The sequence below is a fragment of the Anaerolineae bacterium genome (assembly GCA_013178015.1).
Lineage (GTDB): Bacteria > Chloroflexota > Anaerolineae > DRVO01 > DRVO01 > Ch71.
The window spans coordinates 1-57,671 of the sequence record JABLXR010000019.1; the positions used below are offsets into that span (position 1 = coordinate 1).

Genomic DNA, 57,671 nt, shown 5'->3' on the forward strand with positions numbered 1-57,671 from the left:
TATCCTCTGGGGGCGATCGTGGGGATGCTGATACTGGGGGCGTTGCACGGAGAGCAGTCGCTGCGGGGGATGCGACTGTGGGGGGTGGGGCACTGGCAGGAGATATGGCAGGCTTTGGGTTTTCGCAGTGGGCGGCGGCCTCCAGCCCACTCGACGGTATGGTATGCCCTGCGGGGTTTGGAGGAGGGGGCTCTGGAGGGGGTGTTGGGGCAGTGGGCCCAGAAGCAGTATGGGGAAGCGGAGCACATAAGCGTGGACGGCAAGACCCTGCGGGGCAGCCGGCGGGGCCGGGAGCGGGCCCTGGCGCTGGTGGTGGCGCTGGCCCAGGAGCTGCGGGTAGTGGTGGCCCAGCGGGGGGTGAAGGAGGGGGACGAACTGCAGGCGGCCCTGGGGGTGCTAAGGAGCCTGGACCTGGAGGGCAAGGTGGTGACGGTGGATGCCGGGCTTATGCAGCGAGGGGTAGTGGAGGCGGTAGTGGAGGGGGGAGGGCAGTATCTGGGCCCTCTCAAAGGCAACCACCCCGAGCTCAAGGCTCTGGTGGATGACTACATCCGACCCGAGGTTTTCCCCCCTGGGCCAGGAGCGAAGGGCTGATGTGTTGCGCTGGGATAAGCAGCGGGGGCGGCTGGAGCGTCGAGAGCTGTGGGTGGTGGAGGCGGGGGAGTTGGGGGCCTACCTGGAGCGGGAGTGGAACTGGCGGGGGCTGAGGCAGGCAGGTCTCATCAGGCGCACCAGGGTGGATATGGCCACGGGGCAGACGAAGGTAGAGACCACCACCTGGGTCACCAGCCTGAGCCCCCAGCAGGCCGACCCCGAGACCATCGCCAAGCTGCTGCGGGACCACTGGCAAATCGAGAATGCCCTGCATCGGGTGCGTGACGTGACCCAAGGCGAGGACCTCCACCATGCCCGAGTGACCGGCCTGGCCCTGGCAGCTATACGGAGCCTGGCCCTCAACCTCCTGCGCTCCCTAGGCTTCCCCCTTGTCCCCGACGCCATCCGTCACCTGCGTCTCCACCCTGAAGCCAGCCTCGCCCTCCTCACCCAACCATAGGAGGGTTGAAAAGCCCTGATCCCCTACGCCCTGCCGTTTGCCCGTACTTCCCGCCCAAGTATACTCTGCCTGAGCGCTGGGGGGAGTCCGCATGTCAGCAGAGCAACAGACCGGATCGGGGCCGCACCTGTCGGTGGTCATCCCCGTCTACAACGAACAGGCCTGCATCCAGGCCAACCTGCGCCAGGTCCTCGACTACCTGAGCCAGCAGCCGTTCCCCAGCGAGGTCATAGTGGTGGACGACGGCAGCCGCGACGACACCGCCGCCCTGGTCGGCGAGGTGGCTCATTCCGCCCCGTCGCTGCGCCTCATTCGCAACGACCACCGGGGCAAGGCCTATGCCGTTCGTACCGGAGTGCTGGCGGCCGAGGGCGATTACGTCCTCTTCGCCGATGCGGACCTAGCTACCCCCATCCACCAGGCAGAGAAGCTCTTGGCGGCCCTGGAGAGCGGTTACGACGTGGCCATCGGCTCCCGCGAGGGCTACGGTGCCCGGCGCTACAACGAGCCCTGGACCCGTCACCTCATGGGTCGGGTCTTCAACCTGGTCGTGCGAGCGCTGGTCATGGGCCAGCACCGCGACACCCAGTGCGGGTTCAAGGCCTTCACCCGGGCGGCGGCCCAGGACATATTCCGCTCCGTTCACCTCTACGGTCCCTCGGCGCCGGTGCTCAACGCACCGCTAGTGACCGGTTTCGATGTGGAACTCCTCTACCTGGCGCATCTCAAGGGCTACCGAGTGGCGGACTTGCCGGTGGAGTGGCACTACGGCCCCGGCAGCAAGGTGAACCCGCTGCGGGATTCCTGGCGCAACTTCAAGGACGTTCTGCGCGTGCGCTACTACGCCCTGTGCGGGCGGTATGGTGAGTAGAGGATAGTGAATGGCCCGACACCGCCACACGCGCGGGCCCGCCGGCCGATACCGGGCCACCAGACCCTGTCGTGACGAGCCCACCCGAGGGCTCCTCTGCTCCTAAGCCCAACGTGAGACTGCAGAGAGCGTGGCCGATGCCAGTCACGAGTCGCTCGTCACGCATCACTATCCACTACCCTACACCTTCTTGCGCTTCCAGCCTCCCCGGCGGAACCAGTAGGCCATGGCCACCGCGTTCGCCGCGCTTGCCAGGGCCCAGCCCACCCAGACCCCGTCGAGTGCGAGGGGAGTGAAGCGCGACAGGACCAGCCCCACCGGCACCTGCACCCCCCACAGAGTGGTCAGGTTCACCATCATGGCCGGCACCGTGTTCCCGGCACCATCCAGCGCTCGCCCCATCACCACGCCCACGGCGCCAAAGGCGTAGGCGATCGCCACCACCCGGATGGCGCGCACCGCCACCCCGGCCACATCCTCGGTGCAGTTGAACCACTGCACCGCCTCGGGTGCCTTCAGGGCCATGAGCGCCATCGCCACCAGCATGAAGGCCAGGTTGATCCAGGCGATGGTCCAGGCGCTGCGCTCCGCCCGCTGTGGCTTCTGGGCCCCCAGGTTCTGGCCCACCAGGGTGCCGGCAGCATTGCCCATGCCGAAGCCAGGGGTCAGCAGCATGACCGTGAGCCGAGTGGCCACCCCGTATCCGGCGATCGCCGCAGTGCCGAAAGGCGCCACGATGGCGATCATGGCCACTCGCGAGGAACTGCGCAGCACCGCCTGCACCGCGCTGGGAATGCCGATGGTCACCATGGTGCGGATGACGGCCCAATCGGGTCTTACCCGGCGCCACAGCAGCGCCACCCGGGCTCGGCCGCTGAGCAGCATTCCCGTGCCGGCAGTCACCGCGATCGCCTGCGCAAAGACGGTGGAGAGCGCCGCCCCGGCCACTCCCAGCGGCGGCAGGCCGATCATGCCCTGCACCAGGAGCGGCAGCAGGGCTACGTTAGCCAGATTCCCGATGATCGCTAGCCACAGGGCCTCCCTGGCGTTGCCCGCGCCCCGCAGCACCGCACTCAGGACCAGCGCCACCGTGATGATGGGCAGCCCCGCAAAAGTCAGACGCAGGTACAGCACCGCCGAAGGTAGCACGTCCTCGCCTGCCCCCAGGACCGTCACCAGCGGCGTCGCACCTAGTATTCCAATCAGCCCCAGGCACACTCCCAGGGCGGTCCCGAAGAGCAGGGCTTGAGTGGCTGCGTGGCTGGCAGCACTGAGGTCGCGTCAGGTGCGGCATGCGGTCCTGAGGCCCACCGAAGCAGACATCGGTGCCGAACGCCAGCCGGTCCTGGAACTCGTTGATGAAGCGCACGCCGTACTCGGGATCGCGGGTGATGGCGTTGTGACCGCTGCCGGCCGAGATGTCGCCGTACAGGTTGGGGTACTGCCGCAGCAATCGAGGGAGGGCTCCCTCTTCCTCGATCGCTCCCTTGGGATAGCCCATCTTCTCCTGCATGGTGAGCCCCGCCCCGATCTCGGCCCAGAAGCCTTGGCCATGGCCGACGACGTTGGTCTGAGGGGCCGCCTCCAGCAGCTTGGCCAGGCCTGGCGCCCCGGGGTGGTCCTGGAGGCCGTAGGTGCCGGGCAGGTAACCCACGTTGTGGATCAGAACCGGGAGGCCACGGGCGCCAGCCTGGCGGAACATGTTCACCGTGCGGGGGTCGTCTATGGGCACGTTGGCCGTGATCTCCCCGATCCCTCGACAGCCTTGCTCCTGGAACCAGTCCAGCAGGGGACCGAAGTCCGCCTCGGGGCTGTTACCCAGCCACCGGGGATCGAGGTTGCCGAAGGGAATGATGCGGTCTTGGTAACGGGCAGCCTCGAGGACCTGAGTGCGGACGTCCAGACCGCCAGAGGTGAGGAAGGCCGGCCCGATGTAGTTCTCGGGCGAGGGGTAGACGGGCAGGAGCACCGCCTTGTCTATGCCCTCATCGTCCAGCCGCTCCATGAGGTTGTCCCAGGTGACGGGGATGCGTTCCGTGTCCCCCGCCCGGCGAAAGTCACCCACGTGAATGTGGAAGTCTAGGATCATGCTGCCCTCTCCCTGCCGAAGTCACCGCCATAGCCGCCTGCGCCAGGCGTACCATCGCCCCTCGCCCACCAGTCCCGACTATCCCATGCAAGGGCAAACCACCGTGTGCCCGGTACCAGGACATGGTTGACACATCCGACACCACCGCGCTTGCCCCCGGTCCCCATCGTCATACATCCACCCCGAGGAACACGCGCACGAGGTATCCCAGCCCGAAGCTCACCACCGCCACCCCCAGGCTGATAGCGGCCATCTCCAGGAAGCGATCCTTGAAGGAGATGTCCCGGGCCACCGACACATAGTAGTTGAAGACAGCGATCAGGCCCACCGCGTTGATCCCGGTCCACGCCAGGGCAGCATAAGGGTTACCTAGGAGCAGGAAAGGCAACACCAGGAATGCCACTGCCAGCACGTACGCGGCACCAGTGTACAGCGAGGACTTGAGCGGGTCTTGCTCCCCCTCTTCCTCCCGAGCGGACAGGTATCCGGACGCGGCCATGGACAGGGAGGCGGCGATGCCGGTGATTAGCCCCGAGACGGCGATCAAGTCGGTGTTTCGCAGGGCGAAGGTGAGCCCGGCCAGCGTCCCGGTGAGCTCCACCAGAGCGTCGTTCAGGCCCAGGACCACCGAACCCACGTAGCGCAGCCTTTCCTCGTCTATGAGTTCGATCAGCTGCTGCTCATGCTTCTCCTCGTCCTGGGCCACCGCCTCGATCCCGGGTACGACACCTATAAGCCGTCGGTAGGCCACTTCGTGGGCGTACTCCTCGGCCCGCTCGAGCAGCCTCATGCCGAAAGTGAGCCCGAAGAGGCGAGAGATGAAGAGGTACCACCAAATGCGCCACCGGTCCGGCTTGGGCTCCTCGCCCGTCAGCCGGGCCCAGAAGCGGTAGTGGCGCAGCTCATCCTCTCCAATAGCGCGTAGCACCCGCGCATTGTCCTCGTCTTGGGTCGAATCCGCCAGGCGAGTGTAGACGTGGTACTCAGTGAGCTCGTTCGCCTGGGCTGCCAATGCCGCCCGCTTCGCTGCCACATCAAGCTGTATCGGGACCGCCATCGCTCCCTCCCCGCTCGCTGCGGCCATGTTAGCCCCGCTAGAGCCGGACGCCAAGTCCAGCCCGAGCCTCTAGCCAGCATCGAGGCGCCGGGCGAGCCCCTCTAGCACGCGGAGGGCATCCTCCCAACCCACCGGGCTCAGGCCCAGCCGCTGGCGCACCTCGTCCGCAGGTAGCTCGAAGTACCAGCGCAGGGCACAGCTCCAGCGCATCACGTTCGGGGTCACCAGCACTCCCGTGTGCGCCTCCCGGCCCAGCCGCTCCAGCACCCGGTGCAGAGTACGGGTGGAAGCGGCGAATACCCGCTCGTCGCCCGAAGGGTACTGGCTCAGGTAGGCCCGATACACCTCTCGGAAGCCGGCCGGAGCGGGCAGGGTGCGGTTCTTGTAGCGGTGGCGCCGACCGCGATGGTGGATGCGGATGGCCACCACCGGCTCCGCCGTGAGCACCTGGCCGCGGGACAGCTCCTCTAGCTCCCCTCGGCGAAGGCCCAGCTCGAGGGTGAGCATGAGCAGCAAGAGCGGGCGGGAATCAGGTCGGTCCGGTCGCCCGTGCGAGGCCCAGGCAACCTGACGCATGCGGTCTTGCTCCTCGGCTGTGACCACGTCCGGTAGGGGCACTTCCCCTCCCGGGGCGTAGAGGTCGGCCGCCGGGTTGTCGGGGAGGACGCCTTCCTCCTGGAGAAGCTCGAAGAAGCGGCGGATGCCCGTCACGCGCAGGGCGAGAGTCTTGACCGGTGTGTCCCGCCCCCGCTCCGACAGCCACTGTAGGTAACGCCGCAGGTGAGAGGCCCGGATCTGGCGCAGGCTCACGTCATCTCCCAGGAAACGAGCCAGCAGCTCTACCGCAGTGGTGTAGCTCTCCACGGTGTTGGCGCTGTAGTCAAGCGACGCCATGCGGCCGGCGAACCAGGCGTTGGCCCGGCGGAGACTGGCCTGCGGGGCCGGAGGTCGCACCTGGCTGCCGGCCTGGATGGCCTGCTCGTCGCCGAACAGCGATAGCTGCACCGCCCCCGTGTCCTGTCGCCCCTGCCTGCGCCGCGCCATGACCACCTCGCAAGTCGTTCGCTGCGTACTACTTATGTCATGCTAGTGGACGGCAGGTGAGCCCGTCAAGGTGGAGCTATGCGAGGTCAGTCTCCTAGCCCGGGAAGCGGGCCCTGCTAGCCATCGCCCTGGGCGAAGGCGTTCTCCTCTTCGCCGGGACCAACCAACCCCAACTGCCCCTGTCCCGTCACCGGCAGGGCCTTGCCGTCCAGCCGGGGGTCCACGTACCGGTGGAACCACTGGCTCAGCTGCTGCCGCAGCTCGCGCACCGTCCCGGCGTGCTCGGCCCGTTCGGCCAGGTTGGCCCGCTCGTCCGGGTCGTCGGCCAGTCGGTAGAGCTCGTGAGGGCCGTAGGGGTAGCGGTGAACGTACTTCCACTCCCGGGTGCGTACCATGCGAGTGGAGCCATACTCGGAGAAGACCACCACGCTATCGTGCCCGGGGTCCTCCTGCCCCATCAGCGCGGGCACGAAGCTCCTTCCCGGCAATCGCTCGTCGCCCATGCCCGGCAGGCCAAGGTAGTCCAGCAGGGTGGGAGCGAAGTCATAGCCGCTGGTCAGGGCCTCCGTCACCGCACCCTGGGGCAGCCGGCCGGGCTGGGAGAAGATGAGAGGCACCTTGACCGAGTTCTCGTACATGTTGAGGGGGAAGGTGCCGTTACCCTTGCCCCAGAAGCCGTGGTGTCCGCAGCTGAACCCGTTGTCGCTGTTGAAGATGATGAGGGTGTTCTCCCGCAGGCTGAGTTCCTCCACCCGGTCCAGGATGCGGCCCACGTCGGCGTCCATGGCGGTGACGGCGGCGAAGTAGCCCTTGAGCGACTCCCGGTTGCCCAGGTTCTGGTCCGTGAGCCAGATGGCCCAGGGGTGGCGGGGCTCCTGGGGGCAGCTCTCGAAGGGACAGTCGTCGTACGAGTCTACGATGTCCTGAGGATGGCCCGTCCAGGGGCTGTGAGGAGCGGTGTAGTGCACGCTCAGGTAGAAGGGAGCTTCCTCGCCCGCCCGCGCCTCCAGGAAGGCTAGGGCGTCGTCAGTGATAGCGTTGGTGACGTACCCTGGCTCGTTGATCAGCTTGCCGTCCCGAACCATGGGGGCGTTGTGGTAGGGGCCGCCCCCCGACTGGTGGACGTACCAATGGCTGAAGTGGTGCTGTTGCAGCTGGCTGGCACCCAGGTGCCACTTGCCGCTGATGCCGCAGTGGTAGCCGTGAGCGGCCAGGACGTCGGTGTAGGTGGTCTGGCCCTGGAGGTACTCCACCGCATTGGGAGGCACATTCCCCTCCCGGATCCAGTCGTGGACGCCGTGACGGGAAGGCACCCGCCCGGTCATGAGCGTGGCTCGGCTAGGGGAGCACACCGGCGAGGTGCAGAAGAAGTTGGAGAAGCGCACTCCGGTGGCAGCCAGTCGGTCGATGTTGGGCGTGCGAATCTCGGGGTTGCCGTAGCAGCCCGAAGCCCAGATGCCCTGGTCGTCGGTGAGGATGAAGATGACGTTGGTGCGTGTCCGGCTCGGCTCGGGAGTGAGCTTCTTCGCCGCCTGGGGCGGCCAGGCTACCACATGTGCCTCCTCTGCGGCAGAGGATCCTCCGCCGCACAAAGACGCTCAAGAAGCAGTCGCTCCATTTCCTGTCTCTTGCCAGCATAGCGCGGCTTGGCCCAGAGGTTCTCGAACTCATCGGGGTCATTGATCAGGTCGTAGAGCTCACCGTACGGGCGTCCGGGGTAGTGGATCAGCTTCCATTCCCGCGTGCGCAGCGCCTTGACCTCGTGGCCGGTCGGGTCGACGCCACGCGCCATCAGTTCCGGTGACTCCCGGTCTTGGCCGAGTACAGAGTCCCTCCCCTGAGCACCGGTTTCCTGGGCCAGCAGAAGACGGATGGACCGCCCCTGCACTCCTGCCGGCACCTCTACCCCGGCTAGATCGAGAATCGTCGGCATGATGTCCACGGACTCCACTAGGCTGTCGTCCACCTGGCCAGGACGTGTCATTCCCGGCACGCGCCATATCATGGGCACGTTCATCACCTGATCATAGAGGAAGGGGCCGTGGCGCCACTGCCAGTGATCGTTCAGGCATAGCCCGTGGTCAGAGGTGAAGAGCACGATGGTGTCGTCCCAGAGGGAATGCTCCTGTAGGCTGGCAGCCAGTCGTCCGAACTGGTGATCCAGGAACGTGGCCATGTCGTAGTAGCTGGCCAAGTAGCGCCTAAGGGTCTCATCGTCCGGATACGGCAAGATAGCATGCGCCTCATTGCGCATACGCAGCGACCCCTCGTAGCAGTCCTTGAGGTAGGGCGGCTTGGCGTCGAGTTCCCCCTCTCTGCGCTTCGGCTCTGGCATGTCCTCAGGACGATAACGCCCAGTGTACTCCTCGGGCGAGTGCGACGGCGGTATTAGCTCATGGTAGGAGCAGAAGCAGAAGAACGGCTGCGTACCGCCAGCGTTTCGGCCTATGAAGTCCATTGCCTGATCGGTGATCCACGTGATCTGATGCGCCTCCTCGGGGACAGGTTGCCGGCTTCTGACCGCCTCGCTTAGGTCGGGGTAGTGTTCATCTACGAAGGCCAAGTAGTCGGGGCCCATCTTGTTCTCACTGAGCCGGACCTCTTGGAAGCCATAGTAGCTCTCCTCCCGGTCCAACGCTGGGGGATAGTCGGCAGCCTGTTGGGGCTCGAAGTGGATCTTGCCAAAGGCGCCCGTGCGGTATCCGTTCTCGGCTAGAACCTGCGCCAACGTCACCTCGCTTCGCGAGAGCGGGATGCCATTGGCCCACACTCCATGCACGTGCGGATAGCGCCCGGTGAAGATGGAAGCTCGTGAGGGCATGCAGACAGTGTGTGCGCTAAAGCTGCCGGTGAAGCGCACCCCCTCCCGAGCCAGCGCATCGAGGTATGGCGTACGAAGGACCGGATTCCCGTAGCAGCCCAGAGCATCCGCCCGATGACCGTCGGTGAGGAACAGAAGAACGTTGGGCTTCGTCATTGTACGGTGCTCCAAAGATGGTGGCCAGGCGCGGCTTCGCCTTCAGGCACCAAGGAAGCCTTCGTCCCAGAACACCGGAGCGTAGCCGTGCTCACTCAGCCATGAGATGGCGGCGATGACCTTCTGCTGCACATCTGCCTGGTACAGGCTCAGCTCCGGTCGGAAGTACTGCTCATGGATAGTCAGCTCGATCACCTCACCAGTGTGAGGGTTGGCACTTACCTGCTCCAGTCTTGGCACTACTTCGGACACGGCCAGGTTGTTGACCACCGCCTCACAGGCGACGAACCGCATGTCGATGGAGGGGTCCCACCAGTAGTCGCGTCCACCTATGTGGTCAGCTAGAGCCTCGTCAAGGTAATACCTGGTCTCCGGCACCCGGCCCCGGTTGCGGGCGAACCGGCCCTTGAGGCCTGTGACGCCCCTGTCCCTCAAGGCACGCACGGATTCACGGCTGGCATCGGCCCAGTGCACAGTGGTGAAGCTGCTGATGAGGTCAGGCCCAGCAAAGCGCTCGATCTCCTGTGTGACCCACTCATAGTCATGAGTCATCTGCTCATAGGTCGAACTCTGATAGGGGTGGTCCGGCTTGTTCTGCCAGGCATGGAAGGTCAGCCGTAGCCAGTCGGCGTTGGCCGTCCACTCTGCCCTGAACCGGTCCGGCATCTCTGGGAGTCTGAAGGGGCGTCCGCCAAAGACACTCGCGTCGGTCTGATAGTAGATGTTGAAGTGGAACTTCGCTCCATACCGCTCGTGAAGGCTCTTCCAGAAAGCCAGGTACCAGTGGTCGAAAACAGAAGTGTAGTCTCCTCGAGCCAGGTCCTTGAGAAACAAGATGTTGTCGTCGATGGAGAAGCGACAGCGCGGGTAGGAGTCCCTGTCCCAAAGCACCTCAATGGACGCCTGCTGGCCGGCACCTCTGGCGGTGATGCGGTTGTGGCGGTCCTGTAGGGGCACCTGGGCTTCGAAGCAGTCGCCTCGGACTGTGGCATCGACTTGGACACGGCTCCGTGCCTGCTGGTTGACACCGGGGGCGCCTTCCACAGACACGCTGACACCCGCCTCAGCCGGGCAGCTCCCCTCGATGGCGACGACCAGGCCCTCGGCTCTGGCGGTGCCGTCGTGCCTGTTGAGGATGTCTCCGTGTACCGGATTCGTGATACGCAAGGTGGTGGTCATGCTCTCCTCAGGCAAGCAGCTACGCTCCGAGGAAACCCTCGTCATAGTGCACCGGCTTGTACCCCCGCTCGGCCACCCACGCCACGGCTGTAACCACCTTCTCCTGGGCATCGGGTTGATAGATCGACAACTCCGGGCGAAAGTACTGTTCGTGGATCATTAAGTCGATGACCTCAGAGGTGTGTGGACTGGCAGACACCTCTTCCAGTCTGGGCACAATGGCATCTAGGGGGAAGTTGTTCAGCACGGCGTCGCCTGCGACCATGATCAAGTCCATCTCCGGGTCCCACCAATAGTCCCGGCTGCCAACGTAGGCGCCCATGGCCTCGTCGAGGTAAAGGCGCGTCGTCCGCGGGTAGTTCCGCTGCCCTCCGAAGGTGCCCTTCAGGCCCACCACTCCCCGATCCCTGAGGGCGCGGATGGCGTCCCGAGGTGCTTGGGACCAGTGCACCGTGGTGAATGTGCTCAGTAACTCCGGTCCAGCGAAGCGCACGATCTGCTCGGTGATCTTGTCGTAGTCATGAGCCATCTGCTCATACGTAGCATGCTGGTACGGGCGGTCAGGCTTGTTCTGCCAGGCGTGGAAGGTCAGCCGCATCCAGTCGCTGTTTGCCTGCCACTCCTCCTTGAAGCGCTCCGGCATGTCGGTCAGCCGGAAGAACCCGTTAGCGTAGACGCTCTCGTCGGTCTGGTAGTAGATGTTGAAGTGTATCTTGGCCCCATACCGCTCGTGCAGCCCCCTCCAGAAAGCGAGGTACCAGTGGTCGAACAGCGACGAGTAGCTGCTCTGGGCCAGGTCCTTGAGGAATAGGATGTTGTCATCGATTGAGAAGCGGAAACGGGGGAACGAATTCCGATCCCATAGAACCTCAACCGAGGCCTCCTGCCCCCCAGCCCTGGCGCTGATGCGGTTGTGATGGCCCTGCAGGAGCACCCGTGCCTCGAAGGTCTCCCCTCGAGTTGTGGCGTGAGCCTCGAAGCGGCGCTCTGGTGACCGTCCCACGGCAGAGGCACCCTCAACGGAAACCACGACATCAGCCCCGGCAACACAAGTGCCCCTGACAGTGGCCATGAGTCCCTCGGGCGTTGCGGTACCGTCGTGGCGGTTCAGTATGTCCCCGTGCACGGGGGACGTGATTCGCAGTGCTTGGCTCACTGTGGCCCTCCTGAGTAGCAGCTCGGGGGCTCAAGAGACGCACGGGACCCGCCGCCTCATGGCAAACATCGCTCCCGGTTACCCCTTGAGCCCGGACAGCGTTATCCCCTGGATGAAGTAGCGCTGGGAGAAGAAGAACACGAGCAGGCAGGGGAGCATGACCATCAGCGAGTAGGCCATGATCTGCTCCCACTTAGTCAGATACTGCTGCCTGAACCCGAGCAACCCTAGTGACAGCGGCCACATGACCGAGCGCTGCAGGTAAATGAGTGGCCCCATGAAGTCATTCCAGTGGCCGATGAAGGAAAAGATCGCCACTGCTGCCAGCGCCGGCCCGGCTAGGGGTAAGGTGATCTTCCACCAGATGACAGGCGGGATGGCGCCATCCATCGTCGCCGCCTCATCCATCTCCCGGGGAATGCTGAGGAAGAACTGACGCAAGAGGAAGATGTAAAAGGCGCTACCGAACAGCGACGGGACGAGCAACGGGCGAAAGGTATTCACCCACCCAAGACGGTGAAAGCCAACAAAGACGGGTATCATCGTCACCTGTCCGGGCAGCATCATGGTGGACAGCAGCAGAGAGAACCAGAGGTTGCGGCCCCGCCACTCAAGCCTAGAGAAGGCAAACGCCACGCAAGACGATGCTAGCAGGGTGGCGGCGGTGGGAAACAGGGTGATGATCAACGTGTTGCGCAGGTACCGAATCGTGGGAACCGACCTGATGGCGTCGGTGTAGTTCTGTAGCACGGGAGGGTCCGGGATCCACACGGGCGGGATGGCCCACACTTGCTCCGGTACCTTGAGAGAAGTGGACAGCATCCAAATGAAGGGAAACAGGAAAGTCAGGGCGAAAATGGCCATCAGGGCGTACAACACCACCACCCGGGCGATGATCATGACCCTGGCAACTCGATCCCGCTTTCGGCGACGCATCGTCCGCTGCACAAGCGTCTCAGCTATCATCAGTCCTCAGTTTGTGTCCATTATGCCTACTGCAAAACCGCCACACTAGGCAGCCCTGGCTCGCGAGGCTGGCATCTCGTAGTACACCCACTTCCCGGACGTGTAGAACTGCACCAGGGTAAAGGCCATGATGATGAAGAAGAGAACCCAAGCCAGGGCGCACGCGTACCCCATCTCGAAGTAACGGAAGGCACTCTCGTACAGGTAGAGGACGTAGAACAGCGTTGAGTTGACTGGGCCCCCGTTGGTCATGACGTAGGCCGAGGTGAAGACTTGGAATGAGCCTATGACCCCCATGATGAGGTTGAAGAAGATCGTAGGTGTGATCAGCGGCACGGTCACGAAGCGGATCTTGTGCCACCAACTGGCCCCGTCCACCATGGCAGCCTCGTACATCTCCTGTGGCACCCCCTGCAGGCCCGCCAGGAAGATGACCATCTGGCCACCGATGCCCCACATACTCATGAGAACCAGTGCCGGCTTCGACCAGTTGGGATCCATTAGCCAGACTGGTCCTTGGATGCCGACCCAGCCCAGCACCACGTTCACTAGCCCAAGGTTGGGGTCGAACAGCCAGAGCCAGAGCATGGACACGGCCACCCCTGACACCACCGAGGGCATGTAGTAGATGGTACGTAAGACGTTCTCCCCTGGCAGCCCCTGATTCAGCAAGATGGCAACGGTGAGAGCAAGGATCATAGACAACGGGACATGCAGGACGGTGTAGTACATGGTGTTATACAGGACGGTGAAGTACCTGGGATCCTCGAAGAACATCACCCGGAAGTTGTCCAGTCCCACGAAGCGGGGTGGCTGCAACACGCTGTAGTCCGTCAGGCTGAAGTAGACCGAGGCCAGCATTGGGCCCAGGGTGAGGGTGAAGAAGCCGACTATCCACGGGGCAGCCATGACGTTGCCCCAGAACTGCCGGGCGAGTCGCGGAGTGGCGAGGCGGGAGGAAAAGCCGGCTTGCCTTCCAAGACTTCGACCGGTTGCGCTCACGGTAGCCTCGTCCACATGGAGACACTCCCCAGGATGGGCCTGCAGAAGGCCAGATTGGGCTTTCTGCAGGCGCCGCTACTCAGAGAATCCCGCCAAGCCGACTACGAGCGTCCTTACACGTCAGGCCAGTTGGGGTACTCCGCCATGATGGTGTTGGTCTCCGTCTCGGCCTCGGCCAGGGCCTGTTCGATGGTCTTGGTGCCTAGGATAGCTGCCTCTACCATAGGCTGCAGGACCCGGTTGAGCTTCGCCCACGACGGATACAGGGGCTGGGGCTCGCCGTAGTTCCGCATGTTGCTAATCACCTTCTGCATAAGGGGCTCCTGCAGGTACTCGGCCTGCTCAAAGGCGGACTGGCGCGGAGGCAGGTAGCCAATATCCTGGTTGTAGGCGATCAGCGCTTCTGGGCTCATGTGGAGCTTCAGCAACTCCCAGGCTGCGTCCGGATGCTTCGAGGTAACGCCGATGGCGATCCAATCGGTGTTGGTCTTCGCAACTCTACGGGCCTTCATAGGCGGCTGCGGCACCGTGACGAACTGTAGCTTGTCGGGAGCGTGCCGCCTGACGTTCACCGCGTGGTTGCCCGGGTGTCCGTAGGCAATCACCCACTGGCCTGTAGCCAGATAGGGGATGGGCGAGTCCGGCAGTGGGGCGTAGCCTTGTGGCGTGATAGTGTTGTTGCGCTCCTTGAGCCAGCTAAGCGACCAGACGCCAGCCTCATTGTTGAATCCGGCCTTGCCATCCTTCACCACCATACCACCGCCGGAGTAGAGGACACCGAGCCACTCCTGCCGATCCATGTGGCACGAAGATCCCATGCGGACCACCTTGGTGCCATCGTGCACGGTACAAGCGATGGCGGCCTCCAGGTAGGCGTCCCAGTCCCAGTCATCCGCGATGGTAACACCTGCCTCGTCTGCAAGGTCCTTTCGGTAGCAGTAGTGCCGAGGGCTGGTCAACTGTGGCAGACCCCAGGTCTTGCCCTCCCACTGGCAAGTGGTCAGTGAAGCTTTGAGGAAGTCGTCTCTGACACCCCATTCGTCCAGCCGGTCATCCAAGACAATGGCGAGACCGTTCAGCGCGGCCAAGGGCACGAAAGCGGCACCCATCCTGTACAGGTCCGGCATGGAGCCGCCCGCCTTGGTGGTGAGGAGTTGCTCCTCGAGGCGGTTCCAGTCCAGTGGCAGGTTCTCCACCGTGGCGTTCGGGTACATCTCCTTTAGGAGCGGCGTGATGTTCTCATCCACGAATGCCAGATACTCGGGCGAGAAATCCACTAGAACCTCAATGGTGAAGGCCTCCTCAGTTCTCTCACCTCCAGATGGGGCCGCCGCTGCGGTAGCCTCGCCCTCAGGCCCTACAGTCGGCGCCGGAGTGGCCCCACCACAGGCTCCGAGAACAGACGCCCCCACGGCAGCAGCGAAACTAGTGGCGATGGCGCTAAGGACGGTACGTCGCGCGAGCCTACGACTTTCCATCGTTCCCTCCTTGGGGAAAGCAGTGGCGAAGATAGCCGCAGCTATCGGCCCGGAAAGGCCTCGCGAGCATCCTGGTAAAGCATTGTAGTTCGTGCGTAATCGGGCTGTCAACACCAACCCACTGTTTGGGCCACGGAAACAGTAAATAGCATATAACTAGGCCACTACGTCATATCTGACCATACCTATACAAAGTCCAGCTGGTGATACGCCCAGCGCGCCCATGGCAGCGCATCCACTACCGCCGCTAGGTCGGCTCCGCACGCGCCGGGCGCCGTCACCAGGCCCATCTCCAGGGCCGCCGTCAGGTCCAGCCGGCCCAACAGCAGCCGCGCCAGGCTCGACTCCTTCATCTCCAGCATCAGGCGCCGGCCCTCCCCTCCCGATGCACCATGGAGGATCACCTCCCGCTCGGGGGTCCAGACCGTGACCTCCAGCCCTCGCGTGGCTTCGGAGGGTCGCCATGCCGCCTCCGCCAGGCCCTCCGGGTCGAGCACGCGCCCCAGGATCATCATGCCCCCTCGTGAGCGCGCCCGGGGATGGAAGCCGAGCGCCTGAAGCACGGGCGCGTACGGGCTACCGCCCCCCAGGCGCGCGTGCGCGGGCACTCCTCGCTCGGTGGCCAGGTCGGCGTAGGCCGCCAGTAGCGGCAGGGCCACACTGAGGTCGCTGCCCTCCGTCGCTATCTCCAACAGGTGCAGCGCCGGCACCAGCTTCTCCTCGCCTACGATGGCATAGCCCCGCATGCTCCCCTCCGCCGGGACCTGCAACACCGACAGGTCCAGTGGCACCTCCTCGTATTGAGGCGTCTGCACCGCTACCTCGTAGTAGCCGCAGAAGCGAGGCGGGTAGCCCGCCTGGTTGCCGTAGGCGCTGCGGAAGAGGTCTACGGCCCTTTCCTGCTGCTCCAGGAACTCGGCATAGGCGACCCGTCTCACCCCTGCCGAAGGCCACACCGGCGCTGGCTCTCGCACCCACGAGGTCAGGTACGCCAGGTCCTCGTGGCCCGTCCGTCGGTAGAAGCGGTACGCCCGACTGCGTTCGTCCTCTCGGTAGACCATCATGGCCAGGCACCGTCCTCGCAGGAACTCAGCAGCCACTTCCATCAGGCGGGAGCCCACCCCCGTGCCCCTCACATCCTCGCGCGTGCAGACGGAGTACTCCCACGCCACTGGGACCGATACGCCCGGACGGATGAGGAAATCGCGAAACTGGAAGGGCACTGCCCCCACCACCTCGCCATCCCTGAGGGCCACGGCGGCGGTCACCTGGCCCCTGGACCAGTCCGCCCAGTACTCGGGCGACATGCGGGGGAAGACGCTGTCGTGCAGGCGCAGGAAGCTCTCGGCGTCCTCCGGTCGGTACTCCCGGTACTCCACCTTCGCCATCTGCTGCTCCCACTCCTCAATCAGCAATGCGGATGAGCGCTACAGCGTCGGCAGTGCTCTCCTGGATTCCTTTCTTATACACGAGGTCGAGGGCCGGTGGTAGGCTCCGACGGGCGCGAGGGCGGAGCACGGGCACAGCCGGCTGCGGCGGCCGAGTTGCCCCGCGGCCCTGTTGGCCGACAGACTTGAGGGGACGGCGTTACCTTGGCGCTTGTGCCCCGATATAACCCATAGAGAAGCCCTGCAAGCTGCGGCGCGGCGCCGAGAGGGGAACCGATGCCGAGTCTCTCACTGGCCCAACAAGGGGCCACGACCTCCGAGCCGGAGGACGCACGGCTGGTACAGGCAGCCCAGCGCGATCGGGCCGCCTTCGCCGACCTGTACGATCGTTACGTGGCCCGCGTCTACCGCTACCTCTACAGCCGCATCGGCGACGTGCACGAGACTGAGGACGCCACCGCCCAGGTTTTCACCGAGGCGCTGGCCGGGCTGGATGGCTACCGGGAGCAGGGGCGGTTCGCCCCCTGGCTATTCAGCATCGCCCGCCGGCGCGCCGCCGATCATCACCGTCGGCGGCAGCACGCTCCCCTGTGCGATGCCCTGACGTGTCCCAGCGATGACGACCCTCTGGCGACGCTGGTGCACGAGGAGGACCTGCGACGCCTGGCCGGCCTGCTGCGCGAGCTAGATGAGGAGGCGCAGGAGCTGCTGCGCCTGCGCTACGCCGCCGGACTGACCTATGGCGAGATCGGCCGGCTGGTGGGCCGCAGTGAGGATGCTGTCAAGATGGCTATTCACCGGCTGCTGCGCCGGCTGCACCGATCCTGGGAGTTGAGCGATGGTCCCAAGTGAGATGAACGACAGGGGCATACAGGCTACCGAGGAGGCTCTGGCTCGGCTGTTCGCTGCCGCCGAACCGGACCGCGAGTTTCTGCGAGCCCTGAGGGAGCGGCTGTTGACTAAGGGGGAGGGTGCGGCTGAGCCTGTCAGGCCGCCATCGCCGCCAAGGCAGCTGAGGGGGCTTGGCGCCCGTCTGGGAGCCTTCCTCGAGCGCCACGCCTGGGTTCCGGCGGCGCTGGCGCTCGCCCTCGTGCTGGCCCTGGCGGTGGCGCTGGGAGGGCCGGCCCAGGTGCTGGCCGAACTGGGCCGGCTGCCGGGCTACTTCTTCGGCATCGGCTTCGTGGACCTGACCGATACCCGGGCCCTTCCGGCCCCCGTGTCCGTTACCCGCGAGGGCGTCACGCTCACCGTGGAACAGGTGCTAGCCCAGCCGAACCGCACCGTCGTCCGTATCCGGGCTGAGGGGCTTCCTCCCCTGGCGGACGAGTCTCTGGCCGACGGCGATCCCGGCTTTCTCCTCCGGCTGCCGGACGGCAGCACCTTGGCCCCCACGGGGTGGAGAGCCCGCCGGGGCGAGGCCACCGTGGACTTCCCGCCCCTGCCGGCCGACGTGTACCGGGTGGACCTGCTGGTGGAGCGCCTTCCCATCGTGCTGCCCGGGACGGCGCCCGAGAACTGGAAGGTGGCTCTGGGACTGCACCCCACGAGCGGAGAGATGATGGGGGCCGGCTATACTGCCCCGTACACACCTGAGGACGCGACCGACAGCCACCACGGTGTCACCCTGCGCCTGCTGGAGGTGGCCCAGGGCCCCGAGAGCACCGCCCTCAACCTGCAGGTGAGCTGGCCGGACCCGGAGTGGCGCTTCCCCCGCCTGGGCTACGAGAGGACTGCCACCCTGCGGGACGACCTCGGCCACGTCTACTACGAGGGCGCCGGCCCCTCTGCCGCCAGCCTTGCGGCAGAGAGACAGGTGGCGGTGGCCATCGAAAGCCACGTCATCGAGCTCGGCGCTGCTCCCACACCGACGCCGCAACCCGGCAGCGAGATGTGCACCCTTACCTTCGGCCCGGTGTCGCCCGCGGCCAGCCGGCTGACGCTGATCGTAGACTCCATCGCCTTCAACGTCCCCCTCGAAGCCGAGTCACCCTCGACCTGGGCGACGACCCCCAGCTGGGTCAGGAGTGGCCCCTGGATGTGTGGCTGGACGTGGCCGGGCTGCCCCTGCACGTCACGGGAGCGCGCCTGCAGCAGAACAACTACACGGGGGAGAACGAGCCCCCCTTCGCTCTAGCCCTCTTCACCGACCCCTTCCCCCGAACCGACGACCGCAGCCTGGTCGCCGTATCTTTCAGTGCCGCTGCTGAAGGCTACCGTGGCAGCCGGGGGAACTTCGATCCCCAGAGTCGAATCGGGCAGACCAGCCTGCTGTTCGACACCCCGCCCCGCGGCATCGTCACCATCGAGGTCGGTGGCCCCGGGTTCGGGGCTCAGGTGAGCCTCCACGGCCCCTGGGAGATCACCTGGGCCGTGCCCGGAGGGCCGCCCGTGCCCATGGAGCCGGTATCGCTTAGGCCGGGTGCCTCGCAGGAGCGCAACGGATTGACCCTCCGGGTGGAACGGGTGGACCTGACCGATCGGCTCACCGCCGTCACCCTAGGTATGGATCCGGGACCGGACGATGAGACCCTGGTGGGGGCCTCGGCCCGCCTGCCCGGCAGCGACGGCGTTGACCTCTATCACCTGACCGACGAGCGCGGCAACCGCTACGACCCCGGCGTGGCCCTGGCCTGGGAGCCGGCCGATGGCCCCGACTTCGACCCCCATCGGCTCCTCTTCCCGCCGCTGGCGCCTCTGGCGGGGCGGGTCACCTTCCACGTTCCGGCCATCGTGGTCCTGAGGCCCGCTGCCGCCTCCTTCGAGGTGACCGTCCCGCAGGGCGCTGAAGAGGAGGGGCCGTGGCCGGTGGACGTGGCCCTGTCGGTGGGAGGCTACCCGCTCCGCTTCACCGAGGCTCGGCTGCAGTACCAGCTTCTGGTCCTCAGCGCCGCGCTGGGGGACAACGGAGAACGGGACGGACGCCTGCTGGCCGGGTTGTCCTTCACTTCGGTGACCGGGCCGGACGGAGTGGCGCGTCCCCTGGCCACGGACGCCGCCCTGGTCGAGCAGTTCGGACAGGTGGTCACTCCCGAGGGGGCGGGCGAGCCGCTGTTTCTGGTCGGCTTCAGCGCCGGGGCCGGTGGCGGGCCCATTCGGCCGGGCACCTACCGGGTGCAGGTGACCGGGGTCAACGAGGCCGTGCCGGGGCCGTGGGAGCTGACCTGGGAGATGCCGCAGTGAGCGCCATCGCGGAAGCCACTGGGCCGGCCCGGCGGAGGGCAGCGCCCACCTCAGGGGGACGCCTGTGGGTGAGTATCCTGGCGCTGGCCGTCACCGGCCTGCTCTTCGGCCAGTCCTACGTCCTCCTGCCGTTACTGAGCCTGGCCCAGCGGCTCGACCTCCACGGGCTCCTGATGGGGGGTGCCCTGCCTTGGCTGGTGGGGCTGCTGCGCCTGCCCCAGATCGTCTTCTTCGGCAGCCTGGCCGGGTACCTGCTGGCGAGCCTGGTGACGGTGGCTCTGCTGCTGGCGGCCCTGGTCTGGGGCCGGCCGGGCCCAGCAGGCAGGGTCGTGCTGGCGCTGGGATTGCTGGCGGTGGCCGCCTTCCCCTGGCTGAGCCGCTACCGTCCGGCGCTGGGCCCCGCCTCCGGCTACCGGATGCAGCTGGCCACCGCGCCGGGGCTGCTGGAGGGCGTGATCAAACAGACGCAGGTAGCGCGCGAGATCAGGCCTTGCCGGTACTCTCTGCTGGGGTGGAGCCAGGAGGGCGTCCTATACTACCAGGGCACCTGCGCGGGGAAGGAGCCCCAGGTGTGGGCGTACGACCCAGTCGTGGCCCAGGGAAGGGCTATCGCCATCGCTCCCGCGGCCCTGGTGCAGCAGCCACCGGTAGTCTCGCCCCTGGAACAGGTGCGGGCGTCGGTGTACCCCCGGGCCCTGGAGCCTTCGGTTAGGCGCCTGGCCCTGCATGGCTCCGCCCTGACGTCTCCGGACGGGCGCTGGCTGGCGTTGGTTGCCGGGCACCTCTACGGCCCCGAGGACGTGCTGGTACTAGAACACAGATGACGCCAATGGTGCGTTGATCTCCGCTGATGGCGCCCGCCTGCCCCGTCGCCTGATCGGCGTGAATTAGCGTGACATCAGCGCCATCAGCGTGCCACCGTCATCCTCTACAGGTCCAGCGGCGGCAGCCCGAACATGTCCCGGTACGTCTCGATCACCGCCAGGTAGTTGCGCAAGGGCACGCTGGCGGTGATGGCGTTGCTGGCGCAGAGGATGTGACCACCGCTCCCCCTCCCCTTCTCCAGGCACTCCCGAGTATGCCGCTTCACCTCATCTGGGGTGGCGAAGCTCAGGATGTTGCCCGGGTCCAGGTTGCCGTAGAAGGTGATCCGATCGCCGTAGGCCGCCTTGAGCCGGCCCAGGTCCATCCCCGCGTGCAGGTCTATCTCCAGGTACCCATCCACCTCGCAGCCCACCAGGAAATCCTCGATCACCGGCCACAGGTCGCCGTCGCTGGCGTTCACCGCCCAGCCGCCCAGTTCGTGCACCCGGCGGGACACCGTGCGCACCTCGGGCATGATGAACTCGCGGTAGGCCCGGGGAGAGATGAGGGGCCGCGTGCCGGCGAAATCGCCGCCCACGCCGTACTGGTCCACCCCCACCTGAGCATAGCCTTCCACCAGCGCCAGCGCCCGCCGGGTGGCCAGAGCGAAGTGGCGATGAGCCACCTCCGGAGCCAGCAGCATGGTCTGCATCAAGTCCACGTCGGTCCAGACGCCGTGGGCATACGCCGGGGCCAGGACGGGCAGGTCAATCCCCCGCCGGTCCATCTCTTCCTTGACGCAGACGTAGATGAAGAACCGGTCGTCGTTGGCGGGCGCGGCGAGGTCCCGCTCGGTTGCCTCGTTCCGCAGCCTGACTCGCTCCACCGGATCGTCGGGCAACTCGGGAGAGGGAACGTCGGAGGCCGGCTCCAGGGCATGGCGGGAGCCGGTGGAGTAGACGTAGAGCATGTCGTGGTCCAGAAGCTGGGCCAGGTCCAGCCGATCTGCTGCCACCCGGCGCACCGCCCCCTCCCAGCCCAGCTCCCGCAGCAGGCCACGCCAGTGAACGGGGTCGCCGCCGTAGGGTCGGCCCAGGAGCTGATCGGCCAGCGGGGCGAGGAGGACGTACTCGAAGATGGGAGTGCGGTCGGGCTCGCGGTGCTGCAGAGCAGCCTCGACTCGCTCGCGAGAGGTCATGCGCCACCCCCAGGTCGCCCGGCGACGGGCGAGTCGCGACGGTTCAATGGCAGCGCTCTCCCGCCGGTGCTCAGCGATCTCACCTCAGAGCCTCCCAGCAGCCCGCCGGGCCTAAAGTGACCACACCCTCATCGTTCTTCCTCTCCTGCAACCGGCGCACCGGACGCGCACAGACATCCCAGCGGCCACCGGGCTACCTGCTGCCAGACGCCCAGCGGGTCAGCGAACAGGTAGCGCTCGGTGAGCCGGAGGACACCTCTGCCCTGTCCCGTCAGCGGCTGTGTTGTCTGGCCGGCACCGCCCCTACCGCGGCAGGCCCTTTCTGGCGCCGCACTCTGGCCGGGCGCAGGTAGATGGACCAGTAGGCCAAGCCAACCATCACCGAGCCGCCGATGATGTTGCCGATGGTCACTGGAAGCAGGTTAACGAACAGAAAGTTGGTCAGGGTGAGGTGAGGGAACTCCGAGGCCGCCACGCCTGCCGCTGCCAGGAAGGCGGCGTCGCTCTTGATCAGCAGCCCCACAGGGATGAAGTACATGTTGGCCACGCTGTGCTCGAAGCCGCTGGCGACAAAGGCGCTGATGGGGAAGATGGTGGCCAGAATCTTGTCGGTAGTCGAATGGCCCCCCATGATCAGCCAGACGGCGATGCACACCAGGGCGTTGCAGAGCATGCCCAGGGCGATCGCCTGCACCAGCCCCAGCGAGCACTTGGCCTCGGCGATGCGCAGGGCCTGCAGCCCAACCGCGGTGCCGCCGCCAAAGTGGTAGCGAGCCAAGACCACCAGGACAGCGGTGATCACCGAGCCGAAGAAGTTCCCGGCGTAGACCAGACCCCAGTTGCGCAGTAGCCTGCGCGTGGTGACCCGGCCGCTAGCCCAGGCCATGATGATCAGGTTGTTGCCGGTGAACAGCTCGGCTCCGGCGACCACGACCAAGATCAGGCCCAGACAGAAGGCGAGACCAACTAGCAGACGTGCTACACCGAAAGGCAGAGCGCTGCTGCCGGTGGCCACGGTGGTGCTGAAGACCGCACCCATGGAGATGAAGCCACCGGCCAGAGTGGCCAGGCCCAGAGTGGTGATCGCATCGAGCGCAGTACGGGCCTCCCCCGTTACCTCCGCCCGCTCGGCGATCTCCCTCGGCAATAGGGCATCAAAAGGATTCTCGGCCATCCGACCTCCTACGACGAGGCACTGAGTGGCACCACCTCCGCGTGGTGCCGCTGGCCGCGCCGGGCGTCAGCAGGACAGCCCAGAGAGATAGCTCAGTCACGCGGGCGCGGCCCAGCATCGCCAGGCGCAGCAATAGCCTCTCTTCAGGCACTGGTGATGCAGGAAGCCCGACCAGTCGCCGGCCAGGCTGCAGTTATCGCGAAGCGTTGGCCGCGCCCCAACTCCGGGCGCCGAGCGCACCCGGCACGGCAGCGATCTCATGCTAGCAGGTCCCCGGCGGGACTGCAAAAGATTGTGCCTGGAGGAGCGATCGGAGGGACGTACAGGCTCTGCTGTTTGACAAAAAGCAGGCCGCCGTCGAAAATGCTACTGATCCTATCCGGATTAGCCGGTTCTGCCGACGTCTGTGAGGCCGCGGAGACGCCCGTGAGACAGCAATCGGTGGTGGACTTGGCCGCCCTACGACAAGAGCCCGACCTGGTGGACCGAATCTCGTCTCGCGGACGCGAGATCCACCGCTGCCTGCAATGTGGCACCTGCAGCGCCTCCTGTCCCGCGGCGGCAGCCATGGACGTCACTCCCCGGATCATGTGGCGCATGGTGCACTTGGGCATGACGGACGAGGTGCTACAGAGCAAGACCATGTGGCTCTGTAGCCTGTGCTACCAGTGCCAGGTTCGTTGCCCCCGAGGCATTCCTCTCACGGAGCTGATCACCAGCCTCAAGGAACTGGCGCTCGAGAGAGGCCTCGTCTCCTCGCGGGAGAGCGGCGCCTTCTACCGCTCCTTCGCCCACGTCATGCGTCGCTACGGCCGCATGCGCGAGTTCGAGTTCATGGCCCGCTACCTGCTGGCAGCCAACCCCCTTAAGGCAGCCAACTTCGCTCCCCTGGGGCTCACCCTCTTCCGGCGAGGGAAGGTCCGGCCGGAGGTGCCCGCGTTTGGGGGCGAGGGGCGTCTGGACCGCCTTTTCCAACGGGTGGCGGAACTGGAGGCAGCTCCGTGAGGTACCTTCTCTACCCCGGCTGCTCGGCCGAGGGATCGGCCCTCGAGTATCTCAAGTCCACCCTGGCCGTCATGCGGGTGTTGGATGTGGAGCTCCAGGAACTGGACGACTGGACCTGCTGCGGTGCCAGCGTGGCCCCGGTGATGAGCGAGCTCCTGGGCCTAGTGCTGCCCGCCCGCAACCTGGCTCTGGCCGAACGGGACGGCGCGGGCCTCGACGTGTTGACCATCTGTAGCGCCTGCTACACCAACTTCCGCCGCACCGATGCGGCTGCCGCCAAACCGGCGACGTTGAAGAAGATTAACCAGGCTCTGGAGGTGGAGGGACTCACCTACCGGGGCAAGGCGCGGGCCCGCCATCTGTTGGATGTGCTGGCCAACGATATCGGCGCCGATGCCATCGCCGCCCGGGTGCGCCGGCCCCTCACGGGGCTCACCGTGGCCCCCTACTACGGCTGCCAGACCGTGCGTCCCTACAGCCCCTTCGACGACGACGAACGCCCTACCTCCATGAACGCCATCCTGGAAGCACTGGGAGTGGCCGTCCACCACCATGCCCGCCAGGCGTACTGCTGCGGCACTTCCCTTATGGTGACCAAGCCGGAGGTGGCGCAGCCCATGGTGGGAGCGATTCTGGAGGCGTGCAGCCCGGCCGACTGCATCGTCACCGTTTGCCCTATGTGCCACATGAACCTAGACAGCTACCAGGAGGCAGCTTCGCGCGCGGTGGGAGGACCCTTCAGAGTGCCGGTGCTGTTTCTGCCCCAACTGTTGGGCCTGGCCTTCGGCCTGCCCCAGGCGGAGATGATGTTCCACCGACACGTGGTGCCGGTGGCCCCGGCCCTGGCCCGGCTGGTGCAGCCGGAGGTACAGACCGCGTGATGGGCAAGGCCGCACCGGAGGGCGACGTGCACCATGTCGGGCGGCCCCACGACGACGGACGGGGGTTACCCCATGAGCAGCGTAGCGAAGGCTCTCGACCAGCGGCCTGGAGATGCTTCACTTCGTTCAGCATGACACAAGGGGCGCTCGGCATGACGCAAGAGCCGCTCAACGTCATGCAAGGGGCGCTCGGCATGACGCAAGAGCCGCTCAACGTCATGCAAGGGGCGCTCGGCAGGGCACAGGAGCCGCTCAGCGTGATGCAAGGGGCGCTCGGCAGGGCACAGGAGCCGTTCAACGTGATGCAAGGGGCGTTCGGCTGAGCCGTCTTGAGAGGAGTCTGACCTTATGGAACAGCCGCGCATAGGAGTCTACGTGTGCGAGTGCGGCGTGAATATCGCTGCCACCGTGGACGTACCGGCGGTGGTGGCGATGGCTGCCGATCTGCCGGGGGTAGTGGTGGCCCGTCAGCACAAGTACACCTGCTCCGACCCGGGCCAGCAGATGATACAGCAGGACATCAAGGAGTTGGGGCTGAATCGGGTGGTGGTAGCTTCCTGCAGCCCCCGTATGCACGAGCCCACCTTCCAGCGGGCGGTGGCCGCTGCCGGCCTCAACCCCTACTACTTCGAGATGGCCAACATCCGGGAACACGTCTCCTGGGTCATCCAGGACAAGGAGGCCGCCACAGAGAAAGCCAAGCGGCTGGTGCGCGCCGCCGTGGCCCGGGTGAGGTTGCACGCCCCGCTCGAGGCGCGCGAGGCGCCCGTCAACCAGACCGCTCTGGTGATAGGGGGAGGCATCGCCGGCATTCAGACAGCCCTCTCCATCGCCGATTCCGGCTATCGCGTCTACCTGGTGGAGAAGGAACCGTCCATCGGCGGGCGCATGGCCCAGCTAGACAAGACCATCCCCACCCTGGACTGCAGTACCTGAATACTCGGTCCAAAGATGATGGATGCCGGTCGGCATCGAGACATCACTCTACTGACCTACAGCCAGGTGGAAGCCGTCTCCGGTTACGTAGGCAACTTCACCGTCAAGGTGCGCAAGCGGGCCCGCTCGGTGAATGAAGAGCTGTGCACCGGCTGCGGGCTGTGCCAGGAGAGGTGCCCGCGCCAGGTGGTGGACGAGGTCTTCGAGGCCGGGATGGGCAAGAGGAAGGCCATCTACCGACCCTCGGCTCAGGCCGTCCCCAACATCCCGGTGATAGACCGAGAGAACTGCCTCTACTTCACCCGAGGCCGTTGCCGAATCTGTGAGAGGACTTGCCCCATCGGGGCCATTGACTACGAGCAGGAGGACCAGATCCTCGAGCTGCAGGTGGGGGCCATCGTGGTGGCCACGGGGCTGGGCATGTGGGACCCCAGGAAGCTGCCCCAGTACTCCTATGGCCTCTCGCCCAACATCCTCACCGGCATCCAGTTCGAGCGGCTTACCAGCGCCGGAGGCCCCACCAGCGGCAAGCTGGTCACCGCCGAGGGCAGAGTGCCGGAGGCGGTCGCCATATTCCATTGCGTGGGCAGCCGTGACGAGAACGCCCACAATTACTGCTCCCGTATATGCTGCATGTACGCCCTGAAGCACGCCCATCAGATCCGCGACAAGACCGGTGCCCAGGTGTACAGCTTCTACATGGACATCCGCGCCTTCGGCAAGGCCTACGACGAGTATTACACCCGGGTGCAGGAAGAGGGGGTGGTCTTCGTCCGCGGCCGGGGCGCGGAGGTACAGGTCCTGCCCGACGGCAAGCTCCGGGTGAGAGCGGAGGACACCGACCTGGGACGGCTGGTGCAGGTGGACGTAGACATGGTGGTCCTGGCCACCGCCGTCGAAGCTCAGCCCGATGCTGGCGACCTGGCCAAGCTCCTGGGGCTGAGCTTCACCCCGGACGGCTTCTTCGCCGAAGCCCACCCCAAGCTACGTCCGGTGGAGACGAACACGGGCGGCGTGTTCCTGGCGGGGAGCTGCCAGGCACCGCGCGACGTCCTGGACACGGTGGCCCACGCCGGAGCCGCTGCCATGGAGGTGGTGCGCCTGTTCAACCGGGGACGGGTGACCATCGCCCCTACCGTGGCCCAGGTGGAGGTGTCCAGGTGCGTGGGCTGCGGCGACTGCGTGCTGGTTTGTCCGTACAGCGCCATCCTCCTGAATGCCGAGGGCAAGGCCGAGGTCAACCCGGCTCTGTGTCAGGGGTGCGGCACCTGCGACGCTGCCTGCCCCGCCGGGGCTATCACCTCGCTGCACTTCACGGACGAGGAGATCGTGGCCCAGATCGAGGGGCTACTGGCAGAGCCGGCGTGATGTCAGTTGGTAGCGCCGGCTCGGCACAGGTTCAGGGCAGGCACGGTGGCCGGCCCCTGCAGCAGTCGAATGGATGGGGCCTCGTAGGGGCGGACCACCGCGTCCGCCCTCTCGACCGAGGATGACGGGATGAGTGAGATGTCAACCGCAACCAAAGGCGCGACTGGGCCCGAGACGGCAGAGTCTACCCCGTTCGAGCCCCGCATCGTCGCCTTCATGTGCAACTGGTGTTCCTACGCCGGGGCGGACAACGCCGGCGTCGCTCGCATACCCTCCCCCGCCAACATCCTGCCCATCCGGATGATGTGCTCCGGGAGGGTCTCCCCTGAGATGATACTGCGGGCTTTCCGGCAGGGAGCGGACGGGGTCCTGGTGCTGGCCTGTCATATCGGCGACTGCCATTACTCCACCGGCAACCACCGCACCGCCAAGCGGATGCCCGTCCTGCGCCGCATCCTGGGATACGTTGGGATCAACCCCGATCGCCTGGAGCTGGATTATGTCTCCTCGGCGGAGGCGACCCGCTACGCCCAGGTCACCACGGCGTTCGTGGAGCGCATCCGCGCCCTAGGACCGGCGGCACTGGAGACACAGGACGGGTAGCGTGGAGGGCGTCCGGGAGGAAGCAATTGTCGCAGGAGACTGACACCCGCGCTCGGGCGGCGGAGAAGCTGCCCGAGCTAGACGGCATTCTGGCCGTGCGGCGGACGGTGGAAGGAGCGGCCCCTTACCTCTTCCGACCGGGGGACGACCTCACCGGTCTGGTGCTGGAGCCGCGCTACCCTCTGGCATCCATTGTCGCCCTGCTCCAGCGGCGCCACCCGGAGGCACGGCTGGGGGTGGTGGCTCGGGGGTGTGACGTCCGGGCTCTGGTGGAGATGGCCAAGCGCCATCAGGTAGATCCGGACCGCCTGTACCTTCTCGGCGTGGCCTGCACCTCCGAGGAGGCCGAGGAGTGCTACTGCCCCGATCCGGCGCCGCGCCTGGAAGGCTGGCCCGAGGGGGAACTGCTGGGCGAGAGAGTACCTGGAGCCGGCCCGCACCCGCTGGTGGCCCGGTACGACGAGATGGCGCTCGAGGAGCGCCGGGAGTTCTGGCAGGAGCAGTTCCGCAAGTGCATTAAGTGCTACGGCTGCCGCAACATCTGCCCGGAGTGCTTCTGCGAAGCCTGTGCCCTGGAGAACCCACTGTGGGTGGAACCGGGGATGCTGGCCCCGCCCTTCCCCACCTTCCACCTCATCCGGGCCATGCACATGGCCAACCGCTGCGTGGGCTGTCGCCAGTGTGAGCTCACCTGCCCCGCTCATATCCCTCTGACCGTGCTCTACGACTTGATCCGCCAGGACGTGGCCCAGCTGCTGGACTACGAGCCGGGCGCCGACCTCGAGGCGCCGCCACCGCTCTCGCTCACCCTCACCGACGCCCCACTGCGAGGAGAGCACCATTGAGCCCCAGTCCGCACAGTGAAGCACAATACGAGATGCAACTCATTGATCGCGCGATAAGGAGCAACTGTGGCCCGTCTGCGGCATGTGGTTCAGGCGGTGATCTACCCGGACGAAGAGGCCGGCTACGTGGCCGGGTGCCTCGATCTAGCGGTGGTCACCCAGGGAGACGCCCTGAACGAGACGGTGCGCAACCTGCGACAGGCGGTCTAGCTCTACCCGGAGGGAGACGACGTGCCCGAATTCCGGTTGGCGTCCTCGGTGTCCGTCGGCGCACAGATAGAGCTGACCGCCGGAGCGCGATGTTTCCCAGTGAAGCTGCGCGGCCGGGATGTGCCGGCGCGCACTCCACGCCCGGCCGTGGGGGCAGGGCTTTCCCAAAGCCGAGCCAGGGTTGGGCGAGCTGCCATCTGGCGCGGGCCAGGAACCACCACCGGCCAGCCAGCAGACGCGGAACAGAGGCGATGCAGCGCCCGATAGCGCCCAGACTGGCTCCGATAGTCATCTCTGCTCGCCTGCCGCAGGACTCTGAGAGCGCCCTAGCCGTAGGGGCGAACCTCGTGTTCGCCCGCAGTGTTCTGCGGGAGTCATCTCTGCTGGCCTGCCGCAGGACTCTGAGAGCGCCCTAGCCGTAGGGGCGAACCTCGTGTTCGCCCGTAGCGCCCTGGTCGGACTGAGCGACCGTAAGGAGAGGCAGCGTTAGCATGGAATACCGGAACGTACTCACCGCCTGTCCCTATTGCGGCTCTGGCTGCCAGCTCTACCTGCAAGTGCTGGACGGTGAACTCGTCGGCGTCCTCCCCGCCAAGGAAGACCCCATCAGCCGCGGTCGGATGTGCATCAAGGGCTGGAACGCCGCCGCCTTCGTCCGTCATTCCGAGCGCCTGAAGGCGCCCCTCATCCGCCAGGGCGATTCCCTGGTGGAAGCCTCCTGGGAGGAGGCCCTGGGCCTAGTGGCGGAGCGACTGGCCGCCGCGCGGGACGACTCCGGTCCAGACAGCGTGGGCTTCTTCACCTCGGCCAAGTGCACCAACGAAGAGAACTACCTGCTGCAGAAACTGGCTCGCGCCGTCATCAAGACCAACAATGTGGATCACTGCGCCCGGCTTTGACACGCCCCCACAGTGGCCGGTCTGGCCGCAGCGTGCGGCAGTGGGGCGATGACCAACTCCGTGCCTGAGTTCAGCACCGAGACGCAGTGCTTCCTCATAACCGGCTCCAACACCACCGAGGCCCATCCTCTGGTGGCCAGCCATGTGCTGTCGGGACGGGAGCGAGGCGCCAAGGTGATCGTGGTGGACCCGCGTCGGGCCCAGATCGCCCGCCTGGCCGACATCTACCTCCAGCCTCACCCTGGAACCGACGTGGCCTGGATCAACGGCATGATGAACGTCATCATCGCCGAGGGGCTGGCCGACGAGAGCTTCATCGCCGAGCGCACCGAGGGGTTCGAGGAACTCAAGCAGACGGTGGCGGAGTACACCCCCGAGCGGGTGGAGGAGATCGCCGGCATCCCCGCCGATAGCCTACGGGAGGCGGCCCGCCTCTATGCCCGAAGCAAGCCAGCCGCCATCCTCTACGCCATGGGCATCACCCAGCACACCACCGGCACCGACAACGTCAAGTCCATCGCCAACCTGGCCCTGCTCACCGGCAACCTGGGCCTGCCCGGCGGCGGCGTAAACCCGCTGAGGGGTCAGAACAACGTCCAGGGGGCCTGCGACGTGGGCGGGCTGCCCAATGTGTACACCGGCTATCAGCGGGTGGACCAGCCCGAGGTCAGGGCCAAGTTCGAGCAGGCCTGGGGCGTCGAAGGCCTGTCCGAGCGGGTAGGCCTCACCGCAACGGAAATGACCACGGCCGCCGCCAAGGGATCGCTTCGCGCCCTCTATATCATGGGCGAGAACCCGATGCTCTCCGACCCGGACAGCCACCACACCCGGCATTGTCTGGAGCAGCTAGACTTCCTGGTGGTGCAGGACATCTTCCTCACCGAGACCGCCCAACTGGCGGACGTGGTGCTGCCCGGGGCTCCTTTCGCCGAGAAGGACGGCACCTTCACCAGCACCGACCGGCGCCTCCTGCGCGTGCGCCGGGCGATCGAGCCTCTGGGTCAGGCCAGACCGGACTGGCAGATCATCTGCTCGGTGGCTCAGGCGATGGGCGCGTCCGGGTTCGACTTCGGCTCCCCAGCGGAGGTAATGGAGGAGATCGCTCGCCTTACCCCCAGCTACGCTGGCGTGTCCTACGATCGGCTGGATAAGGAGGGGTTCCTTCAGTGGCCCGTTCCTGCCGCCGACCATCCCGGCACTCCTATCCTCCACCAGGGGCGGTTCGCCCGTGGGCTGGGCCGCTTTCACCCGGTCCGATTCCAGGAGGCAGCCGAACTGCCGGACGAGGAATACCCTCTGACCCTCACCACCGGCCGGCTGATGTTCCAGTATCACACCGGCTCCATGTCCCGACGGTCGGAGAAACTGGAGCAGGAAGCGAAGGAGCCCTACCTGGAGATACACCCCGACGACGCCCGGGCCATCGGCCTGAACGGTCAGCGGCGAGTGAAGGTGGCTAGCCGCCGGGGCCAGATCGAGCTACAGGCTCAGCTCACTCGGCGGGTGAAGCCGGGGGTGGTGTTCATCCCCTTCCACTTCGCCGAGGCGGCGGCTAACGTACTCACCCACGCTGCCCTCGATCCCGTGGCCAAGATCCCCGAGTTCAAAGTCTGCGCCGTGCGGGTGGAGCCGGCGTAGCAGGTGGGATAGAATAGAACGCTGATTGCGCTGATACCACGCTGATCGGAAAGCGAATACAGAGAGGGATCAGCGAGAATCAACGTAGTATCAGCGTGGTCAGCGTTCTGTTCTTCAGGAGGGCTACCGTGACCAAGATGCAGCAGCTGGCCGAGCTGGGCCAGTCCGTGTGGCTGGATTTCATAAGGAGGTCGCTCATCGCCTCCGGTGAGCTGCAGCGGCTCATCGAGCGGGGCCTGCGGGGCATGACCTCCAACCCCAGCATCTTCGCCAAGGCCATCGGCGGCAGCGACGACTACGACGACCAGCTCCGCCGCCTGGCCGCCAGCGACATGCCCCTCATGGACCTCTACGAGGCCCTGGCCATCGAGGACATCCGGGCCGCGGCCGACCTTTTCCGGCCGCTGTACGACCGCACCGACGGGCGAGACGGCTACGTCAGCCTGGAGGCCGATCCGCGGCTGGCCGACGACACCGATGGCACCCTCAAAGAGGTGCGGCACCTGTGGGCCACGGTGGACCGGCCCAACCTCATGGTCAAGGTGCCCGCCACCGCGGCCGGCATCCCCGCCATTCGCACCTTGATCGCTGAAGGGATCAACATCAACGTGACCCTCATGTTCTCCCTGGCCCACTACGATGCCGTGGCCGAGGCTTACATCTCGGGGCTGGAAGACCTGGCAGAGCGAGGGGGGGACCTGGCTCGGGTGGCGTCGGTGGCCTCCTTCTTCGTCAGCCGGGTGGATACGGCGGTGGACCGCGAGCTGGAGAGGATCGGGAACACCGACCTGCAGGGCAAGATCGCGGTGGCCAACGCCAGGCTGGCCTATGCCCGCTTCCGAGAGACCTTCTCCGGGGAGCGCTGGGAGAGGCTGGCGGGCCGCGGGGCCCGGGTGCAGCGGCCTCTGTGGGGCAGCACCAGCACCAAGAACCCCAGCTACCCGGACACCAAGTACGTGGACGAGCTCATCGGCCCGAACACGGTCAACACCATCCCGCCGGAGACCCTGCAGGCTTTCGAGGACCACGGCAAGGTGGCCTTGACCCTGGAGAAGGGAGTGGACGAGGCTCGGGAGCGGGTGCGGCGCCTGAGCGAGATGGGCATTGACCTGGACGCCATCACCGAGGAGCTGCAGCGGGACGGGGTGAAGGCCTTCGCCGACTCCTTCGAGGACTTGCTGCAGGCTATCGAGGCCAAGCGGGAGAAGATAGGCGCGGGTGGCTGAATGGGGTACGCAGATAACGCTGATGGTACGCTGATCTCCGCTGATCCTCCTTTCGTTTCTTCCTTGTGATCAGCGTGAATCAGCGTACCATCAGCGCTGATCAGCGTTCCATTCCCTAGAACTCCAGCCCTACCGTGACCACCTGCTTGGGGCCGGCCTCGACCGTTACCGCAGTGCCCCTCTTGGTCACTCGGCCGGCGTCGCCCGGTCCCTCGGCCAGATTCAGCAGACGAGCCCGGGAGACCTTGCGCCAGAGCCGGATGCGCTCCGTCTGCGCCTCCTCGGTAGGATTCCACAGGCGCACCACCAGACCGCTGCCGTCCTCGGCCGGCTTGAGCGCCGAGAGCACCAGCGTGCCCCGCTCCTGCTCCAGGTAGCTGATCTGCGGCCGCTCGCTTCCCGTCATGGGCGGGAAGCCGGAGGGAAGCAGCCCCGTCTGGCGCACCATGAGCCCCGCCTGGAGGGCCGCCAGTTCGCGCAGCGCCTCGATGCGGGGCAGTTCCCCGGCGAAGGGCATGAGGGCGTAGCGGTAGGCGCGGGTGCCCAGCTCCAGGCCATCGCGCTCACCGGTGGTGCCCACCGTGCGGCCATAGGAGCGCAGCAGCGTCACCTGCATGGTACGGCGGGCGTCGTCCTGCACCCCGCCTTCGTGCAGCCCCCCGGCCGAGAGAAAGGCCAGCCCCCGGTTGCCGGCGCCCACCGCCTGGAGGCCCTGGAAAGGCTTCTCGGCGATCTCCGGCTCCTGCCAGTCCGCGGTCTCCGGCTCGAGGGCGATGTCGCGTTCCAGCACGTCATAGGGTTGGTGGGCCAACCAGGTCTTGGCCTGAGGGACGTCGGTGGGCAAGAGGAGCCGCAGCCGGTGGTCCTCCACGTTATTGTCCACCACCGTCTCCACCTCGACGGTGCGGGCCCCTCGGCGCAGGCTGATGAAGCTGGTGAGGCGAAGCTCGGCCCGGCCGTCGGAGCGCTTCTCCCTATGCCAGTCGTAGCGTTCGGGCAGGCTCATGGCGGTCTCGATGCGGAAGGTGACCATCTCGGGTCCGTCGTTCATCACCGATATCTGAGCCTGAGAGCCGGTCGAAAGGGCGATTTCGTCGTTGACGGTGTCGCCGTGGAACCAGCCGTCACCGATCTCGCTGCGGTCCTCGAAGGTGAGCAAGTCGGTGTAGATCTCGCCTGATGCCTTGTGGGTGAGGGTGACGGTCCCGTTGGATTCGACGTAGAGGGCCAGGTGTTCGTTCTCGGCGCTGTTGGGGCCGGTGCGCAGGGAGCCCATGCGCCGGACGGGCCGCTCGCTGGGCTTGACCAGTAGCGAGGTGAAGCCCAGGGCGGGCAGGTCCACCTCAGCGGCCACGGTGTAGCGGGTGTGCTCCGGGTCGCCCACGAAGGCGGGAAGAGCGTAGCGCGAGCGCGAGGAGGTCCTGGGGTCGAGACTCAGTCGCTGATAGGGCACTTCGTTGCCATCGGCGTCCTGCAGCTGGAAGGACTTGACGTCCTGGGAGCGGAAGCCCTCCTTGAACGAGGTAGGATAGTCCAGGGGCAGGTCCACATCGAAGACCACCACCTCGCGGCGGGCCACGGGGAGGGGGTTGGCGATGGTGAGGGTGAACTCGTGCTCCTTCCGGGCGATATCGGCGCAGCCCGCGGTCAGGAACCCGTAGGCCTGGTGTCGCAGTTGCAGCGCCAGGACGCGGGCCTGGTCGAAGCGGTACATCATGTCCCGGTGGACCTGGTCCACCGAGCAACCGCAGATGCTGTCGTGGGCGTGGTTGAGCAGTACGTTCTCCCAGGCGATGCGCAGGAACCGCTCCGGGATGCCGGCGCCCTGGAGGTTGGCCAGCCCCACCCAGGGCTCGGCCCACCGCTCCAGCAGCATCAGGCATTCGTCGTTGGCCTGCTTCATCTGCACCCGCGAGGAGACGCAGTTGGGGATGAGCCAGAGGTAGGGAGCGGGGCCCTTGCTGGGCTCGCGACGCTCGCCCCGCTTCAGGGGCAGGTCGGTCGCCTTCTGTTCCGCCTCCCGGAAGAAGTCCGGCAGGGCGGAGTGGATCGCATCTATCTCAGGCATGGCCTGGTGGAGTAGGCGCAAGTAGCGGGCGGCGTCGGTGGCCGGGGGCATGTGATCCAGCGCGTCCATGAGGCACAGCACCGGGGCATTGGAGCGGCTGATCTCGTGGCCCACGTACCGGCGCATGCTCTCCTTGGCCTCGGCCTCCACTTGGGGATCGTTCGGGTCGGTGGCGTTCTCCAGCACCCGGCGCGACCCCACGAAGGCGCCGTAGCCCATGTAGTCCTGGAGCTTGAAGGTGAAGACCCGGCTGCCATCGGGGGCCTCCCAGGTGAAGAAGGCGGGGGTGGTGTGCTCGTTGGTGCCCCGACCGAGGACGCAGTATGGCAGGCCGAAGCCCCGGTAGATCTGGGGCATCTGAGAAGGATGTCCGAACATGTCGCAGGTGTAGGCCACGCCCATGGGCTCCACGCCCCACTCGTGGCTGATGCGCTGGCCCAGGAGCAGGTTGCGCACCAGGGCCTCGTCGTCGCCGGGGCAGAAGAGGTCGGGCATGGTGAACCAGGGGCCGATGAGGATGCGGCCCTCGGAGATGAGGCGCTGGAGCCGATCGCGGTTCTCGGGTCGGACCTCGAGGTAGTCGGCCAGGACGCAGGTCTGACCGTCCAGGTGGAAGTAGCGGAAGTCGGTGCTGGTCTCCATGAGATCGAGGAGCTGATCGAGGATCTGCACCAGGAGGAAGCGGTACTCCTGGAAGGGTCGGTACCACTCCCGGTCCCAGTGGGTGCCGGAGATGTAGTGGGCGGAATAGCGGTCGGTCATGGCGCGCCCCCTCGTGTTAGTGCGGGTTGGGGGGAGTGTAGCACAAGGGGAAGGGGTCGGGGAGAGAGCGAGATGTGCACGGGGTGAATCCGCCTGCCGGAGACGCATAGCGGCCCTTCCGGATTCCGCCGGCACGACGACACCGTACCTGGCGCTAGAAGCCGGGGGTGAAAGGCCTACAACCGGGCGTTGGCCGCTGGGCCCGGCTCTACTGTGTCCGCCTTCCCCGATGCCCGGTGACACAGCCAGCCGCTCCACCGAAAGAAGCGGGTGATCCGTGAATGAGGAGTGCGCACGACGTAGCTACCACGGAGCTGGGGGCGATCCCGGCTGATCGGTTCCTGGCCGATCAGTCCCTCATCCGGTGGATGGGCCGGCGATGGCCTTGTGGAGCCGCTCCTCTATACGCTACACTCGCCCTGGTCCCCGTGGCCAGCCCCACTCACGGGCGCATCCGCTGCGGGGCCCCTTCCACCATGATCCGGAGGCGAACCGCCGTGGCTCAGCAGAAAGACATCCTTCTCCTCACGGACCGGCCGAACGGCGCCCTGGCCCAGGACCTTGACCTACTCTACCCCGAGCGCGTCGAGCACCTCGACTTCACCACCGAGGCCCACGACCTGAGCGTGCTTTCCCCCTACCAAACCGTCATCACCATGGTGACCGCCGGCGGCAACGTGGAAAAGCTCGACTACGGCGCCATCACCGAGTACGCCCGCGGCGGTGGGCGGGTGCTGTCCTGCCTCTTCGAGTATGCCCACAACCGCGGCCTGCACTTCAGCAAGAGCCACGTCCTCGATCGGATGCTACCCGGAATGCGCATCGAGGTGGAGTGCGACATCACGCGCGGCTACGCCGTGGGCGACGTTCTGTGGTGGTTTGGCACCGTCTCCGGGGCCGCCGAGGAGGTCTACGACAACCAGGCCCTCCAGCGCCAGGTGATGGGCGTGCGGGAGGGCGACGGCGTGACTATCCTGGGCACCTCCACCGTCAATGGAGGGGCGGTGATGGTGGAGGAGCGGGTGGGCCGAGGGCGCGTCCTGGCTCTGGACCTGCTGTCGCTCGGGCGACCCTACTTCAACTCCAAGGGTGCCACCAACAAGTACCTCTTCCTGGGCAACCTGATGGGCTCAGGCGTGCGCTACGGACGCCACTACCCCCGAAGGCTGGACTATGACGGGTTCGTAGACCTGATGCGCGCCACGGCCGATCGTTACCCCGAACTGACCATGCAGGCCGAGGGGCCTTGCAGCGACGGCCGCCAGATGTGGTCCCTGAATCTGGGCGACCCCGGCAAGCCTACTATCTACCTGGGGGCCGCCATTCACGGGTGGGAGTGGGAGAATGCCTTCGGGCTACTGCGCTTCGCCGAGGTGATATGCGAGGACCGGAGCGTGGAGGGTCTGGATACCCGGCGCCTACACTACAAGATCCTGCCCATACAGAATCCGTGGGGCTACGACCACTTCACCCGCCAAAACGCTCGCGGGGTGGACCTGAACCGCAACTTTGACTGGGGTTGGCGGCCAGCCACGGACGGGCAGGACGTCCTCGTGCCTTGGGACTACAACTACAACGGTGCCCGACCTGCCTCCGAGCCTGAGACCCAGATCATCCAGGGAATCGTGGACCGGCTCCGGCCCATGTGCGTCATAGACTTCCACACTGCCGACTATATCATGCTGCGGGCTCACCGGGGCGACAAGGAGCTCTTCGATGCCATCCAGGCGGACGTGAAGGCCCGGCTCAAGGACCGGTTCCTGGTGCAGAAGCCCTACGGCGGGCCCTACCAGCAGGTCAACTTGGAGCGCACTACTGACATCGGACCTGACCAGCCCTACCTCGTGTCATATGCCGCCGAGCGGGGAGCTACCGCCGCCTTCCTGCTGGAGATGTCCGGCAACCGGGATGACGTCCACGCCCTGGTGATCAACACCGATACGGTGGTGGAGATATGCCTGGCGGCAGTGAAGCAGTGCCTGGGCAGGTTATAGGGAATAGGGGACAGGTTACAGGGGACAGGGGGTGCGCAGACCAGTCACGCTTCTCAGGGCTTGGGCTCAGGGCGAGCTTCGGCCGTCCGGGCGCGGGTGTACCCTCCGATCCTGTTGTGGGTCCATGCCCGTTCCGCACTTGACATGTGGAGTCGTTGCGATATACTCCGGCCACGGTGCCGTGACGGTAGTGTGTTAGTGTCTGAGTTAGAAGGAGGATATACCGTCCCTGAGTCGCTCTTCCCCGTTCGTGCCTGAGCCCGCCAGTCCGTCGCCGGGTGCCCGAGAGCACCCCGCGCATCGGTGCCGCGCGGTCTGAGGGAGTCTAGTCACCAAGTTTCTGTCTCAATTGGAGGAACATCAGATGAGTGGATTACGAGCTTCTTTCGCTGTGCTTCTGGCTCTGGCAGTGGTGGCGCTCCTGGCCCTGCCAGTGACGGCCCAAGTCACCCCTTCGGTTACGGTAGTGGACCAGCCCATCGTGGACGGGACGGTCACCGTAGCTTCAGTGGTCTCCGATGGGCCCGGCTGGATAGTGATTCACCGGCAGGAGGGCGACAGCTTCGGCGCTCTCATCGGCTTCGCGCCGGTGCAGGACGGCGAGAACACGGACGTGGTGGTCGAGATAGACGTGGCCCAGGCTACCGAGACCCTGTACGCCATGCTCCATGCCGACACCGGCACCGAGGGCCAGTTCGAGTTCCCCGGCGGCGACCCGCCCGTGACGGTGGACGGCCAGATCGTGTCCCCGCCGTTCCGAGTGACCGGCGGCCTTGAGGCCCAGCAGGAAGCCACTGCGACGCCCGAGGCTGAGACTCCCACCCCCGAAGCTGAGGCCACCCCACAGGCCGAAGCGACCGCCACCGCCACTCCGGCTCCGGCCCTGCCGGTGACGGGCACCGGGCCGTCGTCCACCTCGTGGGCCACACTGGCTCTGGTGCTGGGCGCCGTGCTCTTGCTGGGCGGCATAGGCCTGTCCCTGGCCATGCAGCGCTCTCGCACGCGGTAGCACCGGTCCGAGCTGATCATCGGGGCGCGGGGGGTTGGCTCCCCGCGCCCGACGCTGTAGACTGCCGCCCGGAGTAGGGCATGGGCAGGCGAATCCTCATAGTGTGCGTGGACGGGCTGGGACCGGACTACCTGGAAGCATCCGATACGCCGGTGCTCGATGGCCTGGCCCGGTCGGGCTGTGTGGTAAAGGGGCGTTCGGCGCTGCCGTCGGTGACCAACGTCAACAACGTCTCCATCATCACCGGCACCCCTCCCCGGCTGCACGGCATAACCTCCAACTACTGGCTAGATGGGCGCACGGGCCAGGAGCAGTACATGGAGTCGCCCGAGTTCATCCTGCAGCCCACCATGCTGGAGCGAGCCCATCGACTGGGAATGACCACTGCGCTCCTCACCTCCAAGGCCAAGCTGCTGCACCTGCTCGATGCCGGCGCCGACTATGCTCTCTCCGCCGAGTCGCCACCGGCCGAGGTGGTGGCCGAGGTGGGCCCGGCCGAGCACATCTACTCCCCCAGGGTGAACCTCTGGCTGCTGCGCGCCCTTCGGGTCGTCCTGCGCCACCGCGATCCCCAGGTGGTGTACTGCGCCACCACGGACGGAGTCATGCACCGTCACGCCCCTGAGGAAGAGGAATCGGTGCAGCACGTGGAGGCATTGGACCACCTCCTGGGGCAGATCATGGAGGATCGGCCCGACCGGGAGCTGTACCTGACCGCCGATCACGGCATGTCGGCCAAGAGCAGAGGGGTGGACCTGCAGCAGCTCCTGAGCCGGGCAGGGATCCGGGCTCGGGCGCTGCCCATCATCAAGGACCGCTACGTCGCCCACCATCAGAACCTGGGCGGGGCATCGTACGTGTACCTGGAACAGTGGGAGCAGGCTCCCGAGGCAGCTCAGGCCCTGAGGGAGTGCGCGGGAGTAGAGGAGGTGTACACCCGGAAGGAGGCAGGCCGGGAGTTGGAGCTGATGCCGGAGCGCATCGGAGACCTGGTGGTGCTGGGCGACGCGGAGACCGTGTTCGGCGAGTTCCCGGAGACGTCGGTCGAGGTGCGGGTGCGGACGCACGGCTCCCGCCACGAGAGTGACGTGCCAGTGTTCTCCTCCAGGCCCTTGGAGCTGCCGCCTGCGCCCCGCAATTACGACCTCACGGCGAGGGTGGATCTAGAGTAGACCGGGCTCGAGGGGCAGTTGCCCTTGAGCGGGTTGGAAGGTATCATTGTTACGTATCCCCCCGTAGCTCAGATGGACAGAGCAGCGGTTTCCTAAACCGCGTGCCGCAAGTTCGAGTCTTGCCGGGGGGACTACCTGTAGTAGGCGTTCGCCTGCCACGTGCCACTGGTGGGGACCAGTGGCCAGCGGGCAGCCGCTCCCTGCTTCCCCCGTCCGCGCGCCAGAGCTCGTGCCCCGAATCGGTTCGTCCTCGCGCCTGAGCGCGATCCCGGTCTGCCTCCCAAGTAAGCCGCATTGACGGCTGCCAAGCGCTAATCCCCCGCTCCCGCCCCAGGAGCGCGATTCCAGTCGCTCCAGGGAGTCGATTGATATATCAAGTTATACTATGCTATTGCGGACTTGACCGATCGTCTGATCGGTGCTATGATCTTGGGCCACAGGAGGGAGGCGGCAGTGGATGACCTGCTGACGACGAGACAGCTGGAGCAGTTGCTCCAGGTAGATCGCATCACCATCTATCGAATGCTGGACGATGGTCGGCTGAAGGGCTTCAAAGTGGGCGGCCACTGGCGATTCCCGCGGGCGGAGCTAGAAGCTTGGCTTCGCGATTGCCGCCAGAGCCACCGGGTCGAGTACGACTTCGGATCCACTTCGTCAGAGCGTCAGCCCTTGCCCCTGGCCTGCGTCCAGGCTATCCAGTCAGTCTTCGCCGAGGCTCGCGGTGTGGCCTCCGTCACTACCGACCTGAAGGGCAACCCCCTCACCGACCTGAGCAACTCCTGCGGCTTCTGCACCCTGGTGCGCTCAACCGAGCAGGGCCGAGCCCGCTGCACCGCTTCCTGGCGCCAAGCCAAGACGACGCCCCGTCCCTGCCATGCCGGGCTGCAGTGCGCCGCCGCACCTGTTCGCCTCGAGGGACGGCCCGTTGCCAAGGCGGTGTCTTGCCAGTTCGCCCTCCAGAGCGAAGACGGCGCTGCCGTCAGCTGGGTCGCTGATACCTCTCGCCTGGCCACTGACCTGGGGCTCGATGCCGATGAGTTGCAGGAGGCTGCAGGCCGGGTGCACCTTCTGCCGGAGAAGGACCTGCCCAAGATGGAGCGCTTGTTGCGTTCAGTAGCTAGCACCTACGCTGAGATCGGACGCGAACGGCTCAAACTGGTCGGCCGTCTCCAGCGTATCGCCGAGATCACCGCCCTCGACAATTGACCCTATCCTTAGGCTAGAGAGGAACGCGAGATGGCCGTAGACCACAGCACCACAGACGTGGCCCAACTTGCTGCCGAACAGACCGAGGAGGAGAAGCCCAAGAAGTGCGCCATCGTTATGATGAGTGGAGACATGGACAAGGCCATGGCTGCCCTCAGCATCGCCACCGGTGCTGCCGCCATGGGCTACCAGACCTCCATCTTCTTCACCTTCTGGGGCCTGAAGATCATCCAGAAAGGCGGGCCCACTGGCCGCAGCCTATTTGGGCGCATGCTCAGTCTCATGAACCGGGGTGGGATAGACCGCATCGGCCCGTCGCGCCTGAACATGGGTGGCCTCGGCCGCTGGATGTTCAAGAGAATGATGGCCGCCAAGGGCGTTACCCCCCTTCTCGAGCTGCGCCAGACCGCCATTGACCTCGGGGTGCGCCTGATACCCTGCCAGATGAGCATGGACGTCATGGAGATCACCGAGGACGACCTCATCCCCGAGGTGGAAGACTGCGCCGGCGTGGCCACCTTCATCGCCGAGGCCGGCCAAGCCGAGATCAACCTGTTCATATAGGAGCAGTGGACGGTGCAAGGTGAGGACGAAGCACGCCTGGCTCGTCACTCCCGCTATCGCCAGCCGCTGTTCACAATGCGCTACTAAGGAGACCGACAGTGTCTGAGGAGTTGAAGGCCGATCTGGTACTGGACCTCAAGGGGCTCATGTGCCCCATACCGGTAGTGAGGGTGAGCAAGGCCATCAAGGAAGTCCCGGTGGGTGGGGTCATCGAGGCTACCGCCACCGACCCTGGCGTCCTGGCCGATATCCCCGCCTGGGCCAAGAGCACCGGCAACGAGATGGTCAAGACCGAGAGAGAAGGCAAGGCGATCAAGTTCTGGGTGCGGCGCCTCAAGTAGCCTCAGAAAGGGGCAACCATGGAAGACTCCTTCCTGCGCTTCGTGAAGTTCGAGCTGCAGATCGTGGCGCTGTCCTGGCTCGGTCTGGCCTACGGCTACAAGATCTACCAGCTGCTGCGCCTGCCATGGCCCAAGGAAGTGGCGCCCGAGCGGGGCAGCGAAGAGACGGGCGTCAAGGTGTCGTTCCTGCGGCTGTTCCAGCCCCGGGCCATGAGCAGCACCGAGGAGCACTTCTGGCGCTGGTTTGAGTTCGGCGCCTATCACCTCGGCGCCCTGGCGGCCATCACCGCCACCTTCACCATCCCCTTCGCGCCCTTCCTGATGACCCGGCCAGTGAGCCTGCTGTTCGCCCTGCTGGTGGCCGGAGCGTTCGGGGCCGGGATGTTCAAGCTGCACCGTCGCATCGTCCGGCCGGAACTGCGGCTGGTGAGCACTCCTGACGACTACTTCGCCCTGGCCGGGGTGGAGGTATTCTTCTTCTTCACCATCATGGCCCTGCTCACGGAGGCGCGCGGCTGGATGATCGCCTATTTCCTCACCACCGCCGCCTTCCTCTTCTACGTGCCCTTCAGCAAGATCTCTCACTACGTGCAGTGGTTCTTCGCCCGCGCTTTCTTCGGCCTGCGCTTCGGCCGCCGCGGCGTGATCGCCCCTAGGAAGGCGTAACGTGGCCCAAGAACTTAGCCTCGTACAACAGGCGGAAGAGGAACTGCAGAGGCGACACAGCCGGACGCTGGCGGTGGCCTCTTCCAACCTGTGCGTCCACTGCGGCCTGTGCATTGACCAGTGCCACTACTACATGGCCACTCAGGATCCGGAGGTCAGCCCGGTGGCCAAGGCCGAGCACGTGCGCCGCGTCATCAAGAGCCGGCACGACTGGCTGGGCCGCCTCTTCCCCCGCTGGGTGGGGGCCAAGAAGCTGACCGAACCGGACCTGGATCGCTGGGTGGAGGCCGCCTTCCGCGACTGCTCCCTCTGCCAGCGCTGCTTGGTGAACTGCCCCATGGGAGTGGATACGCCCCTGGTGCTCTCCACCGCCCGCGGCGTGCTCACCGCCGTCGGCAAGGCGCCGGAAATCCTGGTGCAACTGGCCGATGCTTCCATCGCCCGCGAGGAGAACCTGGAGTTCTTCCAGGAGTACTTCCTGGATCAGATCAAGGAGATGGAGGCGGAACTCCAGGAGAGAGTGGGCGACCCGGAGGCGCGCATCCCGGTGAACGTCGAGGGGGCCAAGATCCTCTACGTACCTCTCTCCGGAGCCCACACCATCATGCCCGAGGCGGAGATCTTCTACCATGCGGGCGAGTCCTGGACCATGAGCATGTTCGAGGCGGCCAACTACGGCATCTTCCTAGGAGACACCGAACGGGCCAGGCGCATCACCGAACGCATCGTGCGCGAGGCGGAGCGACTGGGAGTACAGGAAGTGGTGATCACCGAGTGCGGCCATGCCTACGCCGTCTCCCGCTGGGAGGCGCCCAAGTGGTTCCAGGACAGGCCCTTCGCCTTCCGGGTACGCAGTATCCTGGAGGTCATGGACGAGTACATCCGCGAGGGCCGCATCCAGGTTGACGCCAACCGCAACCAGATGTCGGTGACCTACCACGACTCCTGCAACTTGGGCCGCAATAGCGGTCTCTTCGAGGAGCCGCGCCGGATCCTGCAGGCGGTCGTCTCGGACTTCCGGGAGATGACCCCCAACCGGGAGCGCTCCATCTGCTGCGGCGGCGGGGGCGGCCTGGTAGCCCTGAGCGAGTACGAAGAGACTCGGCTGAAGGCCGGGGAGCCCAAAGCCAGGCAGATCCGCGCTACCGGAGCCGAGGTTGTAGTAGCCTCCTGCGACAACTGCCGCCACCAGTTGGGCGAGATCAGCCAGCACTACGAGTTGGGCGTGACCGTCATGGGAATGGCGGAACTGGTCGCCAACGCCATCGTCCCTCGGCCCGAGAGGGCAGAGGCCTCCTAACCCCTAGTCGGGTTGGCTCATCCTTCGCTCCTGAGAGGCGACCCCTGAAGGGCCGCCTCTCTCCTTGCCCCTGGCTTCGCCGCGAGAGGCCCCGCCCCACGATTGGAGCGGCCTCTAGGCCGACATTAATGGCCTCTTTATGACCTGAGGGCCACTCTTGTACTAGATGGTAGCCGACGCTGTCCGGTGCAGTGTTGGAGTAGGAGCTGCGGCCCATCACCCGATCCGGAACAGCATGGAAGCACCCGAGCGTCTGGCCACTCCCTTCCCCGCTCATACCTCTCGCCCAACACGGGCTAGTTGATGGAGGCGCCTATGAAGTGAGATGAGCGCATGCGTCGTGCCGCAAGCGCTAGAGGGACAGGTGGTTAGTGTGAGTAGTTGGAGTGGAGGTTCGTATGCACAACGACTCTGGCCTTCGCCCGTCCCGCAGAGTCGGAAGTACGCCTAGGGGCAAGACCCCGCTATCGTTACGCGTCAGAGTGCTTCTGGGCCTGGTAGTGGCCCTATCGCTTGTATCCGTGATGTCGGCGTTCGCCGCGTCGGTGGAGCCGACGCTCCTCCCGGGAGCAGCAAACACCGACAAGACCTGTGCCCTGGTCATGCCGGGCACTACCGAGCTCAAGATCGAACCGGTACCTGATGGCAGTTATCTTGCTAGCGATGGCCTGCTTACCGTCAGTATAGTCAAGCCGAGCACGCTGGCGGGATCCCTGAACAGCTTCGACTGGACCTCGAACGTCCTGGTCGAGGGCGTGATCGTCAAGAACGGCGTTGACGGCGCGAACTGGTACAACTACAGCCCCGCCGGCAGCATGGGCGACACTTATCTCACCACACCGTCCTATGGCAACAAGGAGATCAGCCACATCTCCTTCTGCTATTACCCCAGACTGACCGCCGCCAAGACGGCCGTCACCGAGTACACCCGCACCTATAGCTGGACCATCGACAAGAGCGTGGACCCTGCCGCGCACGTGGGGTTTGCCGGGGACAGCTTCGTCTCCGACTATGAGGTGACGGTCGACCTGACAGTTGTCGACTCGGACTTCAGGGTGACGGGCGAGATCACCATCAACAACCCCACCCCGTTTGAGGTCGGCTTCGAGGTCACCGACTCGGTCAATGGCACGGCGGCTGTCGTCGACTGCGACCCCGAAACCGCCGGAAATCAGGCGTCCGGCACGCTGCCGGCGGGCGGAAGCGACGTCTGCACCTATGTGGCAGAGCTGGGCGATGAGCTTCCCGCAGACGGTACCAACACCGCCACTGTGACCAGCCTGAACCCGAGTGTTCTGGGCGCCGTCGCCACGGAGGACTATGCCTTCGGTGACCCGACCACGGTCGAGGGCTACGCTAAGATCAACGTCACCGACTACTTCGACGGCGACCTGGTCGGCGATCCCCTAGGGTCAGCTACAGACGACTTCACCTTTGAGTACGACCGCAGCTTCGCCTGCCCCACCGACGAGGCCTGGTATGAGGACGGCGTCTACACGGACTCCTTCCCCAACACCGCCGAGATCGATGAGACGGAGGACTCTGCCGACGCCAACGTCGACCTCACCTGCTATCTGATCGACGTCACCAAGGACGCCGACACCTCCTTGACCCGCACTTGGGAGTGGGACATCGAGAAGACAGGCGACCAGACCGAACTCACCCTCTCCGTGGGTCAGCAGTTCCCGGTCAACTACACGGTCACGGTCAGCGCCATCTTCGAGGACACCGACCATGCGGTCAGCGGCAACATCTGGGTGTACAACCCGGCTCCCATGGCGGCCACGATCAACGACGTGTCGGACGTGATCTCCCCCGACATCGACGCCACGGTGGATTGTGGGGTGACCTTCCCCTACAGCCTGGCGGCGGGTGACACCCTGCAGTGCACCTACGAGGCAGACCTGCCGGACGCGGAGGCTCGAACCAACACGGCCACCGCCACCCTGCAGAACTTCGCCTATGACAGCGAGGGGATCGGCACGCCGTCCGGCACGACCGACTTCAGTGGCACGGCGGACGTGGACTTCAGCGACGCCACGGTCACGGAGATCGATGAGTGCATCGATGTCTCTGACAGCATCTACGGCGATCTTGGCACTGTCTGCGCGGCCGATCTAGATGAAGAGACGTACGACTTCGAGCTCAAGTACAGCCTCTACGTCGGCCCGTACGATGTGTGCGGTCAGTACGAGTTCACCAACTGCGCCGACTTCGTGACCAACGATACCGGGACCACAGGCCAGGCATGCCACACTGTCACGGTGGATGTGCCCTGTGAGGGCTGCACCCTCACCCCCGGCTACTGGAAGACGCACTCCGAGTTCGGCCCCGCGCCTTACGATGACACCTGGGCCATGCTCCCCAACGGAGCCAGCACCCCGTTCTTCCTGAGCGGGCAGACCTACCACCAGGTGCTGTGGACCCCACCCCAAGGTGGCAACGCCTACTACATCCTGGCGCACGCTTACATCGCCGCAGAGCTGAACCTGCTCAACGGCTCCTCCTCCACGCCGGAAGTGGACGCAGCGCTGGCGCAGGCGGAGACCTGGTTCTCCACCTACACGCCGGCCCAAGTGGCCGCTCTGAAGGGCAAGGCGGGCAATGACCTTCGCGCTCAGATGATCGCCAAGGCCTACCTGCTCGATCAGTACAACAACGGCTACATCGGCCCCGGTCACTGCTCGGAGGACCCCAGTAACTTCATCGTCTACTTGGGCTCAGGACTTGGGGGCTCGCAGGTAGAGGCCGCTTTCCTCCCTCTAGTGCTGTACCGCCGGTAGCCGCGGTCCCTCAACTGGACCGAGGCGGCCCCTGCGCCGCCTACCGAACCTGAAGACCGAGAAGTAGGAGACAGGACCAGCCGGTCCTGTCTCCTACTCGTTGCCCCCTGCCACAGCCTACAGCCGGCCCCGAACCAGCCTCACCGGTCCCAGCAGTCCTGAGGGCAGGCCGGATTAGAGTCCCCTCATGTGGTGGAAAGGTGGGTTGACGAAAGGGTCACCGTGTGCTTCTTGAGCTTGTCCGGTAAGACAGCAGCAAGGACGACACAGTGGCCGAGGACAGGACGAGAGCGGTTGAGCGGTTGTGCAAGGGGCAGGGAGGGGAGCTGGACTTCCTGCGAGAGACGGTGCGCCGGTCTGTGCATTGGCTGATGGAAGAGGAGATGGGGGCCGGTCGGTGGGAGCGCACCGAGGAGCGTACCACCTACCGCAACGGGCTGCGCCATGCCCAGCGGAGCACCCTAGTGGCCGCCCTGGACCGGGCCATCCCCAAGCTACGCTCGGGCAGCTACTTCTTCGGCTGGCTGGAGCCCAGGCGCCGCTCAGAGCAGGCCCTGGTGACGGTGGTGGCGGCCACACTCGTCACCCGCCGCTCTGCCGTTCCACCCCCCTTCGCTCCGCCGATCGTCATATCATGCCGCCGACCGGTGCGAATCGGATGCGGGTGACCCTTAAGCACACTGGATGTCCGGCAGCGCCTCTGTATACTCCATGTCCATCAAGCTCAGTTGACGGCGTATGGTTCCCCGCATATCCCTAGCCGGGCCCAGACAGTGCCGCTCGAAGGTATCCGAAGCTATTGCCCCTGCCATGGGAGCGTGGGGGAACAGAAGCTTCAGCCAGGCAGTCGACATCCGCTTGATGGCTTCCGTATCACGCGTGTCCGCTCCCCTCGGCACATGAAGACGCTCATCCACCAGTGCTCTGTAGCGGAGATCACCCCTCAAAGCATGTAGAATCTCCGACAGATACTCCACGTTGAGCCCCCAGCCCGAAGCCTTCATGTCCTCGCGCATCCTGGGGATGTGCCAGCCGCGAATGAACCCGTGGAAGCGGTCTATGAGGGCCGATTCCTGAAAGGCGTTTGGCAGCGCACTGAGCATGTAGGCATGATCGTTCATCACTTGGCTGTCAATGTTCCCCAGAAGCACGATCCCAGCCTCACCGAGACCGCGGTAGTCCGCTATCCGGTACTCGCCACTCTCTAGGTAACCCTTCAGCGCCCCCCGCACCTCGTCTTCGTCGCTGAAGCTGATACTCTGTACCTCGTCCAGAGCCACGTAGTCGCAGCGGCTGACTAGGCCCGGAATCCGTCTTCGCTTGTCGTAGAACAGGCTCACACGGCCAACGCTCCCGCCACTTACCAGCCATCCGTGTTTGCTAATCTGGGAGAAGACCGTGGATTTCCCCGTTCCCTTGGGCGCCAGCTCGATGAGGTTGAGCCGTCTCTCTGCGAACGGCAGCAGCCGGCCTAGCAGCGTGAGCTTCTCCCTCAGGTTGAGGAATGCCAGCGGGTTATAGTCAATTCCCATGAGCAGCACATCGACCCACTCGGTGAGGGTGAACTCCTGCCGAGCCTCTTGGTAGAACTCAACCTCCACCCGGTAGGGTCGGAAAGGCTTGAAGTCCACCAGGATCACCCGGCCCTCTGCTGGTCTGCCCTGGAGACTGTGAAATCGCCACTCCAACTCCACCACACCCCAAGTCTCGGCTGCCCCCAGCAGCTCCTCCTGCCGCTCCTTGCTGCTCACCAGCCTGGAATCCACCAGGGCATCGGTACGACGCGACGGGAATCCGAAGTCGGGCAGGCTGAAGAATGCTTCACCCGTCCTCACGTCCAGCTCAACCCGAAGCTTGGTCAGAAAGCGTACGGGCTGCCCTTCGTTGACCATCCGGCTCTTGAGAAGCTCCCACTGATCGCGACCAGGCATGTACTGCCGTACGTAAGCCTGGACCTCATCGCTATCCAGTGTCCCGTCTGGATCGGCAAGTCGCATAACCAGCCAGTCGCGCAGGTACGACGGAACACCGAGGGCAGAGAAGTACTTGTAGCGCCCGGGATCCTTGAATACTACCATGTCGGCGAAAACGTCTCTCACCTTGGCCGCCAGGCCCTCCGCAGCTGGCTTAGCCACTCCACACCCCCTGCAGCCCCATGTCGTCCTCTGCTATGCCGCGGCGTACCTCGAACTCCACCTGGCCTGGGCTCTGGCCAGGTGATTCCAGCCTTCCCTTGTAGTGACCTGCCCTTAATCTCGACACATCGAAAGCCCAGCGGTCTCTGCCCGTGCGGCTGCCCTTCAGCCAGTGCCCAGCAACCACGAGCCGCAACTCCTCCAGGGGCAAGCTAGTGACGGTCTCAAGGTGCCCTTCTCCGCGAGCACTGACTCGCACCGTCGGGGATAGCACCTTGAACGTGACCGGCAGGCGGACGAGCTCTGGCCCAGCGCGCTGGACGAGAATGACGGGCACGAGGCACTCTTCATACGTTGCGCCACCGTGCACCTCTCCTCGGTTACTGCCACCGCCACTGAAGCGACCGTGAACCGCCAGGTGCGCCCATCCATCGTAGAAGAGGCAGCAATCCGTCAGTGCCCTCCGGTGACACTCACCACCTGCGATGTCGGCATACCGACCCCAGTGGTGCACGCGCCATTCCCTCGGTGCCGCCACTGGCTGCCCGTCTGCGCCAAACCTGGTGAGGCCATGGTCTGCAGTCAGCAGCGCAGTCTCCCCGGGGTCCAAGGTGGACGCGAGCTCGTGGCACACCGAGCTGATGAACTCCAGCTGCCGTACCAGGGAGTCGGGATATCGGTAGTCGTAGGAGTGCGCTTCTTTGTCCATGTCTCGTGGTGGCCGCTCCTCTTCACCCCACTCCCTGTTGTGCTCGGTCGTTGACGGCAGATTGGCTCGGGCGACGTGGACACGCACCTGATGCCCTCTACGCACCAGCAGTTCGCTCATCAGTCCCGCCCACTCGAGACCCACGGCGTCTAGCCACACAATCTTGGCACCGCCTGGACACGCAGCCTTGATCGTCTCTGCGCGAGTGGGAAACTCCCACAGAGCCTTCCGCTCGGCGGCTGCTGTGGCCATCGCCACCAGCCCTGGGAGAAGACGGTCACACACTCGGGACCGAGCGTACAAGCGGAAGTATTTCATCACCTCAGGGTGATCAGGATACGGATAGGCAGTAAGGTAGATCGCCAGCTCTGGGTAACAGACTTCGAGCACCGGAAGCCAGACGTCTTCGCTCACCTCTGTCTCCAGCAGCTCCGCTGTAGCCAGCACTGCCTCCCGTTTCTCTCGCTCGGAGAGGCCTGACAGCGCGCGCAATCGCTTCAGGGGTGTCTGCAGCGTTCGGAACCCCTGCCAGAAAGACGATGGTGGCTGGTCAACCCCCAGGTGCTCCAGTAGCTGCCGCCGCTCGCGAAGGTGCCCGAAGCTGAGGTTCCGGCCCAATGCCGCTGTAGCCGCTACCTGTGGAAGCGCCTCAGCACTCTGGCTCTCCTCGAGCACCAGCCCGTAGTACGAATCGCGCGGAGCCTCAAGCTTGCTCCACACCCAGAGCAGCCAACGCGCTTCGGGCTCCAGGTCAAGCCACTGCCCAAGCAGACGGTCGGGATCGTACTTCACCACATTCAGCTGACGGGCGGCGAGGGTAGAAACGCTGTCGTGCTGGTGGGCCTGTTCCACCAGCCAGCGCCACTGGTCTTCCGTACCCCAGTCACTCGCGGCTGAGTCCAGTCCGGCGATCTCCTGACACGCCTGGGCAAAGGCGCTTGTGTACACCGTGATCGCAACTCGACCTGCCCTACCTGATAGCACCTGCGGTCGGCTCGTCACTAGGCATCCGTCTGCCATCTCCCCACGTTCCCACCTTCGGAAGTACTCCCGCAACCCGGGGATAGAATGAGGTCGGCGCCATTGCGGCACGCTGGCAGACACGCTGATGCTGATCTCGCCGGTGCCAACCAAGCGCCATCCCGGGTGTAGGGCCCCGGCCAGGTACCGATCCATCCTGGCCACTGTCTCCCCAAAGAGGTCCTCTACCTCCAACAGCGGCACGTAGATCCTCTGATGCCCGGGCTTCTCTAGTTGGGCCAACTGGCTGAGCAGAGAGGAGCTGGCAGGATGGAGACGGAGCGCTTCTGCCACAGGCAGAACCACAGCGCGAGGTACCTCTTGGCTCCTGGCCAACGCCAGGACCTTGGGCAGATACGGCAGCACATCCTCTGACTCGCAGAGCGACGACAAGTCTATGCAGGCATCCATCTGGGCTCGCAGAGCCGGGATCAGCTCACGCCAGGCATTGACACCCGTCACCAGGATGAACCGGACTGGGAACCGGGTGTAGCTCACAGCCTCATAAGACACCTCTGTGAGCAGCGTCTCCACGTCGTGGACAGTCATGGATGCGGCTCCGTGCCTGCCAGTAACCTCAGCCCTACCGACGGATCCTCGGCCAGGACCTGGAGCTGTCGCCGGGCGTCTGTCTCCGACATGCTGCTGATGTAGTCCAGCACTCTCTGGTACAATCGCTCCCTGTAGGAGGCAGCCACCCATTCCTTCGCCACGGACCGGGCCCTATCCCGCGTCCAGCGCCCCACATCGCGCCCCAGCCGCATCCGGATATGGTCGTGCATTTTGGCTACGTCCGACTCAGTTAGCACTCCATCGTACTCAGGGACTAGCGCCAAGAGCGCGTCAGTCACGGGGGTACCACTGCCCAAAGCCTGTAGCGCCCCACCCTGAGCATCCAGATAAGCCAACAGATCTCCGAGGCTGGATTCGCTCTGACCACTCGGGTCGTTCAACCGTCCCAGCATCTCGAGAGCCGCAGGAGAGTCGAGCAGCCACTGGATCGGCAGCCCGCGAGCCTCACTCCAGGCCCGCGGGGATGCGCTGCCTGTCAGACGCTGCCAAGTTGCCACTGCTTCCGCTGCCAGACGGTTGCGGTGGAGTTCGCCTGCCTGACGCAGCACCTCCTGGCGCAGGTCGGCCGGCGGGCGGTCGCTCATGTCGGGCAGTCTCTGCCACACATCGTAGCCATCGGAATCACTGAGGGTGATCTCGGCAATGCGATCAGCCCACCGGACCAGCGCTGCCTGCGGCCCATCGAGCGCACGCCTGACTGACTCGCGCCTGGCGTTCAGCTCCTCTGCCAGCGTGCCCAGCCCTCCTGCTGCCTCTTTCGGATCCAGGATCGTCGCCAGTTTCTGCAGCACTCTGGCTGTGCTGTCATCGGAACCAGCCGCCAACACGGCAAGTGGCAGCTTACTCCCCCTGACTCTGCCACGAAGTCGGTCCAGAGCGGTGACCAAGTTCCTGTCGTGGACGCCCAACAGGTCGTTGAGGGCTTTCAGCAGCTTCAGGCGCCCGGCCGCTTCCGGGAGCCGCTCACGGATCTGCTCCTCTCGCCAGAGCCACACTTCCTCATGCATCACCGCCTTGAGCTGGGCCACGACCTCATCGAGTTCCAGTCCGAGGGCCTTCGCTTCTTCCAGCACCCCAGGCTCCGCCTCCTCAAGGAACCGCAGCATGTTGGTACTGAGATGCGAGGAGGACAGACCTGCCTGGATGGCCTCGGCGTGAGGGGTAACCGCTTCCACAAATCGGCGCAGAACCTCGCCCTCTAGGGCCTGAGCAGACTCGTTCGTGTCTCGGAGAAGCTCTTCCAGGGCGACAACTGCCTGGCGCAGCGGTGGACCGTCGTCCAGTCTGAGCAGCCAAATCGGATATCCGATCCTCTTGAGCGCCTCCCGCGCTGCGCGCCGGGCAGTGTCGGGATAGTCAGCCTCTCCCGCCGGCAAGGAGAATAGGGTAGATACCAGCTGGCAGAAGTCCTGGGCTTCGCGCGTCATGGCGCAAACTGTGGCGTTGCTCTTGCCCTTCATGACGCCGTCAATCAACTCAGCCAACTTGCTGGGGTTTAGAGGGAATGTGCTGATGCCGTCTGCCCAGAAGTGACCGTCACAGTAGTCTCGAAGCAACAACCCCATGAGGACGATGCCCATAGGCGAGGGCATGAGGCCAATCGGTTCGTCTTGAAGTCTGCCCCACAACTGGCGAAGGCTGACGCCGTTGCTCTGAGCGAAGGCTGCGTCCACGACTTGCTGCATCTTGCTGAGGGGATGCTCGGGTTGGCGCTGAATGCTAGCCCGGTAGGTCGAGGGATCCCAGAGCCCAAGCCGCTGCAGGTCGTTCACGAAATCCCGGTATGGGTTGTTCTTGGGGCGCTCGGCCCCCAGGCTGATGCTTGCACCCTTTCGCCCAAACGTATCCCTGTGCAGTGTGCTTACCGGAGAGATGAGCTCGGGCCGGTACCGATAGACCGAAGCGATGACCCGACGGAGGAAGGCCCCGTACCCACTGGCACCGCTCGCAATCTCTTCCATCTCGCGGAAGAAGACACGCAAGCTCTGCTTCGCTAGCTCCTGCCCCCAGCCTTCTAGCAGCCGCTTAGCCCTATCGGCGTGAACGGTGGCGTTAGCGGTGTCGCGGATCTCCTGGTAGTAGAGCTCGTGAGCGCGCTGCTCGCGCCAGTCCTCCCAGCGTTGCCGACCAAATGGTACTTGGCTGACGGCGATTAGGCCGCGGGGCAAGTCCCTGGCCAAGCTTCTTGACAACTGCTCCGCGCTGCGCACTTCCTCGTCGTCCTGGCTCACGATGAGCACAGCGGCTATCTGGTAGGGCTCCACTCTCGGCGAAAACACCCTCTCTCGCCGTTTCAGGAACTCAGCGGCTGAGGCAACGGTCAGCGCCTGCCGCCTTGCAGCCACATCGTCGGAGACACTGAACCACCTCAGTGCCTCATCGGCGATGAGGGCCTCGCCCCTGGCGTGCTGTTGCACCAACTGCTCGAACCGAGGCAGGCCTTCCTTTAGCCCCCGGACTCGGACATGGTCCACGCTGCTGGCAGCAATGGTGTATTCCTTCTCCGGGCCAGGGAGCTGCCGCACGACATCCTGATGCACCAGGGACTCGATCGTGGCCATGGCCTCAGCTTCTTTCCGGGTGCCCACCAGCATCAGCAGTACGTTCTTCTGTCTAGGTAACAGCCGAGGGTCCACCTGCCCCATTTGTCGCTCCAGGGCGATCAAAAGGAGGACAGCCCGCAGGGCCTGCCGTTCCCGGTCACCCAGGTTGGCAGAGCGAGAACGGTAATAGGAGACAATGTCTCGTACCTTGTCCGCCAGCTCTAGGTTCTCGTCCAGGAAGAAGTAGTCCCAGAGTGCGTCTGCCGTCAGCCAGGCCGGCTCCGTGTCCACATCCTGGCGCAGGAAGCGGGGGAATGATCCCAGTGGATCCTCCTGTCCCTTCTCTCCCCTCAGCCAGCGGAACAGGGTGCGCTCACTCGAGCTGAACTCCCGCGAGATCGTTGACAGCAGGAACGCCGCATAGGGATGGATGGGCACGAGTGCCTTGAAGTCCTCTCGTCGCTCCCCTTCCCGCGCCGCAGTCACCAACATCTTCGCGGCTGCGGCCACCCAGCCCCACATGGCTTCCCGTCTGCTTTCCCATTCCTCCTGGCGCTGGGGGTTGACGTTGATTGCCCCTGCCATGAGGTGGTACGCGGTCACCGTAGCCATCTGATAGGGGATCACGGTGAACCGGTCGAGCAGACGTCTCCAATCCGCCTGATCTCCGTACTGGCGGGCCACTTCCGGGGCCTTGTGAGTGATCAGGAACAGATAGAACGGTTCGCTGGCGGACAGATGGGCCAGCTCCTGGAGGGTGGTGGTAGACGGATTCTGACGGAAGTACTCGGTGAACTCATCCCAGATGAAGAGGATGGACTTCAGCTGGGCAGCCTCGATCACTTCGCCTAGCCAAGCCTTCACCGCCTCGGGATCGCCCAGGACCATGTAACCTTCCTCAGACATGACCTGGTGCACCCGCGCCAGCAACTCGGCGTTCTCCTCATTGTCTACCCCGGTTCGTAGCCGGCGTATCACCCCGTCCGCGTCGGAGAAGTCAGGGAAGGTTGACTCATGGCGACGAAAAGCGGCCTGCCAGTTGAAGGAACTGTCAGGTCCATCCAGCTTTTCCAGCACCGCCTGGTACAACGTAGGGGTCATGGGGAGCTCGTATCCCCGCGCCAGCAGCGCCTGCCGCACACCCTCCTGGACCTGCCCCAAAAGGGTGAAGCTGTTTGTCACATGGGCGGACCCGGAGCGGTATGCCACGAGGTGATCGCCCTGCTCTCGGGCTGCCAAGAGCCGCCGCTCGAGATCGCCCTGCTCCCGAAAGGCTCTCTGGGTCGCCAGGTAGGATCTGACCTCGTCCAGGTCATCCTCCAGCAGGTGCTTGAGCACGAAGGCGGCGAAGGTCTTGCCGGTCCCGTAGGCACCGTGGAGCAGCAGCGGACGCCGGTCGCTGGCTGTACCGCGCTCCAGGGCCCTCAGCAGGTGGTCAAGGGTTTTGAGCCAGTCGGCGTGCGGTATGAAGGACCTCCAGGCGTTGGTATCGCGACGATCCACTTCCTGGCTGAAGATGGGCTCGAAGTCCTGGTTGACCGAGATGTAGTCAGCATAGATCGGCATAGATGCGTTCCTCCGTCGGCGGTCGCAGCCTCAGTTCGCCATCTCGTATCGTCCCCATGGTTGACACAGCGTGGCGAGCGTAATCAGTGCATCGTCTCGATCACATCCAAAGATGATCCAGGGCCAGGTAAGGTCCTCGTCCAGCCCTAGTGTCATCCTGCCCTGGCCTTGGCCCAGTCTGACGCTGGCGTACAGAAGCGCACCGGGGGAGGGATTTGAAAGGCCCCAGCGCTTGACCAAGCGTGGGCTTCCGGGGAACACCTCGCCCTGACCCAACTCCCGGCCGATAGGTGTTCGCTCCAGAAGACCGACCAGCTCAAGGATGGCGTCATAACAAGTCCTGTAGGAAAGCGCAGGATGGAACCCTTGCAGTGCCTTAGCCAGTTCTATGGTCGTCTGCTGGGTGCTTGGGGAACACTGACGCACATACCAGTGGGCTGTGGCAAACCCCAGGGCGCAGTGTGCCCAGAGCAGCTGCCAGACTAGGCTATCGTCTGGCCCAGCAGCTCGAGCATGGGCGCAGAGGAAAGTCTCGCGTCCGTTCGAATCCAGAAGGCCAGTTGTCCGTAACCACCTGGCTAGCGCATCCACCTGCTTGTTGCCGAGGTGTCCTTGGTCCATCCAATCATCCGGACGTTCCAGATAGAGCTGCACCCACTCCCGCCTCAAGCCGAACGTCCGATGCACTGACCATCCCTTGTCGTAGACGGTCATTGAGGCAGATCCAGCACATCGCTAGACGTTTTTCCGCTGTCCATATGGATGTTATCTAAGTCCCTCGTGAGTTCGACGGATATCCAGTCCGGCCACAATGATGACATGCCCCGCAGAAGTCTGCTTAGCAGGTCCACATCTAACCCGAAGACTGCATGGGGGCCCTCTACCGCTCCGTCTAGGAGTTCCGATAAGGTGATCCTGTGTCTACCCATACGTTCAGCATATCGGTACAGCGAGTAGAGGACCGCATGCCCGCTTGGTGACCGCCATCCCAGCTTGTGCACTCTGGGACCTCTTTCTTTGTCTGAGAGCACTTCGCCAGCCCCGATGCTCCCCAGAGGGGTGGCGCGTAGCGTTCCGAGGAGAGCCGTTGCCGCATTCTCGCGAGTCCGCTCACTTGCGCCTGCGGGCATATGCTCGATGAGCTCTCGCCTGGACCAGTTGCCTCCCCAGGGCACGTCCGTCGTGTACCATGCTATAAGTGAGGAGTTTCTTACCAGATTGCACCAGATCACGCTCCATGTAATGGGAGACTCCGGACCGAACCGGCTCAGCTTACCGACAAGCTCTGTGATGTGAAGGGCACTGCCCCTAATGAGTTCCGCTTCCCGTAGCCAGGCCCTCATCGCTTCGATCTGTCGATTGCCCAGATCACTGCTGCCCCACCATGACTCTCGCTTCTCCATGAACTCCTTTAGCCAGGACAGCCTCATTCCGAAGGTCTGGTAGGTACTGATTCGTCCCATCCTCCCGCCCCCATTAGTGGTGCCGAGTGACTTAGCTGCCCAGCAGCCCTTCTCTGTGAGCTTCAGACATTGGTAGCAGTGACAACATAGCGCCTCATTGACATGGACTCTATCTCCCATCGAGAGGGCCCCTGTAGGGCATTCCACCGCGCACCCACGGCAGTGAGTGCAGTATGCTGTCTTGTAGACGGTGGCGCGAATGTAGCTCTTGAGGACGCGGTAGTCCGCCTCGATGCCGCTCAATTGCACGGTCAGGCTGTCACTGCTGCGATGAATCTGATAACGGCAGTGCTTGTCTTCCATTCTGATCACGCCCTGAGCCCTGTCCTCGAGGCTGATGCTGCCCAACACCTTAGCCCACTCAAGCCAGTTCTCAGATGGATGCCGAAGGACGAATGTCAAGGTGCCATCTTGCTCGTGTTCCGCGACTCGAAGACCCCCTGCCTCAATGTCTCGCCCGCCTGATCTGACCTTCCATTGGCCTTGATTCACGTACTCCTCAGCTCTTTCGGGTGCTAGTCCTGAACTCGCCGCGCAGTCGTACAAGATAGCTGTCAGGGCACTAACATCGTCAGGACAGGCCATGCTGAGAACCGCTTCGCTCCAGCTTGAGCCGAAGGGGCACACACTGCAGCCTACACGGCCCAGCCCGTACCGGTATCCAGTATTCAGAGGCAGGTCACGTTGCAGAATGTATAGGAGCGTTTGCAGGGGGCCCCACTGCAGGATGGGACTCACATTCACCTGCGTGGCGTGCTTGCCGCCTACCGATATCTCTCCGTACTGTGAGCGCCTCTGGCTCTCAGCGGCTCTCACTCCGTCGAATACCAGCGCAGATACCGTCGGTTTGCCCACCAGCTCTCGCAGTAGCAGGAGGTTCGGAGCAGTCTTGTGTACCGTACAGCACCATCGCATGATCCGGCTCGGCGGCCCCAGCTCCCGCCAGGTCTGAGTGGCCGGCTTGTGCGACCGAGCGGTCAGGAACGTCAGCTCAGGAAACCGTGCCTTCGCCCGCTCCACCGCTTCGTAAGTAGCACTGATTTCCATTGTGGTGTCGCTAAAGACGACCACGAACTGGTCCGGCGGCAGAGTCCGCTGCACCAGGTCCAGCACCACCAGAGAGTCCTTGCCGCCGCTGAAGGCCACGGTGGCAATATCCACTTTGTCGCGGTACTGATTGTAGGTACGGTCAATGAACTCGATCGCCCGGTGGACCAGTCCGCTCATTATGTAAGCGTTCTTTCTCAACATCACCGGCACATCTGCCGGCTCCAACTGCAGGCCTTTCTCTTGAAACTCGATCTTCGGCTTCTCGAAGAAGCCTCCGCCCTTGGCTTCTGCCACCTGGCGGCCTCGGTAGTAGTAGCGCCGATCCACCGCCCAGAGCAGTGGCTCTTGTATTCGGTCGTACTGCCACTCGGTGTCGAACCCGAAAAGATCCAGTTCCTCGAAGAAGACAGGGCGCACCTCACCCTGGATGGCGCCGTCGTCCCCATCGGTGAGAAGGACACCTCCCGTCTCTTCGTCCCAGATGGTGCGGTAGCTCACCGCCACTCCCCCGTATCCGCT

The 57,671-nt window shown here is 64.9% G+C and carries 46 protein-coding genes and 1 tRNA gene; 27 read left to right on the forward strand and 20 right to left on the reverse strand.

Features of this window, described 5'->3' with window-relative positions; all coding sequences use genetic code 11:
* The 3 genes from HPY83_09055 to HPY83_09065 form a co-directional block, all read left to right on the forward strand.
* Positions 1 to 594, forward strand: a 594-nt coding sequence (locus tag HPY83_09055) for an ISAs1 family transposase (protein ID NPV08096.1), incomplete at its 5' end; no start/stop codon positions are given.
* A 1-nt stretch (position 595) separates the two neighbouring features.
* A complete protein-coding gene (locus HPY83_09060; protein NPV08097.1) occupies positions 596 to 1,054 on the forward strand; it encodes a transposase in 459 nt (152 codons plus the stop codon).
* A gap of 91 nt (positions 1,055 to 1,145) precedes the next feature.
* Positions 1,146 to 1,925 (forward strand): glycosyltransferase family 2 protein, encoded by a 780-nt coding sequence (locus HPY83_09065; GenBank protein NPV08098.1) that lies wholly within the window; start codon positions 1,146 to 1,148, stop codon positions 1,923 to 1,925.
* Positions 1,926 to 2,105: 180 nt separating this feature from the next.
* Here HPY83_09065 and HPY83_09070 read toward each other — a convergent pair whose 3' ends face one another.
* The 12 genes from HPY83_09070 to HPY83_09125 all read right to left on the reverse strand — a co-directional run bounded on the left by HPY83_09070 (position 2,106) and on the right by HPY83_09125 (position 16,261).
* On the reverse strand, positions 2,106 to 2,993 hold the full coding sequence (locus HPY83_09070; GenBank protein ID NPV08099.1) for an MATE family efflux transporter: 888 nt from the start codon (positions 2,991 to 2,993) through the stop codon (positions 2,106 to 2,108).
* Positions 2,929 to 4,014, reverse strand: coding sequence for an amidohydrolase family protein (locus HPY83_09075; protein NPV08100.1), 1,086 nt, complete (start codon positions 4,012 to 4,014; stop codon positions 2,929 to 2,931). The genes HPY83_09070 and HPY83_09075 overlap by 65 nt, the downstream gene beginning before the upstream one ends.
* A gap of 169 nt (positions 4,015 to 4,183) precedes the next feature.
* Positions 4,184 to 5,071 (reverse strand): rubrerythrin family protein, encoded by an 888-nt coding sequence (locus HPY83_09080; GenBank protein ID NPV08101.1) that lies wholly within the window; start codon positions 5,069 to 5,071, stop codon positions 4,184 to 4,186.
* Positions 5,072 to 5,140: 69 nt separating this feature from the next.
* Positions 5,141 to 6,115 (reverse strand): site-specific integrase, encoded by a 975-nt coding sequence (locus tag HPY83_09085; GenBank protein NPV08102.1) that lies wholly within the window; start codon positions 6,113 to 6,115, stop codon positions 5,141 to 5,143.
* 116 nt (positions 6,116 to 6,231) lie between these two features.
* Positions 6,232 to 7,668, reverse strand: a complete 1,437-nt coding sequence (locus tag HPY83_09090; protein NPV08103.1) for a sulfatase-like hydrolase/transferase — start codon at positions 7,666 to 7,668, stop codon at positions 6,232 to 6,234.
* Complete coding sequence (locus HPY83_09095; protein NPV08104.1) at positions 7,662 to 9,092, reverse strand: sulfatase-like hydrolase/transferase; 1,431 nt, start codon at positions 9,090 to 9,092, stop codon at positions 7,662 to 7,664. Before HPY83_09095 ends, HPY83_09090 begins: the two co-directional genes overlap by 7 nt.
* Before the next feature lie 42 nt (positions 9,093 to 9,134).
* On the reverse strand, positions 9,135 to 10,271 hold the full coding sequence (locus HPY83_09100; protein NPV08105.1) for a hypothetical protein: 1,137 nt from the start codon (positions 10,269 to 10,271) through the stop codon (positions 9,135 to 9,137).
* Between the two features lie 19 nt (positions 10,272 to 10,290).
* The gene (locus HPY83_09105) at positions 10,291 to 11,427 is read right to left on the reverse strand and encodes a hypothetical protein (protein ID NPV08106.1); all 1,137 of its coding nucleotides are present in this window, start codon (positions 11,425 to 11,427) and stop codon (positions 10,291 to 10,293) included.
* Between the two features lie 78 nt (positions 11,428 to 11,505).
* A complete protein-coding gene (locus HPY83_09110; GenBank protein ID NPV08107.1) occupies positions 11,506 to 12,327 on the reverse strand; it encodes a carbohydrate ABC transporter permease in 822 nt (273 codons plus the stop codon).
* A gap of 111 nt (positions 12,328 to 12,438) precedes the next feature.
* Positions 12,439 to 13,302: a sugar ABC transporter permease gene (locus HPY83_09115; protein ID NPV08108.1), complete on the reverse strand. Its 864-nt coding sequence runs from the start codon at positions 13,300 to 13,302 to the stop codon at positions 12,439 to 12,441.
* 206 nt (positions 13,303 to 13,508) lie between these two features.
* The gene (locus HPY83_09120; GenBank protein ID NPV08109.1) at positions 13,509 to 14,873 is read right to left on the reverse strand and encodes an extracellular solute-binding protein; all 1,365 of its coding nucleotides are present in this window, start codon (positions 14,871 to 14,873) and stop codon (positions 13,509 to 13,511) included.
* A 185-nt stretch (positions 14,874 to 15,058) separates the two neighbouring features.
* Positions 15,059 to 16,261, reverse strand: a complete 1,203-nt coding sequence (locus HPY83_09125) for a GNAT family N-acetyltransferase (GenBank protein NPV08110.1) — start codon at positions 16,259 to 16,261, stop codon at positions 15,059 to 15,061.
* A 276-nt stretch (positions 16,262 to 16,537) separates the two neighbouring features.
* Here HPY83_09125 and HPY83_09130 point away from each other — a divergent pair, with 276 nt between their 5' ends.
* The 4 genes from HPY83_09130 to HPY83_09145 are packed head-to-tail and all read left to right on the forward strand — an operon-like array spanning position 16,538 to position 20,265.
* Complete coding sequence (locus HPY83_09130; protein ID NPV08111.1) at positions 16,538 to 17,113, forward strand: sigma-70 family RNA polymerase sigma factor; 576 nt, start codon at positions 16,538 to 16,540, stop codon at positions 17,111 to 17,113.
* Positions 17,100 to 18,395: a hypothetical protein gene (locus HPY83_09135; protein ID NPV08112.1), complete on the forward strand. Its 1,296-nt coding sequence runs from the start codon at positions 17,100 to 17,102 to the stop codon at positions 18,393 to 18,395. The genes HPY83_09130 and HPY83_09135 overlap by 14 nt, the downstream gene beginning before the upstream one ends.
* On the forward strand, positions 18,299 to 19,441 hold the full coding sequence (locus tag HPY83_09140) for a hypothetical protein (protein NPV08113.1): 1,143 nt from the start codon (positions 18,299 to 18,301) through the stop codon (positions 19,439 to 19,441). Before HPY83_09135 ends, HPY83_09140 begins: the two co-directional genes overlap by 97 nt.
* Entirely contained in the window at positions 19,438 to 20,265 is an 828-nt protein-coding gene (locus HPY83_09145) for a hypothetical protein (GenBank protein NPV08114.1), read from the forward strand. The genes HPY83_09140 and HPY83_09145 overlap by 4 nt, the downstream gene beginning before the upstream one ends.
* A gap of 104 nt (positions 20,266 to 20,369) precedes the next feature.
* Here the strand turns inward: HPY83_09145 and HPY83_09150 are convergent, their stop codons facing one another.
* Both HPY83_09150 and HPY83_09155 read right to left on the reverse strand, forming a co-directional pair.
* Positions 20,370 to 21,443, reverse strand: a complete 1,074-nt coding sequence (locus HPY83_09150; protein ID NPV08115.1) for a hypothetical protein — start codon at positions 21,441 to 21,443, stop codon at positions 20,370 to 20,372.
* A gap of 271 nt (positions 21,444 to 21,714) precedes the next feature.
* The gene (locus HPY83_09155) at positions 21,715 to 22,617 is read right to left on the reverse strand and encodes a formate transporter FocA (GenBank protein NPV08116.1); all 903 of its coding nucleotides are present in this window, start codon (positions 22,615 to 22,617) and stop codon (positions 21,715 to 21,717) included.
* Between the two features lie 426 nt (positions 22,618 to 23,043).
* Between HPY83_09155 and HPY83_09160 the strand changes: the two genes are divergently transcribed.
* The 9 genes from HPY83_09160 (at position 23,044) to tal (ending at position 32,228) form a co-directional block, all read left to right on the forward strand.
* Positions 23,044 to 23,622 carry a 4Fe-4S dicluster domain-containing protein gene (locus tag HPY83_09160; GenBank protein NPV08117.1) on the forward strand — a complete coding sequence of 193 codons (579 nt, stop codon included), beginning with the start codon at positions 23,044 to 23,046 and terminating at the stop codon, positions 23,620 to 23,622.
* Positions 23,619 to 24,503, forward strand: a complete 885-nt coding sequence (locus tag HPY83_09165) for a CoB--CoM heterodisulfide reductase iron-sulfur subunit B family protein (GenBank protein NPV08118.1) — start codon at positions 23,619 to 23,621, stop codon at positions 24,501 to 24,503. The genes HPY83_09160 and HPY83_09165 overlap by 4 nt, the downstream gene beginning before the upstream one ends.
* Positions 24,500 to 24,826, forward strand: a complete 327-nt coding sequence (locus HPY83_09170; protein NPV08119.1) for a hypothetical protein — start codon at positions 24,500 to 24,502, stop codon at positions 24,824 to 24,826. Before HPY83_09165 ends, HPY83_09170 begins: the two co-directional genes overlap by 4 nt.
* Before the next feature lie 25 nt (positions 24,827 to 24,851).
* On the forward strand, positions 24,852 to 26,807 hold the full coding sequence (locus HPY83_09175) for a CoB--CoM heterodisulfide reductase iron-sulfur subunit A family protein (GenBank protein ID NPV08120.1): 1,956 nt from the start codon (positions 24,852 to 24,854) through the stop codon (positions 26,805 to 26,807).
* Positions 26,808 to 26,936: 129 nt separating this feature from the next.
* Entirely contained in the window at positions 26,937 to 27,410 is a 474-nt protein-coding gene (locus HPY83_09180) for a hydrogenase iron-sulfur subunit (GenBank protein ID NPV08121.1), read from the forward strand.
* Positions 27,411 to 27,436: 26 nt separating this feature from the next.
* Positions 27,437 to 28,255: a hypothetical protein gene (locus tag HPY83_09185; protein ID NPV08122.1), complete on the forward strand. Its 819-nt coding sequence runs from the start codon at positions 27,437 to 27,439 to the stop codon at positions 28,253 to 28,255.
* A 66-nt stretch (positions 28,256 to 28,321) separates the two neighbouring features.
* The gene (locus HPY83_09190) at positions 28,322 to 28,465 is read left to right on the forward strand and encodes a hypothetical protein (GenBank protein ID NPV08123.1); all 144 of its coding nucleotides are present in this window, start codon (positions 28,322 to 28,324) and stop codon (positions 28,463 to 28,465) included.
* 491 nt (positions 28,466 to 28,956) lie between these two features.
* Complete coding sequence (fdhF, locus tag HPY83_09195; protein ID NPV08124.1) at positions 28,957 to 31,002, forward strand: formate dehydrogenase subunit alpha; 2,046 nt, start codon at positions 28,957 to 28,959, stop codon at positions 31,000 to 31,002.
* Between the two features lie 128 nt (positions 31,003 to 31,130).
* Positions 31,131 to 32,228, forward strand: a complete 1,098-nt coding sequence (gene tal / locus HPY83_09200) for a transaldolase (protein ID NPV08125.1) — start codon at positions 31,131 to 31,133, stop codon at positions 32,226 to 32,228.
* Positions 32,229 to 32,343: 115 nt separating this feature from the next.
* Here tal and HPY83_09205 read toward each other — a convergent pair whose 3' ends face one another.
* Positions 32,344 to 35,058 (reverse strand): hypothetical protein, encoded by a 2,715-nt coding sequence (locus HPY83_09205; protein NPV08126.1) that lies wholly within the window; start codon positions 35,056 to 35,058, stop codon positions 32,344 to 32,346.
* Between the two features lie 281 nt (positions 35,059 to 35,339).
* Here HPY83_09205 and HPY83_09210 point away from each other — a divergent pair, with 281 nt between their 5' ends.
* The 11 genes from HPY83_09210 (at position 35,340) to HPY83_09260 (ending at position 46,761) form a co-directional block, all read left to right on the forward strand.
* The gene (locus HPY83_09210; protein ID NPV08127.1) at positions 35,340 to 37,052 is read left to right on the forward strand and encodes a DUF2817 domain-containing protein; all 1,713 of its coding nucleotides are present in this window, start codon (positions 35,340 to 35,342) and stop codon (positions 37,050 to 37,052) included.
* Between the two features lie 364 nt (positions 37,053 to 37,416).
* The gene (locus HPY83_09215) at positions 37,417 to 38,061 is read left to right on the forward strand and encodes a hypothetical protein (protein NPV08128.1); all 645 of its coding nucleotides are present in this window, start codon (positions 37,417 to 37,419) and stop codon (positions 38,059 to 38,061) included.
* An 80-nt stretch (positions 38,062 to 38,141) separates the two neighbouring features.
* On the forward strand, positions 38,142 to 39,233 hold the full coding sequence (locus tag HPY83_09220) for a nucleotide pyrophosphatase (protein NPV08129.1): 1,092 nt from the start codon (positions 38,142 to 38,144) through the stop codon (positions 39,231 to 39,233).
* 57 nt (positions 39,234 to 39,290) lie between these two features.
* Positions 39,291 to 39,364: transfer RNA gene (locus HPY83_09225), tRNA-Arg, on the forward strand.
* Positions 39,365 to 39,686: 322 nt separating this feature from the next.
* On the forward strand, positions 39,687 to 40,439 hold the full coding sequence (locus HPY83_09230; GenBank protein NPV08130.1) for a helix-turn-helix domain-containing protein: 753 nt from the start codon (positions 39,687 to 39,689) through the stop codon (positions 40,437 to 40,439).
* A gap of 30 nt (positions 40,440 to 40,469) precedes the next feature.
* Positions 40,470 to 41,003 (forward strand): hypothetical protein, encoded by a 534-nt coding sequence (locus HPY83_09235; GenBank protein NPV08131.1) that lies wholly within the window; start codon positions 40,470 to 40,472, stop codon positions 41,001 to 41,003.
* Between the two features lie 110 nt (positions 41,004 to 41,113).
* Positions 41,114 to 41,344: a sulfurtransferase TusA family protein gene (locus tag HPY83_09240; GenBank protein ID NPV08132.1), complete on the forward strand. Its 231-nt coding sequence runs from the start codon at positions 41,114 to 41,116 to the stop codon at positions 41,342 to 41,344.
* Between the two features lie 18 nt (positions 41,345 to 41,362).
* On the forward strand, positions 41,363 to 42,010 hold the full coding sequence (locus HPY83_09245) for a hypothetical protein (GenBank protein ID NPV08133.1): 648 nt from the start codon (positions 41,363 to 41,365) through the stop codon (positions 42,008 to 42,010).
* Between the two features lies 1 nt (position 42,011).
* The gene (locus HPY83_09250; GenBank protein NPV08134.1) at positions 42,012 to 43,310 is read left to right on the forward strand and encodes a (Fe-S)-binding protein; all 1,299 of its coding nucleotides are present in this window, start codon (positions 42,012 to 42,014) and stop codon (positions 43,308 to 43,310) included.
* Between the two features lie 398 nt (positions 43,311 to 43,708).
* A complete protein-coding gene (locus tag HPY83_09255) occupies positions 43,709 to 46,093 on the forward strand; it encodes a hypothetical protein (GenBank protein ID NPV08135.1) in 2,385 nt (794 codons plus the stop codon).
* 269 nt (positions 46,094 to 46,362) lie between these two features.
* Positions 46,363 to 46,761: a hypothetical protein gene (locus HPY83_09260; protein ID NPV08136.1), complete on the forward strand. Its 399-nt coding sequence runs from the start codon at positions 46,363 to 46,365 to the stop codon at positions 46,759 to 46,761.
* A 3-nt stretch (positions 46,762 to 46,764) separates the two neighbouring features.
* Here HPY83_09260 and brxL read toward each other — a convergent pair whose 3' ends face one another.
* From brxL to HPY83_09285, 5 genes are read right to left on the reverse strand one after another with little or no spacing between them, the layout of a single operon-like run.
* Entirely contained in the window at positions 46,765 to 48,204 is a 1,440-nt protein-coding gene (gene brxL / locus HPY83_09265) for a BREX system Lon protease-like protein BrxL (GenBank protein NPV08137.1), read from the reverse strand.
* A 16-nt stretch (positions 48,205 to 48,220) separates the two neighbouring features.
* Complete coding sequence (gene pglZ / locus HPY83_09270; GenBank protein ID NPV08138.1) at positions 48,221 to 50,506, reverse strand: BREX-4 system phosphatase PglZ; 2,286 nt, start codon at positions 50,504 to 50,506, stop codon at positions 48,221 to 48,223.
* Entirely contained in the window at positions 50,503 to 54,639 is a 4,137-nt protein-coding gene (locus HPY83_09275; protein ID NPV08139.1) for a hypothetical protein, read from the reverse strand. Before HPY83_09275 ends, pglZ begins: the two co-directional genes overlap by 4 nt.
* A gap of 30 nt (positions 54,640 to 54,669) precedes the next feature.
* Positions 54,670 to 55,353 (reverse strand): hypothetical protein, encoded by a 684-nt coding sequence (locus tag HPY83_09280; GenBank protein NPV08140.1) that lies wholly within the window; start codon positions 55,351 to 55,353, stop codon positions 54,670 to 54,672.
* A complete protein-coding gene (locus tag HPY83_09285) occupies positions 55,350 to 57,650 on the reverse strand; it encodes a phosphoadenosine phosphosulfate reductase family protein (protein ID NPV08141.1) in 2,301 nt (766 codons plus the stop codon). Before HPY83_09285 ends, HPY83_09280 begins: the two co-directional genes overlap by 4 nt.
* Between the last annotated feature and the right edge of the window lie 21 nt (positions 57,651 to 57,671).

Coding starts and splice junctions, on each gene's coding strand:
- HPY83_09235 (NPV08131.1), top strand. CDS start 40,470: ATGGCCGTAGACCACAGCACCACAGACGTGGCCCAACTTGCTGCCGAA.
- HPY83_09095 (NPV08104.1), bottom strand. CDS start 9,092: ATGACGAAGCCCAACGTTCTTCTGTTCCTCACCGACGGTCATCGGGCG.
- HPY83_09220 (NPV08129.1), top strand. CDS start 38,142: ATGGGCAGGCGAATCCTCATAGTGTGCGTGGACGGGCTGGGACCGGAC.
- HPY83_09115 (NPV08108.1), bottom strand. CDS start 13,302: ATGGCTGCCCCGTGGATAGTCGGCTTCTTCACCCTCACCCTGGGCCCA.
- HPY83_09100 (NPV08105.1), bottom strand. CDS start 10,271: ATGACCACCACCTTGCGTATCACGAATCCGGTACACGGAGACATCCTC.
- HPY83_09275 (NPV08139.1), bottom strand. CDS start 54,639: ATGCCGATCTATGCTGACTACATCTCGGTCAACCAGGACTTCGAGCCC.
- HPY83_09135 (NPV08112.1), top strand. CDS start 17,100: ATGGTCCCAAGTGAGATGAACGACAGGGGCATACAGGCTACCGAGGAG.
- HPY83_09210 (NPV08127.1), top strand. CDS start 35,340: ATGAGGAGTGCGCACGACGTAGCTACCACGGAGCTGGGGGCGATCCCG.
- HPY83_09120 (NPV08109.1), bottom strand. CDS start 14,873: ATGGAAAGTCGTAGGCTCGCGCGACGTACCGTCCTTAGCGCCATCGCC.
- HPY83_09125 (NPV08110.1), bottom strand. CDS start 16,261: ATGGCGAAGGTGGAGTACCGGGAGTACCGACCGGAGGACGCCGAGAGC.
- HPY83_09130 (NPV08111.1), top strand. CDS start 16,538: ATGCCGAGTCTCTCACTGGCCCAACAAGGGGCCACGACCTCCGAGCCG.
- pglZ (NPV08138.1), bottom strand. CDS start 50,506: ATGACTGTCCACGACGTGGAGACGCTGCTCACAGAGGTGTCTTATGAG.
- HPY83_09245 (NPV08133.1), top strand. CDS start 41,363: ATGGAAGACTCCTTCCTGCGCTTCGTGAAGTTCGAGCTGCAGATCGTG.
- HPY83_09150 (NPV08115.1), bottom strand. CDS start 21,443: ATGACCTCTCGCGAGCGAGTCGAGGCTGCTCTGCAGCACCGCGAGCCC.
- HPY83_09155 (NPV08116.1), bottom strand. CDS start 22,617: ATGGCCGAGAATCCTTTTGATGCCCTATTGCCGAGGGAGATCGCCGAG.
- HPY83_09065 (NPV08098.1), top strand. CDS start 1,146: ATGTCAGCAGAGCAACAGACCGGATCGGGGCCGCACCTGTCGGTGGTC.
- HPY83_09205 (NPV08126.1), bottom strand. CDS start 35,058: ATGACCGACCGCTATTCCGCCCACTACATCTCCGGCACCCACTGGGAC.
- HPY83_09085 (NPV08102.1), bottom strand. CDS start 6,115: ATGGCGCGGCGCAGGCAGGGGCGACAGGACACGGGGGCGGTGCAGCTA.
- HPY83_09215 (NPV08128.1), top strand. CDS start 37,417: ATGAGTGGATTACGAGCTTCTTTCGCTGTGCTTCTGGCTCTGGCAGTG.
- HPY83_09110 (NPV08107.1), bottom strand. CDS start 12,327: ATGATCATCGCCCGGGTGGTGGTGTTGTACGCCCTGATGGCCATTTTC.
- HPY83_09075 (NPV08100.1), bottom strand. CDS start 4,014: ATGATCCTAGACTTCCACATTCACGTGGGTGACTTTCGCCGGGCGGGG.
- HPY83_09080 (NPV08101.1), bottom strand. CDS start 5,071: ATGGCGGTCCCGATACAGCTTGATGTGGCAGCGAAGCGGGCGGCATTG.
- HPY83_09180 (NPV08121.1), top strand. CDS start 26,937: ATGAGTGAGATGTCAACCGCAACCAAAGGCGCGACTGGGCCCGAGACG.
- HPY83_09280 (NPV08140.1), bottom strand. CDS start 55,353: ATGACCGTCTACGACAAGGGATGGTCAGTGCATCGGACGTTCGGCTTG.
- HPY83_09255 (NPV08135.1), top strand. CDS start 43,709: ATGCACAACGACTCTGGCCTTCGCCCGTCCCGCAGAGTCGGAAGTACG.